The organism is Mucilaginibacter sp. OK098 (assembly GCF_900142915.1).
In the GTDB taxonomy this organism is placed as follows: domain Bacteria; phylum Bacteroidota; class Bacteroidia; order Sphingobacteriales; family Sphingobacteriaceae; genus Mucilaginibacter.
Genome location: NZ_FRCM01000004.1, coordinates 533796 through 589861, shown reverse-complemented (window position 1 = coordinate 589861; position 56066 = coordinate 533796). Strand labels below are relative to the sequence as shown.

The window sequence follows — 56066 nt, the reverse complement described above, 5'->3', positions numbered from 1 at the left end:
TTCTGGCTTATCTCAGGTGCGCCTGCTCTAAAGCCTACCACAACGTATATAACAGGTATGTTTTTGTTGCGTGCATTAGCTATGGCGTTAGCTACATTGCTTAAAAGTGTTTTTGTATCAGTAAGACCGGCAAGTACAGTTAACTGCATGTCCATTACCAAAAGGGCTGTGTTTTGTTGCATTTTATCGGATTTAATTAATCAATTCAGGGCAAAACTAACTGATTACCGAAGGTTCGTTATGAGACAAAAGTCTCAAAATTATTTTTTCGCCCTGATCCTGGTGAGCGTTCTGCGGTTCATGCCAAGGTAGGAGGCAAGGTTTGAGAGTGAAACGCGTTGTAACAGATGAGGGCTGTTTTTCTCGATATACTGGTAACGCTCTGCGGGGGTGTACATCCTGAACAGGTTACTATGTGCGCTTAAATCGACCAATATGCGGCTTAGTAATCGCCTGCCAAAAATCATTATTTTAGGATCAGCATGGCAAAGTTCTACCAATGTTTCCCTGTTTAAGACCCAGATTTCGCTTTTTTCGCCTGCTTCTATGGTGAATTCCGATGGAATGCCGGCCTTGCCGTTTATATGGTCTGAAGTTATAGAACCTTCAAGGTGGAAGTGCATATTAATTTTAACGCCTTCCTTGTTATAGCAGGTGCGCAGGTGACCGCTTTCCACAAAATAAAAAGCAGTACAGATTTCGCCTTCTTTTAGCACTATATCACCTTTTTGAAGGACCTTATGCTCAAAATGGCTTACTAACAGGGACACACTTTCCGCTGAATCAGGAATCAATGGACTGAGATATTCGAGCAATTTTACATTAGCCATTTTCAAAGATACAAAACATCAAAGATCCCTGCTGTTTAGTTCTCAGGAAGGGAAATTGCTTTTTTTCTTACCTTGCATCGAAACAGTAGCACAGACAATTATTAATAACAACTTAACCATTAATAATGATGCAAAAAACCGAATGGTTCAACAGAAAGTTCCCTGTAATAGATGACAATGGGATTTTGCCTTCAATTATTGAACGTTTAAGCGGAAGCCCCGCACGGATTGAAGAGATAACCCGCAATCTGCAACCGGCATTGCTTACGCTGAAGCTGAAGGATAAATGGACAATTAAAGAAGAAATAGGACACCTTTCAGACCTTGAACCCCTTTGGCTGGGCAGGCTTCACGACCTGGTAAATAAGGAAGTTGAGCTAAGGGTTACCGATCTTACCAATCAAAAAACACATACTGCAAATCATGATGCGACAGACCTGGAATTGCTATTACAACGTTTCAGGGAACAAAGGCAACTATTTGTAAACAAGCTTTTGAGCTTGAATGATGAACAATTATTACATTCCTCATTACACCCGCGCCTTAGAACCCCGATGCGGATCATCGACCTGGCATACTTTGTTGCAGAGCATGATGATCATCATTTGGCGAGTGTGAGGGAGATATTAACAGCAGATTTGTAATCTGTAGGCCTTGGGTTCGAATCCAGATGGGATCACGACCTGCTTTTAATGAGATTAGAGGCGATTAAACAAGCCGGATTTTTCCATTCATTTTTTTTGAGCCTGTCAATTATTTAAGATAATTGACAGGCATACTCATACACTCATTTGTTTTTAAGAACTATTTTAGAGCTGCCATCTTTATAAAGTATTTTTAAAGTAGTTATTTTCCCCTGATCTGAAATGAATTTAAGCCGGATATCATCCGTGTCAACAAAACGGAAAAGATCTTGCCCGAGAGGAGCAAGGGCATATTTTTGATCTCCTTCGCGGTGAAAGAAAAGCTTACCGTCGGCTATAAACAATTGACGATTGCCATAAGTACCAACGAAATTTTTCAGAACGGATGTATTAACAAGAACGGGAATTTGCTGTGCCTGCACATCCTCCATTAGCCATTGGTATTCCGGGCTTTTCTCAGGATGAGTTTTGGACAGATCCTGTAATGCGCTCACGAGTGCAGTGTTATATGCCTTACTAGCCTCTACTTTAATGTCTGGTTCAATGCCGGTTCCTTCCCAATCAGGGGTAGGCCTGGAGAAGGGCATGTTTATATAAAAACGGTCAGAAATTGCTTTACGCTCAATCCCATGAGCGGCGCCACCGGTAGTTTCGCCAATCAGGGTCGCTCTTTTATGGATCTTCAAGAGCTGTGAAAAACCTTCCGCCGCTGAATAAGTGAAGTGGTCGATGAGGAGGTAAACCGGGATCCTGGGCATCTTGGCGCCAGGTACGTAGGCAAGGCTAAAATCCTGATCATCATCAAATAAATAACTGGCAATCAGTGAAACGCTGGTGCTAAAGCCCCCGGAGTTACCCCTGATATCAATGATCAGCGCATCCGAATTACTTAACGCATTCATGGCTGCAACTGCAGTGAGGCCCGCCACTAATGGATCCGCGAAGTTGGTTAGTTTCAGGTACCCGATATTACCATCCAGGTTACTGATCTCTTTAAATCCATAATTGACAGCACGGTACTTTTCCGCCCTTTTGCTTCGCAGCGCAAGGCTGTCGGCATGGCTTACAGATGCCTTTGAATCGCTCACCCATGCCGGGTCATAGAATATTCTGAAGTGCCGGTCTTTACTGAATTGTACAAGGTCGGCAGTAAGCGAATCGGCCAACGCATTTGGGTCGCTCACCCCGGTGTAGCCGCCGGAACTTGCTTTATTAGCAATATAGATTGCTAAGCGGCTCCCGGTTTCCGGGAAAACATACAACGCCTTAATCAAGTGGCAGGTGGAATCAATGACCTGCTTTTTTTCGGTTGAGGTTAGCGGCGCAATGGTAGTTTGTGCAAACAAAGTTTGGTTTATTAGTAAAAAACCAGCGGACAAAAGTAACAGGATGTAAAATTTCATAGCCGCAAGATAGCAGCTGGTTAAAATATAAAATTGTACAATTGTAAGCCCGGGCAAAAGGCTGGCCTGGCTCATGATGAAGATGCGGCAGTATGCTTATCAGAAAAAATCCAGTTGATATCTCCCCTCGGAAAAGAGGCGATCTTTTTGTAAAAGTCTTTAGGGGTAAGGCCGGTAAATGACCTGAAATCCCTGATCATATGCGACTGGTCAAAATAAGCGGCCTGGCCGGAAACATTGGTAAGTGAGGTTGATTGGCCAGAAAGACGGTAAGTTGCCAGGGCATGCCTGAACCTAAGCACTTTTTCAAACCGGGCAGGGCTTGTTCCAACGTATCGTTTAAATGAGGTATGCAGGGTATCCCTGGAAACCTTGAAACGCAAGGCAAGATTACTAAAGTTCAGCCTTTGACCTTCGTTTTCAAGGATCTCGTTCATTAATGAATGTAAAAAGGGGTGATTGAAATTCCTCAATTTCGAGAGCCAGTAATTTTCAATGGAATGCACCTTTTTATTATTATCAGAAAGACTATACAATGTGTTGATGTGAGCTGTGAAGTCGGCAAAGTAATTGAAATCGGCGAACACGTTTTCCTGGCTAAGATCACCTGGTTTAATGTCCACGAAATGGTTTATTCCAAGCGGTTTGAAACAAATGTTCCATTCCTGGATTGGCCCTTCGTATGACCATGAATGCGGTTCGCCAAAGTTAGATATCAGCAAACCCGATGGGTCACAACCTGCCTGGTGCGTTAACGAGACCTGGAAATCAGTTGCGCGGCAAACAGCTGATTGGTTAATGGTTATGAAATGATTGACACCCGGAAATGCCAGGTAGTGCTCCGGCGGTTCTTTTTCATGACGCTCAAGTAAATAGATCTCTGCTATAAACGGCTTTAAAAGCGGATGTGCCGGGGCGTAATGTGTAATGTTCATTAATACTTATTATCATTTATTAGTATCCATCAACTTCACCAGCTTACCATTAAAATCCTTAACTCCAGCCCCCAAGCCAGTAAAAAAATCCTCATCCACCTTATTAATGATCTCCACCGCCTGCCTCGATATAGCAACACCACTCTCAGTTAAAGTAACTGACTTTGCCCTGGTATCAGTATGATGCTCCCGCCTTTCAACCAGTCCTTTTCTTAATAAGGTTTTAATTATGGTTGAGGTGGTCATCGGGTCGATCTTGCTGTGGTGCGACAGATCGATCTGGGTTATACTTTCCTTTGTTTTTGAGAGCCACAGCAAACTGGCAAGCAAAACAAATTGCGGATGCGTTAGATCAATTTCGTCCAGGGCTTTTTTAATGGCCCGGTGCCACAAGGTGGTTACCTGCCAAAGCAAAAACCCCGGACTTTCTTCGGCTTTCTTCACGTTGAACGCTTCATCTGCTTGTTTCATACACTACAATTTACTGGCTGCTTCAATTTGTTTTTTAACATCCCCGGGTAAGGCCTTTACAATGTCGCTTGCAACCAGTTTTACCCATACAAACGCCAGCAATCCTTTTACCGAAATGGTATTGGTGATTTTCAGGCCTTCCGGAGTTTCTTCAAAAGTATGGTTATCATACATTTTAGCCAAAGGAAACGGCGTTACGTCAAGAAAACTTTTATTGGTAACGGTTTCCAGCAGCTCCACTTTTAATTTCGGACCGCCCTTTGGTTTTAAAATAAAGAAATTTCCTTTTTCAAATTTCCCTTTTAATTCGGTAAACTCAATCCCTTCATCCCATGAAGGCCAGTTGTTTACATCAGCAAATAGCTTCCACATTTGCTCTTTTGTTACATCCTTGGTTGTAACTGAATACGATTTTGTCCACATAGTTTTAAATTTGATATGGACAAATATAATAACTATTTATATAATATGTATACTTATAATAAAATTATTTTTTTTATTTTAATTTATAGCTGGTATTAAGTCAAAAGTTCTAAGCCGGAAGTTGAATTTTGTATTTTTCTGACTTAGAACTCAAGACTTTAGACTCCATACTAAATTTCAATCTGCATACGCCAGGGCACTGGGCACCCGCTTCTTTTTCCGTTTTTTACCCCACCAGATCATAAAACCCGTAACCGGGAGCGATGCTGCGGTTAAGCCCGACAGGAAATAAATGATCTTGCTGCCAATGCCCAGCGCCCTGATCCTGCCTGTATGGAAATCATAATTGCTTTTGGCAATGTTGTCATAGGCTGTATAATCTTTGTACAGCTCGGCTTTTAAAACCCTGCCCGTATATTGATTAAAGTAAAGGGTACTTTGTTTCCGTACAATGGCATATGGGTAGCGCATCAGGATACGGATGGGGGCAACGCTGTCTGTTGCCGGCGATAAAAAGGTTTCCGTTGCCCCGCCGTTAGTGGCGCTCATGTATTGATAAGCCTCGTCAAGGCTGTAATGCCTGCCCTTTACCGGTTTTGATTTTAACTTTTTTTCCTTTTTAGGGACAGGCTGCCCGGTTAAAAATGCAAGTGTGCTTTTGGCGGAATCATACACAAAGAAAATTCCGGTAACAGAAATAATTAGCAGAACGAGCAAGGCATAAAAGCCCAATACGCTATGCAGCTCCCAGTTAACCAGTTTCCAGTTTTTGCTTTTAAAGTTGATGGTGACCGCCCGTTTAAAGAACCGTTTTTGTTTGGGCCACCACAAGATGAGCCCGCTGATGCACATAATTAAAAAGATAAGCACATTGCATTTGATGATTGCCGAACCCACATCACCCAATAAAAGGTGGGTATGGATCTTTTGAACAACCGTAAAAAAATCACGATCGAGGTTTTTAACACCTATTATTTTTGAAGTATAAGGATCAACGCTGATGGCATGCTCCTTTTTGCTGTAAAATATAATGGCCGCATCCTTACTTTCCTTAAAGCGGATACTGGTTGTTTTTTCTTTTGGGAAATGCGCTTTAACCGTATCTGCCATTTGGCTAAAGGATACTCTTGCGTTTCCAGGGTGTTCCACATGATAAAAATCATGCTGAAACAGCTCTGTGCCTTCTTCCTCAAAAACATAGAGCGAACCGGTAACCGCCACAATAAAAACAATGAGCCCGCTGGCCAGGCCAAGGATAAGATGCAGCTGGCGGATTAAATACTTAAAGGTGATCTTTTTAGTGGTCATCTAATGGGTGTGCTTAAAATTTTAAATTGATACTGGCTGTCAAGCGGGCAGGGTTCTGCGGGGCAAGGCGAAACGACCAGTATTGCTGATTGGTAAGATTATCCAGTTTTAAACCGAACCGGTACCGGGGCTGATCATAAAATGCGGTAGCATCAATAATGGTGTATGACGGGATCCTGAAAACAAATGTGGTGGTATTGGTTTGATAAGAAGCGCTGCCGTAATTGCCACCCAAACCAAAACCGAGTCCCTCGGCTTTGCCGTTCATTAGCTTATAGCTTAGCCATAAATTGGCCAGCCTGTCGGGTCCTGAAGCTGCCGGGCGCAAACCCTGAACGGAGGCGTTTGCTTTGGTGAAAACACTGTAGTTGTACGCATAGCCGGCAATAACATTAAAGCCTGGAAAAGGATTGGCAATTACCTCAGCCTCAAAACCCTTGCTTAACTGCGTGCCGTCCTGCATAGAAAACCCGGCATGGTCAGGGTCATCCCTGGTTACATTGCTAACGGAGATATGGTAATAGCTCAAAGTAGAACTGATCTTATGCTGCCAAGCATCCAGCTTTATACCTGTTTCCCACTGGTTGGCTTGCTGGGGTTTAAAGGTATTGCCGTTAAAATCGGTGCCTGTAGCATTACTAAAGCCGTTCATGTAATTTCCAAACAGCGATACCTGGTCTTTAATAAGCTGGTAAACTAACCCGAGTTTTGGCGAAAGCGCGGTTTGTGCATACTTACCAACGGTAGAGTCTGCATTGGGGTAGTAGGTGCCTTTGTTATTAAACCTGTCTGCGCGTATGCTCAGCATAACGCTTAATTTATCCGTTAGGTTAAGCACGTCCGATGCATATGCACCATAGGTAGTCTGGTTGGTTTGATAATAAATATAAGGACTGGTTGCAGCTAACGCGTTTACTTTGTCTGCATTGTAGTTATTATAAGCGGCGCCCGGATGCTTAAAGTTAATGGTCGGCATGGTAACGGTGGTATAGTCCCGGTTACTTTTCTGGCTGTAAACATCAACACCAACAACCAGCCTGTTGCGCAAACCGCCAATTTTAAAGTCGCCGGTAAAATTTTGCTGAACATTTAAACCATAATAAGGGAAATCTTCTTTTTGCACGCTTTGCTTTAATGTGGAATCGCTCACCCCGGTTAACTGGGTCACAAAGCCTTTAGTAGTTGAAAAAGTACGGGCAAATGATGTTTGTGATTTCCAGGTGCTTGATATTTTATAATTAACCTGCCCGAACACATCAAATTGTTGGCTGGTATAATCAAGGGTATTGTTGATAAACGAGAGATTATAGTTTATGCCCAGGTCCTTAATGTTGTGAACCTTGCTTTTAGCATTGGCATAAGGCGCCAAACGGTATGCCGAGGTGGCGTTGTAGTTACTGATCTCCGCATCCAGCTGGATTGATAATTTGTCGTTAACCTGGTAGCTAAAGCTCGGAGCGAGGAAAATACTGCGGGTGAAGCCCTGGTCCTGGAAACTGTGTTCGCTATGCACCGCTGTATTTATGCGGAACAAAGCAGACTTATCGGCGTTTAAAGGCGTATTGATATCGGCAGTTAGCCTGTTCAGGTCAAACCCTCCGGCTGCATAGCCTACTTCTCCTTTAAAGGTATCAAAAGGCTTTTTGGTTACCCGGTTAAAAAGGCCGCCAAATGAGATCATCCCGCTGTTAAAAAGGGTACCCGACGGACCTTTTATCGCTTCTATTTTTTCAATATTGGCAGGGTCAACACTGTTATAATCAAAACCCGATATGCCGTTCCTGACCAGGTTTTCGGTGGGAAAACCCCTCGATAATAAGGAACTGCGGCCATTATTATATACTAAGGGAACACCGGCACCCGGGATGCTTTTATAGGCATCATTAAAATTAGTAACCACTTGTTCCTTCATCAGTGCGCTGGTGACTACACTGTACACCTGCGGGTTTTCCAGGTTTTTCAAGGGCAGTTTTGAAATATCATCAGTCTCTTTTTTTAGGAACTTGTTGGCCTTATAGTCTTTAACATACACCCCCTGTAATTGCTGTTCGTTTTCAGTCAAAATAAAATCAGCCACAGTGATGTGGCCTGATTTTACGGTTATTTGCCTGGTTTGCGTATTCAGGGAAACAAAGCTGGCAAAAATTGTATAATTACCCGGCTTAACATTGTGAATAGTATAATGCCCGTTTTGACCAACGCCGGTGGCCTGGCCGGTTTCTTTGATCGTTACTGTTACAAATTCAGCAGGCTGCCCATCTGATGTTTTAACGGTTCCTTTAACGGAGCCATTAATATTTTGAGCAGATAACGGGGTAGATATGGAGAGGAGGAGTGAAAAGGATAAAATATAGTTTAAGCGCGCAGCAAAAAAATAAGTTAAAGTAAAATGCATAGTTTTGTTCAAATAGTAATGGTTAAACAGATCGTTGTTATTGCCCGGTGTGAAGTTTGCCGACCGATCACCGGGTTTTTTATGCGGCAAAGTTATTCTTATTTAGATTAATTACAAATAATAATCAATCGTAATACCATACTATATTGCTTGCTTTTTATTTTGAGGATGCAGGGCTGCAGACTTCGCACTGAAGGCATTATTGGCAATTACCTCCAAAATCCCCCAACTTTTTGCTAAAATCCCCCAATGAATGAAAATTTTAAAACCCTACCTTTGCCGCTTCATAGCACACGTCCGTGTGCATTGTGATAAGGTTTAGGTTAAAACCCCCGAACAGCGAGTGTAAGGGGGTTTTTATTTTTTAGTAAATACGAAATAACCTAATCCTGGCTTTTAGAGAACAACAGGTTTAATGACACCTTAATACTGTCGGAAATTAAATCGTTTTTAATAAGGGGGAAAAGCCATCCCGATTTATAATAAATTCCCCAATCAGTACGGTTAATAGAAAATTCAGCGTTCGCTTTAATTTTGCCTTTGGTTTGAATAATAACGGCAGCAAAATTAACAGGCTTGCTGATTCCTTTAAGCGTCAGGTCACCCGTTACATTAAATTGAGATAATTTATTGCCGGGAACAACTTTTTTGATTGACATAGTAGCATTTGGGAATTTTGCTACAGAAAAGAAATCAGTGCTTTTAAGGTGCTCATCAAGACCTTTCCTGCCTTTCCAGAGGCCCTGGTCTGTGCTGGTTATGCTCGTCATGTCAATATTAAACGTACCTGTTTGTGTTTTATCTTCTTTGGATAAAACCAGGCTGCCGGAAGTAAATTGTATAGTTCCGTTGTGGCCTTGTCCCAAAACATTTGTCCCCTTCCATATCAACTGGCTTTCTTTGGTCATTAATTTAAAAATTAAAGGTGCTGGTTCAGGGTCGGCCGGTTGAATTGTTTTTAACAGCAAAAGGGCTAATACTGAAAAAAGTAAGCTGGTTTTTATCATGATGATTACGGTTAATGAAGTGGTTTTTGTGTTTGAACAAACGTAACCAGCCATCCTGCTTTATGGCGCAAATGAGATGTAAAATGAGCGTAACAGAATGTAAATTTTTTGTAAATGCATGCTAACTATCCTCAAATTATATCAAATAGCTTATTTTTATGCATGAAACTGAAGATCCTTTTTTGTACCCCTGTCGTTTTGCTGCTGTTTATTCCCTGGCTAATTATAGGAAAGCGCCAAAACCAGGTTGATTATGCTGAAGCAGCAAAGCAGATCACCTTGCGACAGCTGGGGCACCAACTCCTTTTATTCGCGGGCGATTCAACTTCAAGGGTGTTACCAATAAAGCAGCTTTCGGCAAATGAATACCAGGTGCAATTTGAAAACCGGTTTACTTTTGAGCCTGATTCGCTTGTTAAGATAATTAACAACAGCATGCGTGCCGGTAAAATTCCGTTAAACTATATTGTTAATGTAGTAGAATGCGCTCATAACGAAGTTGTTTACGGATTTTCCATGTCGCAGGAGCAGAAAACTAATATTGTTCCGTGCCGCCGCAGGGCGCAGCCTGAAGGATGTTATTATATAAATGTGCTTTTTCCCGAAGCTAGTTTGTTGGGCGCTAATAATGCGGCAGCCTATACCGGCGGATTCCTGGTGATTACCCTCCTGGGGTTTTCAGGTTTCCTGTTTGCGAGGAAAAAAACTGCCGCTCAGCCGGAGGAAAAAAAGGATCAGGATGAGCCGGTAAACATTGGCAACTACCAGTTTTATTACGACCGCCAGCTGCTGATCAATCAGCAACTGCATACGGAACTTACTATTAAGGAATCGAAATTGCTGAGCCTGTTTGCAGAAGCCCCCAATCAGTTACTGGGAAGAAAACAGTTATTAAAAATTTGGGATGATGAAGGCGTTATTGTTGGGCGAAGCCTGGATATGTTTATTTCAAAGCTCAGGAAAAAATTACAACATGATCCCTCGGTTCGTCTTGTAAATATTCATGGAAAGGGGTATAGACTGGAAATTTCGCAGAAATAGGAAATCAATAATGACTCATCGGGTCTGTGTCATTAAGTTAAGAGATAACACAAACGTGATTCTCCCCAAGAGCTTGGTTGCCCCCTCTAAATCTCCCCCGGTAGGAGAGACTTTAGCTTCGCCCGCGTTTATTTTTTTCAAGTCCTCCCTACCGGGGAGGATTATTCACGGTTGTTTATTTTTTATGGGCGTTCATGAGGGCTATGCCGTTTAGGTGGGGCTATTGGATGAAGTTATGTGATTAGTATAGCCAACATTCTCTTAACTTAATGACATTGCCCATCGGGTCTATCCCTTTGTAAAAAAACCATAATAACAAAATATATTGCCTCGTTAGAGGCTACCCTTGCCCAGCAAGACATCTAATAGGTTAAGCTAAGGTTATTTTATACCCATATACTTTTAGCATCCACTAAACATTTCCTTAACACAGGCGTTAAGTATGCGGTAAAATCTGTAAGTTTAAATAATAAAGCAGATTGCAATCTTATCATGCCCGACAAAAAACCATCACCTCCAAAAACACATAAAGAGCTAACCTATACCGAAAAGGTTTGGCATACGGTAGGTATTGTTGCTATAGTAGCCATACTTATACTAATAGCCCGGGTTGCTTTTGGCGTGCTGCTGATGGCGCTGGCAGGCTGCCTTATTTCGGTTTATTTTCATGGCCTTGGCGATGTTATTCAGCGTAAAACAAAATGGAGCCGCCGGGTCAGCATGATAGTTTCTATCGCAGGTTCGTTTATTATCTTAGGATTTTTGCTTTGGTTTATGGGCAGCAAGATCCAAACCCAGATCTCGGACCTGAGCGATACATTACCCCGCACCATCAAAAATGCAAAATTAAAACTCGACGAAACACCTCTGGGGCGTAAGGTGCTCCAGGCAACATCAGGTGGTAGCTCCGATAAACTTTTTGCAACAGCCAGCCAGTTTTTTAGCACCAGTTTTGGCGTTTTGGGCAATATGTATATCATCTTGTTTTTAGGGATCTTTTTTACGGCCAGCCCCTCGCTTTATAAAGATGGATTGATATTGCTGATCCCACCGGATTATAAGGATTTAACCCGGAACATAATAAATCGTACCAGCCTTACACTAAAAGGATGGCTAAAAGGGACAATGATCTCAATGGTTATGCTTATTATTTTAATCCCGGTTGGCTTAAGCATAATGGGCATCCCGCTTGCTTTGGTGCTCGGGTTGCTGGCGGCCATCCTGGTAATTGTGCCAAACTTTGGCTCGTTTATCGCCATGATCCCCGGCGTATTGCTGGCCCTTACCATAAGTACCGATACCGCTATTATAGTGGCCCTTATTTATATTGGGGTACAAACATTGGTGCAAAATATAATAGCGCCAATTATCCAGAAAAAAATGATCAACATGCCACCGGCTTTAACCATTATAGGGCAGTTGGTTATGGGGGTGCTGGGTGGCGCAATGGGTATAATAATGGCAGTGCCTGCGCTGGCAATAGTAATGATCCTGGTTGACGAGATCTATGTAAAAAATATCAACCCCGAATAAAAGAATTACAGTAATTACATCCGCATTCTTAATGATACCGACCGGCCAAGCGCCTGTATAAGCTCCGGATCTAAAGATTTTTCCTCATCTTTTTGAATCCAAACCCTTTTGTCATTCTTTATCAGTGCTACCTTTTCTCCATTTACAAGTAACTGTAATTCAGTAGTATACTGATTAATTATCTTACTGTCTATAATCTGGTAGATGTAATCCTGGTCATTAAAAGTTATTCGCAGTGGCAATCCCATGTTCTAATCCTCGGGATAAAGATAGCTTTTAATGACAATTAAACTACAGTTGGGTTGTGTTTAATAATTTAAAAAACGATAGATCCGCCTAAAACAAATTCTTTCAATTAACCTTTATTAATTATCAATTAAATTGAAAGGTATGAAAAGGATAATTCCAGCCTTCATTATATTACTGTTTGTTTCGGCATGTACCGTTGATTTTAAAGGTAACCAGCAGATCAGCGAAATCATAAAAAAGAAGCTCAAAGCGGTATCTGTTAGCGTTATTGATGGGGTGGAAGCAAACACAAATGGTTTTAACGGCAGCAAAAAAGAAATTGTAGTCGACCTTGGCGGAAACTCCACTATTTCAAAAACCATGCTGGTAGGCTTTGCTTACCATTGTGCTGATACTGCTTATCAAATCCTTACTATCAACAAGGCTAAATTACCCTCATTTTTCCAGGTAAGAATAAAAGCCGGGGGGATGACCTCGGATAATATGAACTTTAAATCAGTTCTTTTAGCAAAAGACAATGAAATTACCACTAAAATAAAAGCCTTTATGGCCGCAGTTGTACAAAAACGCTATGATGCGCTGCCTGCGGATATGGAACCCGGGCTGGATCTTACATCGATTATTAGCCTGCTTAAAAACGCCGATGCATCGGGCAATGGGGTAAGCGGTTACCAGTTCATCGGTTTACAGCAGGCCATGGGCTTTCACAACCCCGATAAAAAGCCTATGGAAGTTATACAAGGCTGGGTAATGCTGTCTGCAAAAGGTACCACCACTAAATACCCTATGCTTTTTGTGGCTAACCCGGCTAGTAACCAGCTATCATCTGTTTACATTAATCCTAAATAACAACTTACAGGATAACAATTGTTCTGTTGCTATCCGGTAATGAAGTGATTTAATTTTGTACATCTTTTCATTCTTTGTAATCATATGGAAGGTATACCGCAGCCGGATTACTTAGTTTTAGCTAATTCAAAAATGGCAATAAAGGGATATTTGGGTGGGATTTATTATGATTGATCCTTGCAATTATAACATCCAGTGTTCGATTTGCAAGGAAGAAGCCGAACTAAACGTGCTTAATCTCCCTTGCAATAGTTAAATCATAGGCAGATTGTAAGCCCATCCAATATTCTGCGCTTATGCCTAAAATCATTTCCAACTTAACAGCTAGCCGGGCATTAATATGCCGTTTACCTTTAAATAGTTCGCTTAGGTTGCCGGGCAGCATCCCGATTTGGCGGGCAAAAACAGTTTTCTTTAATTCGCGCTCCTCAACTTCCTCTAAAAGCAATTCTCCCGGATGAATGGCAACAGGAGTTCTTAACTCATTGCCATCTTTATCAAATACATTTGCCATGTTTATGAATAATGATTGTTCAATTCTTCAATACAAATAACCTCGAGCCTTACATTATTGTCTTCTTTTTCAATTCTAAAAATAATTCTAAAAGCCCTGTTGACTCTTATCGAATATTTACCATCCAGACTACCTGATAGCTTTTCAAAATGTAAAGACTTTAATGCACGCAAAGAATTAGTATTTTGTGATTGCTCTATCTGAATGATCCTTTTAATAAACCCTAATTCAATATCAATATCAATATTAAATCGGGGCTTCCCGTCGGTTTTGCCATTCTTATAAAGTTCTGCTAAATACTCATCTTCAATAATAACCTTCATTCATTATTGTTTTACCAAAAATAGGTAAAAAACATTATTTATCAAATTTTGGTAAACGAGTTGGCTTAATTAAAATACAAGTGCCTGTAGTTTGTGTTTGCTAATATTTTTAGCATTATATTTGCTGTAAATATTGATGAAAGCTAATTTAGAATGTTTTTTAAGCTGACGTGATGGACCGCCAGATAATACACATGGATATGGATTGCTTTTTTGTTGCCGTTGAGGTGATGAAGAACGACAAGCTTAAGGGCATGCCAGTTGCTGTTGGCGGCAATGCTGACAGGGGTGTGCTTACCTCTATCAGTTCAGAAGCCAGAAAGTTTGGGATTCATGGCGGCATGCCCGCGGGTATGGCCAGGCAGCTTTGTCCGCAATTGCAAATTATCAAAGGGAATATGGACGAGTACAGCAAGTATTCGCACACAGTTACCGAGATCATTAAGGAGCAGTCGCCAGTGGTGGAAAAGGCTGCTATTGATGAACATTATGTGGATATGACCGGGATGGACAAATATTTCGGCACCATGAAATTTGCCCATGAGTTGCGCCAAAAAGTGATCAAAGAAACCGGTCTGCCGCTTTCTTTTGGTTTATCAGTTAATAAAACGGTAAGTAAAATAGTAACTAATGAAAATAAGCCCAACGGCGAAGGGCAGGTGGCGCGGCCTGATATTCAGCCGTTTCTTAATCCTTTATCCATAAAAAAAATCCCCGGTGTGGGCGATTCAACTTATATCAGGCTCAGTGAGATGGGCGTGCGGCAGATCCATACCCTGGTACAGATCCCGCCCGAAATGATGTTTAGGATAATGGGGCAAAACGGCATCACCCTGTGGCAAAAAGGTAATGGTATTGATAATGCACCCGTAATACCCTACCGTGAAAATAAGTCAGTAAGCGATCAGCGTGATTTTACCGTCGAAACCATTAATGTGGAGCGGATCAGGGCGCTGATAGCAACTATGGTAACAGAACTTGCTTACGAGCTGCGCAAGCAGCATAAGCTAACCGCCTGCATAATTGTTACCATTCGCTATGCCAATTTTGAAACGGTTACCCGGCAGGAAAAGATTGCCTATACCTCACTTGATTTTTTGCTGATCCAAAAGGCAAGAGAACTGTTTGATAAGGCCTATGACCGCCGGATGCTGCTGCGGCTGGTGGGCATCCGGTTTTCGCACCTGGTGGGCGGCTTTGAGCAGATAGACCTGTATAACACCGCTGCCGAACAATATAGCCTGTACCAATCCATGGATAAGATCCGAAACCGCTTTGGGGGTAAGGCCATTGTTTTGGCATCATCCCTTAAACCCAATCCTAAAGACCGGCCTAAGTTTAATCCTGAACTTGAAATTAAATCCGATGTATCTTAACACACACTCCCAGTTCAGCTTGCGTTATGGCACTATGGATATTAAAGCCATTGTGAAAGGCGCCAAAGCCTGCGGTATTGAGCAGCTGGCCCTTACTGACATTAATAATTCATCGGGCATAATGGAGTTTGTGAGGCTGGCTGAAAAGGAAGGAGTAAAGCCCATTGCAGGCATGGAGTTTCACCGCGATAAGCAGCTACTATATATTGGTATCGCCCGTAACCGGGAAGGTTTTAAGGAGTTGAATGATTTTTTAACGTTTCATAATGTTAACCATCAGCCCCTGCCTGATCAGCCCTGGGATTTTCAAAATGCTTATGTTATTTATCCGTTTACCGGCGATACGGATCTCGCTTTAAAAGAAAATGAATACATCGGTATCCGCTATGAGCAATTGAACAGCCTGTTTGGCAGGCCGCTGGCAAAAATAAAAGACAAACTGGTTGCCCTGTGCCCGGTAACAGTGAGCGACAAAATAGAATATCGGCTGCATGAATACCTGCGCGCCATTGACCTTAGTACATTGCTCACCAAAGTTGGCGAAAGCTATAAATGCCGGCCAAATGAAATGTTTCTGCCGCCGGATGATCTGCGCAGACAGTTTTCTATGTACCCGTTCATCATCAGTAATACTGAAAAGGTGATGATGGCTTGCGATATAAAAGTACCTGATGAAAAGTCAAGAAATAAAAAAACATTTACCGGTAGTATGCAGGGCGATTATGACAGGCTGCGTGAGCTTACCATGGAGGGGATGCTGTACCGTTTTGGCACCGGTCATGAAAAGGCGCTGAAAAAGATAGAAGAAGAATTGCTGGTTATCCGCGACCAGGGCTTTGCGCCTTACTTCCTGATCACGCATGATATCACTACCCATTTTATGAAAAAGGGCTATTACCATGTAGGTCGGGGTTCCGGCGCTAATAGCACGGTAGCCTATTGCCTGCGGATAACGGATGTTGACCCAATGGAGCTTGATCTGTATTTTGAGCGGTTCCTGAACAAATCGCGTACTTCACCGCCTGATTTTGATATCGACTACAGTTGGGATCAGCGCGTAGAGGTGCAGCAGTATATATTTGATAAATACACTTATCAGCATGTGGCTTTACTGGGTACCATGAGCACATTCAAAGACCGCTCCGTTATCCGCGAAATTGGGAAAGTTATGGGTTTGCCCCCGGCAGAGATCGATAGCTTTACTGATCGTTCTATAAATGATCAAAGGGAAAACAACCCGGCCTTTAAAAAAATAATGGCCGTTCATGATCGCATGAAGAACATGCCAAACCAGCGATCCATCCATGCAGGCGGGGTACTGATCTCGGAGGAGCCGATTACCTATTTTACCGCACTTGATATGCCGCCCAAAGGGATGCAAACCGTGCAATGGGATATGTACGAGGCCGAGGCTATTGGGTTTGAAAAGTTTGATATCCTTAGTCAGCGGGGGATAGGGCACATTAAGGAAGCCGCCCAGCTTATTGAAGATAATAAAGGAGAAAAGGTAGATATCCATGATTTCAGACGTTTTAAGAGTGATGGAGTCATAAATACCCAGCTAAAAACCAGCGACAGCATTGGCTGCTTTTATATTGAATCGCCGGCTATGCGGCAATTGTTAAGGAAGCTGCAATGCGGAGATTATCTTACATTGGTGGCAGCCAGCTCTATCATCCGGCCGGGTGTGGCGCAATCAGGCATGATGCAAGCCTATATCCGTAATTTTCATAACCCTGAAAACGTGGTTTACCTGCACCCGGTAATGAAGGAGCAGCTTGAGGAAACCTACGGCGTAATGGTGTACCAGGAAGATGTGATAAAGGTGTGCATTCACTTTGCCGGCATGGATGGGTCGGATGCTGATATCCTGCGCCGGGGCATGAGCGGCAAATACCGCTCAAAAATTGAGTTTGATAAGTTGGTTGATAAGTTTTTTATCGGTGCAAAAGCGCTTGGCCGGTCGGATGATATTACCGCCGAAGTATGGCGACAGGTATCCAGCTTTGCCGGCTATAGCTTTTCAAAAGCTCACTCGGCCAGCTTTGCGGTGGAGAGTTACCAGAGCCTGTTTTTGAAAACCTATTACCCTATGGAATTTATGGTGGCTGTGCTGAATAACTACGGTGGCTTTTATTCGCGCTGGCTGTATGTACACGAACTGCAAAAAGCCGGCGCCAGGGTACAGTTGCCCTGCGTAAATCACAGCGAAACCACTGTAGGCATAAAGGGTGTTGATGCTTTTTTGGGGTTGATAGGGATCTCCGGTTTAGAAAACCGCTTTATAGAAAGTATCCCCGAAGAAAGACACATGAACGGCCCTTTTTGCGGTTTGGAGGATTTTATAAAACGTACAAGTATTACTTTAGAGCAGTGCATTACCCTGATAAGGGTAGGGGCCTTACGTTTTACCGGCAGCAGCAAAAAGGAATTGCTTTGGGAAGTACATAATTACCTGGGCAGTAAGCCGCCACCCAAACCTGTTAATGAACTGTTTAATATCCCCGCTAAAGCATGCCAATTGCCCGAGCTGGTTAACACTGCCCTGGAAGACGCCTATAATGAACTGGAACTGCTGGGCTATCCCGTAACGCTCACTATGTTTGACCTGCTCAGAAGCAGTTTTCGCGGCGATGTAATGACAAAGGACCTGGTAGCCCATACCGGAAAAATAGTGCGGATGGTTGGCAATTATGTGTGCGAAAAAACGGTGCACACCAAAAACAATAAGCTAATGTGGTTCGGGACATTTTTGGATGCGCAGGGGGATTTTTTTGACACCACCCATTTCCCCGATGCAACGCCAGGCTACCCCTTTAAAGGAAAAGGCTGCTACCTGATTGAGGGAAAAGTAGTGCAGGATTTTGGGTTCCCGAGTGTGGAGGTGTTAAAGTTTTTTAAATTGAGGATAAAGGATAATCCGGTGTATTACTGAGATAAGAAATGATTAGTTCCGCCACCCAAAGAAAATTTGCTGAAACTTTTTAAAAGCTGTAATTCTCTAATAACTTCAAGTAATTCAGATGAAACAGCATTCATTTACTGAAACGGGAAAAGCTTTCAATATGATAACGTTCTGCAACCAGCGAGCAAATGCTGTTACTGACGCGCTCTTTAGTTGCTTTTAATTCATTCACCATCTGTTCACTATTATAAAAGCTTTCCAGTTTAGAAATATCAGATTGAAATGTGGTAGGGGTCGATGCGATTAGTGCGCGTGGAATTATAATATCTCTGTCTTTTTGAAAATCAAGCGCAGAATAATCCATGTCCCAAAATAAATGTTTGGGAAATACATCAGAAATATGCTGTCTTCTTTTCACAATACAAATATATTTATAATTAAAATTAATACCCTCAAAATCAATACCGCTATCAGGGAAATCGCTTTTAAAACAGGGGGCTCCGCTGGAGCCGTTAAAACATCATCTTATAAGCTATAAACAGGGAGTTCCTCTGGAACTATTGCCGGTCTTGATAAAGGACTCCAGCGGAGTCACCTGTTTATAGCATAAATGGATATAAGTAATGGCTCCATAGGAGCCCCCTAATTGCCATTGAGTTTAAAAGCGATTTCCCGGATACCGCTATTAAATGCGGGATCAATTAAAATTAAATAAGTAGTACTACTTTCCTTAATTTCTACCTTGTACAAACTTGTTTCAACATGTACAGGCTATGAATTGCTTTCTGTTATCCTGTCTGCGAAATTAGAGCGATATAAACAAAACTAAACAAATGGAAAAATTGATAAAAGCAGGCCGTATATTTTATGGTATTATGATAGCATGCCTTGGCATTCAGCAACTATTTTATGCTGACTCCAGGCCGGTAATATTTCCGCCATGGTCTGCCACAATCCCGGGACTTGCTTTTTTGGCTTACCTTACCAGTGCTGTGCTTATTGCTGCAGGTGTTGCCATTATTATTGAGAAAAGGGCAAGAGAAGCGTCGCTTTATTTGGGCGGAGTATTTTTGTTATTGCTTTTTTTAGCCCAGGTCCCTTTTGAATTAATTGTCGATCCTTATAGTAATCATTTAGGAGTATGGTCAAATGCATTAAAAGAACTGGTATTAGCGGGTGGCGCTTTTGCTGTTGCAGGTTCATTCCCTGTTGAAGAACTACCTGGTGAAAAAAAGCCGGTATTAATAAGGATATTAGAAAAACTCATCCCTTTTGCCGGTATTTTTCTGTCAATAACTATGATCCTTTTTGGGATCGATCATTTCCTGTATGTTGAATTTGTTTCCAAATTAGTTCCCGCGTGGATCCCCGGTCAGCTTTTCTGGACTTATTTTGCAGGTGTGGCGCTTATTGGTTCCGGCGTTGCAATTATTCTGAAAATAAAACTGAAATTAGTTGCTATCCTGCTGGGGGTAATGATCTTTCTTTGGCTCATAATGTTGCACATCCCAAGGGCAATAGCTGATCCGTACGGAGATAAAGGCAACGAAGTAACAAGTGTGTTTGAAGCTTTAGGATTTAGCGGGATTGCATTTGTTATTGCGGGTGTTTATAATAAAAAGAAATCATAAGGGATAGGGTCAGTAAACAACCTCCACCTGAGGTTGGGGTTGTTTATTGAATATCCTTAAAATCAACAGAACTTCTTATAGCAGATGATTCTTTAACGAAGATCATATCAGTCTGATAAAGCACCTCGTTTGTCGTTCTTCTTTCGTCGCAGATATCAAATAAGACGAAACCTATGTTTTTGAGGAAAATAATTACATCTGTAAATTGCGGCGCTTTATAATTATAGTTTAATATGCTTATTTCCAATAAAATAAACTCGGTTCTTTTTAATAGCTCGGTAGCGCCCTTCAAAACATCAATTTCAGCTCCCTGTACGTCCAGTTTTAGAAAACAGTTGTTGGGCATCTGGTATTTTTTTTCAATTATAGCGTCAATGGTTTCCATTTTCAACGACACTTTTTCCCGGTAATGATCGGAATTTTCCTGATAAATACTTGACCCGGTTCCCATTTGATAGAATTCTACTCCATTTTTTTCGACGTCTCCTACCAATGAAAGCTCCAGGCTGACGTTATTAAATTTGTGGATTACCGCCTCCAGATATTTTTTTTGAGCTATTTGCGGCTCAATCATTATAAATTTAGCTTCGGGGAATATAATTCTAACGTTCTCAGTCCATTGGCCAAATAAAGCTCCAGCATCAATTATTAGGTCAGGATCAAACCCGAGTTTTTTCAGGTTCGAAATATGGTGATACATATCGTAAAAAGGAAGTGAATTCAAATTATTCAACCCGAAAACAATTGCCGATGCCCGGTATGCTTTATTCTTCAACTTTGCCGGTAAAATATTTACGATTTTTTTGAGTAGTTTTCTTGTAGCCATAAAATGAGGTGTTATTCTCCATCCCTATAACGGTAAAGATATGAAAATAAATAGCTAACGGTTAGCCGCTAAAGAACGTCAAACTCTTATCTACGAGATAGAACGCATAGCCACGAAAAAGAAAAATTTAAGCTGAGAAACTACCGAAAAATTCAAACTGAGACACTACCAATTCCATCCAAAAAGTTATCGAATGAAGAAATAGCAGGCATTGATTTATTAAGCCTTATCTTCAGAATGGCTTACGTAGTAAAATACAATACCCACAAAGGTAAAGATGATACCTACAAACAAAGGCCATTCAGAAACCTGGCTTCCGCTGCGGCTAATGGTCATTGAGTCAGAATCAACCGGGTTAACAACCGATCTGAAATAAATAATTAAGCCAATTGTTACGATTATCCCAACTACAATAAGAAGTACGCTAACTTTTTTCATTTGTTAATTTGTTAAACAAAACTGTTCATCAGTTGCTGCAAAGGTAGAATTATTTTGATTTTTTTAGTTCGCCAAAGGGAAATTAATTTGAAGAAAGGATGATTTGAAGATGTGTTGATTTGATGATTTGAAAATTAGTATGTCTTCAATTAAATAAACCTTCAAATCAACATATCTTCAAATCGCCAGATTATCAAATTTTCAAATCAAGATAGCATCTTCAAATTGCCACATCATCAAATTTTCAAATCGTCAAATCGTCAAATCGTCAAATCGACACATCATCACATCAAAATTCATGAAACTATTAAAAAGGAGGCCCGTATAAGTAAGGGTAATTAAGTTAATAATTGCTATGTATACGCATCCCGAAATTGAAGAGATTTTAAATAGTACCGGTCCGGAATTTGCTCCGAATGCTATGATGCTGCAAAATGCAGAAAAGCTGTTAAATTATATTGACGATATAAACCTGGAACGCACCGGTAAATTTGAAGCCACGCCAGCCGAAAGCCTTTACCTTTTATGGAACGCTGAAGACCTGGAATTTCATTTTGAATGCTTAAAAAACGGCAACATCCTTTATACCTTTCGTAAAGGCGGATATGGTAAAGCCAGCGGCAGCAACACCATAGATGAGTTTATACCGATGCTGGAACGTTACCTTCTAATTAGCATCGACTAATCTTTCCCTTTTCTACTTCGTATTCCACTTAAACCATTTAATACCAAGTACAGCACATACTATGGTATACCCAAGTGTTACCAGTAACGCCATTGAAGCATCATTATCCCATTTTGCAGGCTCCATGCCCGAAGCAAGGATGGTTTTAACCGTTCCGTATGGCGACCAGTGTACGATATTATGAAGCTCGGCATTTGTACTAAACTGCCCGAACATCCCCACCATAATAAAAACAAAATAAACCAGGCGAACAGTTGAATTTACTGTTTCGGGGTTTTGTATGCGCCCTACTATCATTTGCCCGATGCTTAGGTATAATGCCCCGCCAACTACAGCGGTTAAATAGGTAACAATATACCCGGCAGGTGTAAGTGTCACCTGGTCGTATGAGCTTCCTGCAATAAAAACAGCCGTTGTTACCATTAATATCATTGCCATTTGCACTAATAAACGGCTGGTCATTATTGACCATGATGAAATTGGGGCTACACGCAGGCGTTGAAAGATTCCTTTGTCCCTGTCGCGAGCAATTGAGGTGGAGTAACCCATAAGTCCGATTGCAACAAGGCCGATTGTGATACTGTTTGAAAGTACAAAAGGGCCGCCAAGCTGCGCTACAAAAGGCTTCCAGGTGGTAAGTATAATTATCGGCACGATCAGTGTTAATATTACCGCACGGCGGTTGCGCCATTGGGTAGTAAAATCTGAACGTAAAAGGGTTTTAAGAACAGTAGATATTTTAGGGATTGAACTTTCCATTAAATTTAATTACTTAATTAGTGATTGAGTGAATTAGTGATTTTGGAACTAATTTATGAACGTATTGCTTTGCCGGTAAGCGCTATAAATACATCTTCGAGCGTTATCCGTCCCCTGCGTGAAACTGCTATCACTTCCGGGTCGCTTTTGTGTTTGTCTATCATGCCCTGCGGCGTATCAATGGCTATCACCCTGCCATGATCAATAATGGCAATCCTGTCGCAAACAGATTCTGCTTCTTCCATGGAGTGTGTGGTAAGCAAAACGGCATGCCCCCGTTCGCGGATAGCTTCAATGCGTTCCCAAAGCTGCCTGCGCGACTGCGGATCCAGGCCGGTGGTAGGCTCGTCAAGCAATACCAGCCTGGGGTTATGAATTGTAGCTATAACTAATGATACCCTTTGCTGTTGTCCGCCTGAAAGCTCCCCAAACTTTTTCATGGCCGAGTCTTCCAGGTTAATTTCCCTTAAAGTAGCCATCAAATCGCTTTTGCTGGCAGGCACTCCGTAAATACCGGCGTATAGCTGTAGCACTTCAATTACAAACAGCTCCGTTTGAAAGCTGGTTGATTGTAGCTGTACTCCCAGTGATGCGCGGGCATGTAATGGTTTTGAGGCGGCATCGTTACCATCAACCACAATAGTTCCCGCTTGTGGCTTTAAAAGACCTTCTACTGCGCTTAGCGTACTGGTTTTACCTGCGCCGTTTGGCCCTAACAGACCGAAAATTTCACCCTTGCGAACACTAAAGGAAACGTTTTGTACTGCGTTAAATTTGCCATAGCTAACGCTAAGCCCATCTACGGTTAAAATATTATCGGCTGTCATTTATTAAATTTAGGGGGCATTGTTAAAATTAGGAAGATTTTACTTCGGTTGTAGTTTCTTCTTCTTCCTTTACTTCTCTTTCTACTGCTATTGTGCACTCTGTAACTAAAGCTGCAATTGCACCAATAGCTGCAAATATAGGAGCCAACAGTACACCGATAAGACCTACAGCCAGGGGAAAGCTCATGATCTCTTTACCAGATTTATCAATAATTGTGATCCTGGTAACATTACCTTCATGTATAAGTTCTTTTATTTTTCCAAGCAAGGCTTCCCCGTTAATGGAAAATGTTTCTTTTGTTGTCATGATTCAATTTATATTAAATATGTTTTTTTGATCTTTATATACTTTGGAGACAAGCAGCCCGGTGAATGTTACAGGGAAATTAAAAATAAATTTTGGAATAACCCTGCTTTTCTACTAAAAAGACACTTGTATGCGCTGATGTAATAATTTGAATTTCAGACATTCAGAATTTTTAAGAACTTAGTGCTGTAAATGCATCACTTTGCAAGCCTGAAACTTAACGGAAGTAAAAATACCCGGAAAATGATAAATGAGCAATATCCTAAAATATATTTATACAGACGATTAGTTCAGGCAAAGCTTTTTATTGACGCTCACTATTTAGACAATATTGACCTTGATAATATTGCTGATGAAGCCTGTTTTTCTAAATTTCATTTCATCAGGCAGTTCAAAAATATTTACCGTAAAACACCCCATCAATATTTAATTTTTGTGCGAATTGAAAGGGCAATGGAATTATTAAAGGCTGATATTGCTGTTTCGGTGGTTTGTTATACGGTAGGATTTGAAAGCTTAAGTTCATTCAGCCGGCTGTTCAAACGGGTTGTTGGCATAACTCCTTCCACATATTTGATGCAGCAACAAATAATAAAAACACGAATAGTTGAATCGCCATTAGCCTTTATCCCGGGTTGCTTTGCTGAAAAGTATGGCTGGCTTGAAAAATAGCAATTTTAGACAAATGAAATTTTAATTATTGCTTGTTCTTTGCGTAAACAATTTAAAACGCAAAAGGCATGATAACTAAAATGACACATGTAAACATCTATGTTCTTAACCAGGACAGTGCTTTAGACTTCTACACTAACAAATTCGGACTTAAAGTTATAATGGATGTGCCAATGGGTAAGGATACCCGCTGGCTTACTGTTGGTACACCTGAGCAGCCGGGTTTTGAAATAAACTTAACGCCAATAACAGAAGACATGTTCTCTAAAGAAACAGCAGAAGCGTTGAGGGATCTTGTAAAAAAAGGAACTTTTGGGGTAGGGGTTTTTACCTGTAACGACGTTTATGCCACCTATGAAGAACTAAAGGCTAAAGGAGTTGAATTTACAAAACCGCCTACAAAAGAATTTTACGGCACCGAAGCATTATTTAAAGACGATTCAGGCAACTGGTTTTCGCTCGCACAACTGGTTTAAAAGCAATGGTAATATAGCGGTTGTTTTTTTGAAATCGCTCAGCTTTTAGTATCTGCCACTCTAAGAAATAATTAAACAATTGCAATTAATTGCAATTAATTGCAATTTTACTTGTACTTAGTAAATTATATTGCATAATATTGCAATATGAAAAAAATAAAAAGAACTTTCACTTGATATGTTATACAAGGCTGATTTTAAAATTATCGAGATATGAAAACAATATTTGATAAAACAACAAGAGATGAATTGATTGCCAGGATCAATACCCTTAATGAAAACAGCACGGCACAATGGGGTAAAATGAATATTTACCAGATGTTAAAACATTGTACACTTTGGGAAGGAATGATAGCTGGCACGATAAAGTGTAAACGGGTATTCCTTGGCCGCCTGATTGGTAGAATGGTTTTGAAAAAAGTTTCAAAAGACGATACTCCCATGATGCGGAATGCAGTGACAAGTCCTGAACTTAAGGTAAAAGAAAGCAATGGTAATGTAGCAGCTGAAAAAGCAAAATGGATTGCTTTGGTTGAGGAGTATGCACATTTTTCAAACCCCGGCTTTGTGCATCCTTTTTTCGGAAAGATGACAAAAGAACAGGTTGGGTATCATGCTTATAAGCATACCGACCACCACCTGCGCCAATTTAATGGTTAGATGATTTAAGGGTGGCGAATCCGGTTATACCAATGTAATTGAAAAAATTATAAGAAATATGAAAACAATATTTGATAAAACAACAAGAGACGAATTGATCGCCAGGATCAATACCCTTAATGAAAATAGCACTGCTCAATGGGGCAAAATGGATATTTACCAGGTGTTGAAACATTGTACCCTGTATGAAGAAATGCTATTGGGTAAGAGAAAATTTAAGCGGATGTTCCTTGGCCGCTTGTTTGGTAAAATTGCTTTGAAAGAGCTAATAGGAGATGAAAGTCAAATCAAACAAAACCTGCCTACTATTCCGGAAATGAAGGTTAATGTAAACAATGGCGATATAGTAGTTGAAAAACAGCATTGGATTACCCTGATCAATGAACATGCACACAGTTCAAACCCTGAATTTGTGCATGCCTTTTGTGGGAAAGTAACAAAAGAACAAAGTGGCTATTTATCTTATAAACATACCGATCACCATCTCCGGCAGTTTAATGGTTAGGTTATTAATGATGGAGTTTATGTATGTTGAACTATTCTTTTAAACTTGCTCATTTTAGGAGCAAAATATTGGTAGAGCAATTGAAAATGCGTCAGGCATTTATTATTTTCAAAAGCTGTAGCACCTATGGTACCCTAAATTCATCCACAACACCATCCATGGCTTCCCAAACTGCATGTTTAAAATCCTGCGGCGAAATCTCAAGTAGTACTGCTGTATGATTACCGGCAGAATATTTACGGATATGGATCCTGGCATTTAAGCTAAAGGGGAGTCTGTTTAAAAAGTTAAGGGTAGTAATTTTACCTTCATAGGTTTCAAGGTCATCCTTTGCCGTGTCAATTTTTTTTAATTGAATCTGAGAGAAGTTTTTATCTGCTGGCGGATTTGCTTTTTGATTGCTTAAATAAAGCCCGTTGTAGTATTGGGTTAAACAATTTTTTAATGTGTCCTGGTTAATAACGGGGGCGCCCTCAATAAACCATAAAAAGGTGTACGACCAATATTCTGCACTTTTATTATCGCCCCAGCCCGGTGTAAAACGGATCTCTTCTATTCCTTTATAAGGTATTGATGGTGCAAATTGAATAGGGAAGGCTATTTTTTCCACGCCCCACTTCGCCGGAAGTGGCAAGGTATAGGCTGCCTGCTGGCAAATTCCCTTACCGGCAAAAAATAAAAAACATAGTGCAACAAACGTTTGTTTCATAATATTATGAAATTACAATTAATACTTAATTGCTGATAATACAGTTCAGTTAAATTATGTTAAATTGTATTTGCCTTATATACAGGCTATAAAACGAGAATTTTAGCATATGATAGCAAGAATGTGGCACGGCAGGGTGCCTAAAGACAAAGCTGAAGCATATCACCGGTTTTTGATAAAAACCGGCTTAAGCGATTATGGAAAAACGCCAGGCAACCGGGGCGTATTCCTTTTAAAAAGGGATGATAATGAGGTAACACATATTTATACGTTAACTTTTTGGGACGATTACGAATCGATAAAGCAATTTGCCGGCAACGACTATCAAAAGGCCCGCTATTATCCCGAAGACAATGATTATTTACTGGAGTTTGAACCCGAAGTAACCCATTTTGATGTGCTTGAAAAGCCTGATTATTTGGAAGTTAATAATATTGCTCATTAGTAGCCAATTGCCTGGATATTATCGGTATATCCTCAAAACTTTACCCTACCGAATCCATGATCAACCGTTAAGCCATTTCAATAATTCTGTTACCGTATCTCCATAAAATAACCTATAAGTATTCTCAGTAACATAACCTACATGCGGTGTTGCCAATATATTATCCAGCTTGCGAAAAGGGTGATCTGTTGGCAAAGGTTCAATGTCATATACATCAACGGCCGCACCTGCTATCTTTTTTTGCTGTAATACATTTATCAGCGCTTTTTCATCAACCAATGGCCCCCTTGAGGTATTTATAAAATAAGCTGTCGGTTTCATCAGGTCAAGATCAGCCTGGCTAATTATACCTCTTGAACGGTGGCTTAATATCAAATGGATGGTTACAAAATCTGCTTCTTTTAGTAATGTTTCCTTACTCACCAGCTTTACGCCCGCTGCAGCGGTTTTTTCTTCGGTAAGGTTTTCGCTCCATGCTATAACGTTCATATCAAATGCGTTGGCATAAGCCGCTATTTTTGTACCGATGTTGCCCAGCCCTATTATGCCAATGGTTTTCCCTGCCAGGTCGGTGCCAATGGTGGTTTGCCACATGCCATTGCGCAGGTTTGCATTTTCAACGGTAATATTGCGAGCAATAGCCATCAGCATGGCCCAGGTTAGCTCGGGTGCGCCGCCGCCAAAGTAACCTGTGGTTTTCAGGGTGATGCCAAGCTCCTCAACAGCCTTTTCATCAACAGATGCATTACGCTTGCCGGTTGAGATGATTAATTTCAGGTTAGGCAATTGCGAAAGGATCTGCCTGGTTAGCGGTGTGCGCTCGCGCATCATGCAAACTGCCTCAAAGGGCAACAGCCGGGTTACAATTTCTGCTTCAGCAACAAGGTGATCATTAAACACGGTTACATCGGCATGTTGTTTTACAACTGTCCAATCGGTCATTGTGAATGCTACAGCCTGGTAATCATCCAATACTGCAATTTTTGGTTTATCGCTCATAGGTAAATTGGATTAAAAGCAGGGCAAACCGTGGTCAAACTTACGAAGTTTTGGAAACTTCGTAAGTTTTTTGCTGGGAAACTTTTGCGGTTTTTGGGAGATCTTACAGTTTTACCCCTCTCAAAAACTGCGCAATATCCATTTGCTTTTTACCCTCTAACTGTACATCGGTTAAATGAACGTAACCATCCTGAGTGGCAAATTTTAAATAGGTTTTATTGTCGGTTAAAAAGCCGCCGGGTTGTATGCCGGGTTCAGCTGTTTCAAATTCGGCGTTAAATACTTTAAGTATCTTATCGTTCAACAAGGTATAGGCGGTAGGATAGGGGCTCAAACCGCGGATCTTATTGTAAATGCTTTCGGCTGGTTGTAGCCAATCAAGCAGGCAATCTTCTTTAAATATTTTAGGTGCGTGCTTTAACTCCACACCATCAAGCAAAGCAGATTGTGGGTGCTCATTATAACGACCGCTTTCAACCCCTTTAACGGTTTTTACCAGCAGGCCCGCACCTTTGTTCATCAGGCGGTCATGCAGTTCACCGGCTGTTTCATGGCCTGTCAGGGTTATTTTTTCAGTGAATAATATATCGCCGGTATCTATTTCATGTTTCAGAAAAAAGGTGGTAACACCGCTTTCTTTTTCTCCATTTATCAGCACCCAGTTTATAGGTGCAGCGCCGCGGTACTGCGGCAGTAAAGAGGCATGTAAATTAATGGTGCCGCGTGGTGGCATGTTCCACACCACTTCGGGCAGCATCCTGAAGGCTACTACAACCTGCAGATCGGCATGTAAAGATTTTAACTTATCTAAAAACTCCGGGTCTTTTAGTTTTTCGGGCTGCAGCACTTTTAATCCGTTTGCTACTGCATATTGTTTAACGGCCGATTCATTCAGTTTTTGTCCACGCCCGGCAGGTTTATCCGGGGCGGTCACCACAGCAATAACTTCGCAACCGGCCTTTATCAAGGCATCTAATGATGCTACAGCAAACTGGGGCGTGCCCATAAAAATAATCTTCATATATAGATAAAAACGCTAACTCCTAAAGATAGTTAAAAATAAACATTGTGACAAGAGCAAGCATTCCAGCCTCGCCCTACCCTCTCCTTTGGAGAGGGTTCTAAAAAAGAACGAAATTTAATGCCTCTCCAAAAAAGCTGTTACAGATCACACAACTCCACATTTAAAACATTCCACAATCGGCATTCCGACTTCCGTATTTCCTTTATGGGTACAACAAATACTTCGCCCGCATGGTTTTATAGTTACTTAAACCCGGCTCCCAGCTTGCTCTTATCTCTGCCTCGCTTTTACCCGCCTCAATTTGCTTACGCAGCTCCGTTGTGCCGGCAAGCTTTGTAAAGTAGGCGTTAAAAAAATGCTCCTTATCCGGGAATGCTTTATACAGCTCAATCAGCCAGGCTAAATTAAGCTTACCGCTGTTGTAAATGGTATTTGTATCGTAATTTTTTAGGTCGATGCCGTAGCAGGTCTTATTTTTTTGCGGTGGGTCTTCACTCATCCCCTTAATACTTACCGGGGTAAATGAGTAAGTATACTTTCCCTGCAAAGCCGGGTGCCCTAATTGTAAAAATGGCAGCATGGTTCCACGACCCAGACTAAAGGTTGTCCCCTCAAATAAGCACACTGAAGGATATAATAAGATTGACCTATCCGTGTTTAAATTGGGTGATGGATTAACCGGCAGCCTGTAAGGCAAACTATGCCTATAATTAGCCACTTTTATAATTTTCAGCTTACACTTTTCATGATCTTTCAGCCAACCTTCGCCATTCAGCATTTGGGCATACTCGGCGGTGGTTAGGCCGTGCACAATGGGGATGGGGTTCATTGCAACAAATGCATGGATGGCTGAATCCAATATCGGTCCATCAACATAAAAACCATTAGGATTTGGTCTGTCCAATATCATTAGCTCGATATTGTTTTCGGCACAGGCTTCCATTACATATTGCAGTGTTGAAAGGTAGGTGTAAAACCTTGCTCCAACATCCTGTATATCATATATCATTAAGTCAATACCCTTTAAATCTTCTGCGGTTGGTTTATAATGCTTGTTGCCATAAATGGAAATTACAGGGACTCCTGTTTTAGCATCAACGCTGTTATTTACATCGGCGCCGTTACTGGCATCGCCCCTAAAACCATGCTCAGGCCCATAGATCTTTTTTATGGCGATGCCCAGCTTAACCAGGCTATCGAGGCTAAGTGTCTTATTTTCACCAATTATCGAAGTCTGGTTTATAACCATCCCGATGTTTTTCCCTTTCAGGTAATCAATATATTGATCAGTTTGGGCCGCACCGGTTATCATTACAGCTTTTTTTGCGGCAGCCCCGGTAACATGTTTATAATTGGTTTTTTGGCCTGATACGGCGCATGATAATGAACAGGCAATTAGCGAAAATTGTATAAAAAGTTTTATCCTCATCATAAATAAATTGTTTTAGGCTTGCCTCACCCTGCCCTCTCCAAAGGAGAGGGTTCTAAAAAGAACGAAGCTCAAGTCCTCTCCTTTGGAGAGGATTTAGGTGAGGCCAATAACCGATATAAACTATAAACCAGCTATGCTGTTTAAAGTTTGCCGGTTTTTACCAGCAAAACCGCATATTTGCGAAGGTACTAAAAATCCATATCGCATTGAGTTTCGCCTATTTCATAGCCAGTCGTATAACATTTAAGTCTAAGCGTACATTTTCAAAATTAATTGTACGCATAGCCATTATTGGTATCATGCTGGGTTTAGGGGTTATGATATTAACCCTGGCCATAGTAAGGGGCTTTAAGCAGGAAATAAGGGAAAAGATCCGTGGTTTTTCTGGTGATATGCAGGTTGTAAAGCTCGATCTTAATAATTCCATTGAGAATTCACCATTTACGGCTGACAATAACTTTGTAAAGAAAGCAATTGCCGTTAATAATATTGGCAGCGTTGTTCCTTTTGCCATGAAGCCCGGCATCATAAAAACCCACACCGAAATTGAAGGTGTAATACTAAAGGGTGTTGATAAAACGTATAACTGGGCATTTTTTAAGAAAAATTTAATTGCCGGTAAAGTGCTTGATTTTACGGATACAGTTGAATCAAAAAAGCAGCTCCTGATCTCGCAACTTACGGCCAACCGCCTGCAGCTAAAAGTTGGGGATAAAATTTTAATGTATTTTGTGCAGGTACCCATGCGCACAAGGGCATTTACTATCACCGGCATTTATAGCACTGGCATTGAGGATGTTGATAAACAATATGTAGTAGGTGATCTGTCGTTAATTAACCGCCTCAATAACTGGAAGCCCGATGAAATTGGTGGTTATGAGATTGGGATCAATGATTTTGATGATATAAATAATACGGCTAACAATATTGATAACATACTGCCAACCAAGCTGAAATCATATACCGTAATAGAAAACTACGGTGTTATATTCGGCTGGCTCGATCTGCTCGATGGTAATACCAAAGTGGTTTTAGTATTGATGATATTGGTTGCCGTTATAAATATGATTTCGGCGCTGCTGATAATGATTGTGGAGCGTACCACAATGGTAGGCATGTTAAAAGCAATGGGCGCCAGCAACTGGGCCATACAAAAGGTATTTTTATACAACGCGTTTTACCTCATTGGCTTAGGGATGTTGTTTGGCAATATGTTTGGTATTGGCATTGGGGTATTTCAATCACAAACCCATTTTTTTAAACTCGACCAGGCATCTTATTACATGAGCTTCGTACCTATCCAGTTTAATTGGATAGAGCTGCTGTTTTTAAACCTAGGAACGCTGGTAATATGTTTGCTGGTAATGATAGGCCCATCAATGCTGGTAACCCGTATTGAGCCGGTAAAAGCTATTCAATTTAAATAGAGCTTAAAGCTTAAAGCGGAAAGACCAAAGCAAAAAGCTTTAAGCTTTCGCCTTTTAGCTTTCTGCTTAATTTATCCTATACCCAATTCCTAATTTAAAAAGTTCGCTGTGCGCTTCGTAGGAAGGTACAGGTGCGCCATCACCAATCATTCTTGATTCATAATTGGTTAAGCCATGTGCGTAGGAGGCAATCAGGGCATAGCGGTTATAGTTTAACGCCGCACCAAATTTAAGCCGCACATCTGTTGGTACATTGGTTATCTGCCTGTTTGTTTTATAGGTAGTTGCAGGGTCTGTGGTAGTTGTGGCGCTGCCTTTATCATAAGCGCTTGTGCTAAAGCCAATGTCTAAGCCGGGCATTAAATCAATACTGATTTTTTTGCCATTTACCCGGTACCCAATATAAGGGCTGATGTTTATAAGCTGATTTTTTAAGTACGATGCTCCTTTTGCAGGCAAAGGCTGATTCTGGGCGTAATATGATGGCGCTTGCAGCTCAAATTGGAGCTGGTATGGGTATACCCCGTTAATATCAACCTTGCTTCTTAAAACATCATATCCTGCTTGCAGGCCTATGATAAATCCGCCCCTGCTTACAAGCTGAGCTTGTAAACCGCCGCCATAGCTAAAACCGTTTTTGTTACCATATGGGTTATTGGTATAACTGTTCTGATCACTTGCCCCCTGCAAAATAAAAGAGGTGGCAGTTGTTGATTTACCAGAATAATGAAACAACCCCGGACCGGCCAGCACCGACAGTTCTATTTTTTGTGCATTTACACCCGTTAAAATAAAAAGTGCGGTTAAGGTTAGTAAAAGTGTTTTCATTTATGTGACGATTGAAAGTTTAGTTTAAGGTTTATCCCACCGGCACCGAAGCGCAGGTTTTGCGAGCCGATACCAGCAAGCGGGTATTTTAAAAACGGCTCAAGAATAAGGCGGTTTTTGCCAAAAGGATAGCCAATTCCAAAAGCTACATTCAGTGTTTTTGCAAAGTAAAAGCTGCCGAAACTTTTCCCGGTAGTAGTTTGATCTGTTGTTTGTTGCAGCTTATCAGAAAGGAATGAAGGGTAGTTGTACTTGTAAGTATATGATTCATCAATAAAAGTTCCTGAACTTAGTCCCATTGAAATATAGGCATCAGTTTTTTGCGGATTAAACTCATATTTTAGGTTAATGGGGATATCAAGCCCAACCAGGCTGGCGTTATAATTTTTAACACTTGGAGTTGATAATGCCGTAAAGTTCATTGACGAACCTACTGTTGAGGGGGTAAAAAGATTGCTTTTGGCAGAAGCCGCCGCCGAAGGAAAGCCCGAATAACTTAAAGAATTTTGCGCAATGGAAACACCCGTTACCAATTTAAGATTATTGCTAATATTAATATCGGATGAAAAGCCTGCGCCTACATTTACCTGGTTGGCACTTCCCTTTGAGTAGTTAAAGTAGGTGGCCGCATATACAGCAAAACGAACTTTTTTTGATAGCTGCGCATCTTCGGTTTTTGGTTTTTTTTCACCTTTATCATCATTAAACATCGCTATAATTGATTTTTCAGGTTTCTTCTCCTGGATCACCAATGATTTTGGTTTTTCGTTTTTTGGCTCATTGGCAATAGCCATTTGTGGCGCTGCAGTTTTGTTAATGGGGTTTTTTATGCTGTCGGTTGATCTATCGATTGATTTTTTAGCTATAAATGTGTTTTTACCAGCGGTATCAATTACAGGCAAACCATAAGCAGGCCTGGCAGGTTTTTGGTTGCCGGTTTTATTTGACGATGCAGCAGGGCGTAATAAACTTGCCTGGTAATTATGGGCAGCGGCTTCGTTTTTATCAATACCTTTTTCTTTAATTGGCGCGGCATTAATAGGCGCGGCGCTGGTAACAGTATCTTTCTGCGTTTTTTTAACTATTAAATCTTCGTGTTTAGGATGTTTTACTATTTTAACAAGGTTGTTTTTAGGCTGATCCTGCGCGTTTTTTATCCATAAGCCAATTCCAAAAAACAGCAATAACACAGCTGCAGCACCACCCCACCACAGCCAGGCTAACGCGCGGCGCTTTGATTGCTCTTCAGGAAATTTTTCCCTTAGCAGCAACCAGCCCTCATCGGCAGATGTGTCTTCGAAATTATCGAACACCTCCCGTATGCGATTCTTTAAGTCGTTATCCAACTGATCGTCCATGGTTATGTGCTTCTGATCGTAACATGTTTCTTAATTTTTCTTTAGCCCTGCTCAGGTAAACCCTTGATGAGCTTTCGGGTATAGCCAATAATTTTGCTATTTCGTCATGCCTGTACCCGTCTATTTCATATAAATTGAAAATGGTAAGTTGAATTGCCGGTAGTTGCTGCATCAGCTTTAAAATGTCCTGCACATTTAAATTTTCAATTGCGCTTGTGTTGCTGCTAATTGGCATTGCGTTGTCAATTTCAACATGCAGCTGAAATTTCAGGTCCTTGCGCCGCCTGTCAATAGCAGTATTAACTATAATTGTGCGCAGCCATGCTTTAAAAGGCCTGTCGCTGTTGTAGTTTTTTATGCTGTTAAATACTTTAATAAAGGCATCGTTAACAACCTCTAAAGCATCATCGCGGTTAATGCTATAGCGCAAACCAATACCCATGGCATAGCCATAGAACTGCTTATACAGCAATTCCTGGTATTTTAAGCTGCCTGTTTTGCACTTGCTAATTATTTCATCTTCAGCAATGCCCCGCGGTTGATGCATCAAATGTGTTTAATTCAGCTCAAATTTATTAATCATTTATATCCAGTACGAAACCAGGAATAAATTCGCTACAATAAATTGAAATTTAGTTTACGGAAGAGTTATTTAAACGGGAGATATACAAATTATAAATCCGGCTTGTTGTGAAATAAGCGGTAAATTTATTAGTTAGTTACCTTTTTCAGATCATACTGCAGTTCAAGGGTATCTAGTGCCCCTATAGCTTTCATTTGGAATACGGTACCATCATACACATAGTTATAGGTACCGGCAAGATGTGTTTTTGTAAAAGGTGCGGAACTTGAATAAGTTTTATCCTCAAAAGTGATTAAACCGGTAGCCGAATTTCCTGCGTAATTACCATAACTGCCAGCATGTACTGTTGCCGTATCACCGGTAACTTTATAAGTACCTGCAGAATTTGACAAAGTAAGCGTAATATTTGTTTTTACGGTATCTGTGCTATTGGTGTGTATATGCAAAAGCCTGAACTGGCCGGTATAGTTTCCGTCAGGTATAGGGCTTACATTATTATTATTTTTATTCGTCCCGCCAATGCAGCCGGTGGCCAAAACAGCCAATAACGGTAATAGGTATTGTAATTTTAGTTTCATAGTTATAATGGTTTAATTGGTTACGTTGATCTTTTTATCAACGCTACAATTATCAGCATATTTTAAATTTTTTTGGCTTCTTCCCAAAATATATCCATTTCGGCAAGGCTCATATTTTGTAACTGTTGCCCGTTTTCGGCAGCTTTGCGCTCCAGGTACTGAAAACGCTTTATAAATTTACGATTTGTTTTCTCCAAAGCATCTTCCGGGTTAATATTTATGAACCGGGCATAATTAATAAGAGAAAAAAGCAGGTCGCCAAACTCGCCTTCAGCTTTTTCGTGGTCAATAGTGCTTTCATCTTCAGCGTTAAACTCATTTTTAAATTCCTGTAATTCTTCTTCAACCTTTGCCCATACCTGCTTTTTCTCTTCCCAGTCAAACCCAACGCCACGGGCCTTTTCCTGTATGCGCGATGCTTTTACCAGCGCTGGTAACGATGCAGGCACCCCGCCTAATACCGATTTGTTTCCTTCTTTTAGCTTTATCTGTTCCCAGTTGCGCTTCACATCGTTTTCATCCTGCACTTCAACGTCGCCGTAAATATGCGGATGCCTGTTAACCAGCTTATCGCAAATGCTGTTTAATACATCGGTAATATTAAAATCGTTAGTTTCCGAAGCTATGCGGGCATAAAAAACAAGATGCAGCATAATATCACCCAGCTCTTTCTTAATCTCGGGCATGTCGGCGCTTAAAATAGCATCTGATAGCTCGTAGGTTTCTTCAATGGTTAAATGGCGCAAGCTTTCAAGTGTCTGCTTTTTATCCCATGGGCAGTTAAGGCGCAAATCGTCCATAATGGTAAGCAGCCTGGTAAAGGCAGTTTCAGGTGTTGATGCGGCAGATGGGGGTGTTAAGGGCATAAAATATGTTTGCGGTAAAAGTAAGATTTTAAGTCCGAAAGTCCGAAAGACGGAAAGTCCGGAAGATAAAAAGTTTGCAGTGAGAATATTGAGTTTGAGAAATTTAAATAACTTTATATAACAAATTAAAACTTAATATAATGCCCGACTATAAACAAATACTTTATGATATTGAAGTACATTCTGTTGAAGGGATCAACGGGTACTTTGAACAGGGCGGCAACCCTAATGAAATTCATGATGGTATGCCCCTTTTTACCATGATGATAGAAATGTACACCCGTACACCCCGGTTTAAAGATTGTGTAAAAGCATTTATTAATGCCGGCCTGCAGTTTGAAGATAAGGCCCTGCTGGCTGTTTTTATTGATGATGCCGAAGGGTTAAAAGAATTGATCGATGGTGATGCAGCTATTGTATCCAAAACCTATTCATTGTTCAACAATACTTATGCCCCTTTAACTGGTGGCACGCTGCTGCATTTCTGCGCAGAATATAACAGTATTGCTTGTGCAATGATATTGGTACAAAATGGAGCAGACGTAAATGCGAAAGCAGCGTTAGATGAATATGGTTTTGGCGGACATACCCCAATTTTTCATACCGTAAATCAAAACAGCCATAACTCTGCTGAAATGCTGCATTTCCTGCTTGAGCATTCTGCAGACCTGGCTATTATGGTTAAGGGAATTATATGGGGCAAGGGATATGAATGGGAAACCTTTATCCCCGCAGTAAACCCAATAAGCTATGCCATGATGGGCTCACTACCGCAAATGCACCGCAAGGAAAAAACGGTAACCGAAGTTGTATCGCTATTGATTAAGCATGCCTTCGGAATTGATTACACGCCTAAGAATGTTCCGAATGCTTATTTAGTGAGAGGTTAGATCATGAGGCTTTAAAAATTTAATAACCGCTTAATTTATCAACTTATTAATGTAAAGTTCATTTAAATATATTTAATTAGCAGCAATTTGAAATACATCTAAACATAGGCTCATGAAAAAAATTTACCTGTTAATTTTACTGTTTACGTTAGTTGTTGCGGCTAAAGCTCAAACCATAAACCCGCAACTTTTAAATACCTCAATTGCACAGCCACAGCCCTTTTTATTTACTATTAATGCGCTTAATCCGGCCGCACAAGGCTGGAGCTTAAATTACTCGGGTGGTTACGGGCAGCATACGGTAACCCCATTGGGTTATGACGGGGTGGATCAAAATATTTCTGTTAAAGGCTACCTGGGGGCTAAGTTTACCTTAGTTGCATCAATGGGGGTAGGTTTTGGCAACAAGGGCTCCGTTAATAGCTTACAACAAGCCGAAGTTCTGCGCGATTTTATTGGCGGGAATGCCGCCGAAGGTATCAGGGTAGGGGGAAGCCTTGGTTTCAGGCGTGAGTTTAATAATGATAAAGTAGCTTTAAGCCGCATAACTGCCGCTTATGATAACCTGAAATGGAAACTTGGCGCTAATGTAAGATTTGAGAAAGCATTTGATAAAAACCGGGACAACCTGGATGTAATAAGCAGCGTTGGTGTCCACAGGCAAATTAGCGGACAGCTTTTTGGCGGCTTTGAAGCTGTTGGGCAAGATTTGGAAGGTTTTTGGGAAACTAATGAGGCCGAAGGCGGCGCCCGGCTATTAATTGGCCCTTCATTAAATTATGCCCCTGCAGCTTCCCGTTTTTCATTCACATTATGTGGCGGCCCCATTATTTATGCAACACGCAGTGTAACCACGCTAAATGAGTTTGCCGTAAGAGAATTACCTGCAAACAATGGCTTCACAATGAAATTTAATGTAGGGTTTAAACTTTAATAGCGGGTTAGCTTTGTCAACTTTTTAAAAGTTGACAAAGCTGTTTCCATCAAATCAGCTTTATCAAATCAATCAGCTTAACATCAGCGCTCCGCTCTTAGCATCTCCCTTTTGCCAGGCGCACCAGGCGCTTTCTCAACTTTACAGCCTAATGCTTTTACAGCCCGTTTCAAATTGCCTGTAATGGCATAGGTAACAAATACACCGCCTGGCTTTAAGTATTGTATAGTATGACCAATGGCTGCGTCGTCCCACATTTCAGGCTGGTATGCCACAGCGAAGGCATCAAAATAAATAATATCGTATTGTTGTGTTGATTGAAAGTTAAGCAGCGGGCAGTTGGCAATTTGCAGCTTGCAATTGGGGCTTATGGATACTTCGCCGCTTAAAGCAGGCGAATATTGTGCATTAAATTGCTGCCATAATTCTGCTGAAATATATTGTTCATACCCGGTTTGACCGATCATTTCTTTTGTTAAAGGATAGGCTTCAATTCCGGTATAGTTTAGGTTGATCTGTTTTTGATCACAAAGATCGGCACTTAGCAAAAAGTTTAAACCGGTACCAAAACCAACTTCTAAAATGGAAACAGGCGCTTCCAAATTTCCGGCTCTATCCAAAAAATACTGCAAGCCCGAGTTCACAAAAACATGCCTGCTTTCCTGCAAGGCGCCATGTTTTGAATGGTAGTTTTCACCAACTTGCGGGTTGTAAATGGTATTTGATCCGTCGGCGGTTTGTACTATTGTGAGCATATTTTATGATTACACCGATTTTAAAAGGATTACACCGATTACTACCGAAGTCAAACGGCTGCCTTCTGATTAGCAATTTCCACAACCGCTTCGCCTAAATCATAAACCGGCACATTAGTTATCTTGCCAATTATAATGCTTACTGCAGCCGCAGATCTGTAGCCCGCTGCGCAATGTACAACTATTGGTTTACCGGTAGGGATCTCGCCGATCCTTTCGCGTAATTCAGGCAGGGGTATGGTAACAGCGCTATTAAATATCAGCCTTTCTTCAGTTTCATTCCTGTTACGCACATCAACTACAGTATAGTTTTCTGTTTTGTGCACAAAATCATCAAGGTCAAGGTCAGGTAGTTTTTCAGCAGCAGTAGCTGGATTTAACAAAGCCGCTTTAATATTTTGCTCGTAGCCAATTTTAGCAGCCTTTTTTATCATTATATCCAATTGAGCTTCATCAGCTGCTATTAAATAAAACAACTCATCAGGACTAACTATTGAGCCAAGCCAGGTTTCAAATTTATCACCGTCCTGCAGGTTAATTGAACCTTTTAAATGTCCATTCCTGAAATTCTGCTTGGGGCGGGTGTCAATAACAAGGATGTTTTTTTCTAATACGGCATCCTTATCAAGCTTTAAAACAGCATCAACACTGTTTATAAATGATGGCGCACCTTTTTTATTTGTCTCAACATCATGTCCGAAGTATTTTGGTACAAAAGGCTGATCGGTAGTAAGCGTTTTAACAAATTGCAATTCGTCCATCAGCTGTAAAGCATAATTTTCGCGCAGCTCGCGGCCTATGGTGCTTTGCAGATCAGGGCTCATGTTTTTACCGCATAATGAACCCGGGCCATGGGCCGGATAAACTATTACACTGTGCGGTAGCTTCATTAACTTATCGCGGGTTGAATGATACATCTGGCGGGCAAGCTCTTCTTTTTTGGCGGTGATATTGCCAACGTTTTCGCGCAGATCTGGCCTGCCCACATCACCAACAAATAAAGTATCGCCGGTAAACAGGGCTGTTTCCTTACCTTCCTCATCCTCTACCAAAATGCAGATCGAATCGGGCGAGTGGCCGGGTGTATTTATGGCCTTCAGTTTTATATCGTTTAATGTTATTATATCGCCATCGTCAAAACTTTCATGCGGGTACTCAGCGCCTGTTAGCTTACTTGTATAAATAACGGCACCGGTAGTTTCATGGATCTCCAGGTGCGAGCTTACAAAATCGGCATGCGGGTGCGTTTCTATCACGCCCGTAATATCGGCGTCATGCTGAGCAGCAAAATCATAATAGGGTTGCGGATCGCGGGCCGGATCAATCACTATCATCTTTCCGGTCCTGATAAGCGCGTATGAACCGTGCGCTAATCCCTTGTCGTAAAATTGTTGGATTATCATTTGGGTGCAAAGATAATGTTATTTCGGATTTCGGAATTTCGATTTCGAATTTATGCAATAATATGACGCTGGGTTAGTTATTTCGGAAGTCGGATGTTCGATTTCGGAATTCGGTAATAGATGGTTGCTATTGACAAAATGTCTTTGAGACCTTCTCTTTTGGGGGTAATCTTCCATATTTCAACAAATTCTGCAATCGGCATTTCGACTTTCGCATTAAAAAAATCCGAAATCGAACATCCGACTTCCGAAATCAATCAAACTTCTTCTCTTTTCACCAGTAAAAACTCATCATTATCTAAAGGTAAGTAGCCGTATTCATAACAAAAGTGATAGGTTTTACCATTTTGAGTTTGATAGCTGCGGGTATGGTACTCAAAATCAAAACCCTTTGCCGAAAGTTTTTTGCGGGTGGTTTTTGTTTTACCGCCCGGGTTTAATTCCTCCAGGATCCGCCGGTTACGGCGAAGGATATTATTGATGTTTCGTACTAAATTATAGCTGCTGCTGTTAAGCTGGTTGTTGTAATTATTGCGGCAAAGGTCATTACAGAACTTTTTATCAGCCCTGCCATGCAGCGTTGTGCCGCAATCAAGGCATAGTCTTTCCTCATTCATCTGGCTAAAGATAGGTAAAATATTATCCGTTTGCAAACGGTTGCAAACGGAAATTGTCGACTATAAGCGGTTAATAACCGGGTAAGTTTTGGGGCACTGCTCACCTTTGTAGTGTCAATTAAAAACAAATTAAAATTTAAAAAACATGAACTCATTAAGAAACAGTGTACGCCTTGTAGGCAACCTGGGTATGGATCCCGAAGTAAAAAGCTTTGACAATAACAAACAACTAGCTCGTTTTTCAATAGCTACCAATGAAACCTATAAAAACGATAAAGGTGAAAGGATTACAGAAACTCAATGGCACAATTTAATTGCATGGGGCAGCCAGGCAAAGTTTATTGGCGATTACCTTAAAAAAGGCGACGAAGTAGCCATTGAAGGTAAGCTAACCAATAAAAATTGGGTTGATAAGGACGGCGTTAAACGCTATGCTACAGAAGTAGTAGTAAATGATTTTATAAAGCTTAAATCATAGTGCTGCTCTATGAAAAAGTATCTCCTGATAGCTTTTATGGCATCCGTTGTGTGCAGTGCTAATGCTCAAAAACTTCAAAAACCACAGCGGGACAAGATCACCGGCGATGTCACACTTTCGGTCAAGGAGCAGGTATTGTCAAATCCGTTCACCCTGCCAGGGCATTACCTGGCAGGCAACATGGTTAGGGGTAAAAATTATTGGGCGTTATATTTTCATTTAAAAGATGGGTTGAATATATATTATTATGTGTTGAAGGGCGATAAGGCTATTATAAAATTTACCGACGGTAAACTTTTGGAAATTACATCGGCTTTTGATGCACAGTCATCGCTTATCTCTTATGCAACGCCAGATGTGACGGAAAGCTTTTTAGCTTTTGAATTAACAGACGATGATGTAGCTGCACTGTTAAGTGGCAAATTATCGGTAATACGGATCAATACCTCTATGGGAGCCTTTGATTATGATATAAAAGATAGTAAATCTGAAATAATTAAAAAGCAGCTTGAGCTGATAGCAAAAAAATAAACTATTATCCAAAGGACCCTAACCAGCATCCTTTGGGTAATTTACAGGATTCAACCTATTCAACTCAACCTAACCTAATCAACCAAATTTATTATATTTGTTATGTACTTAGAAGCAAAAGAAACAGCCCGGCTCTACAAATTGTTAAGCGATAAATTAGGTAGCGATACAACCGAAGCCATGTTCAAATACATTGATAACAAAACTGAACGATCAGTGGAAGCAACAATAAAAACATTAGCTACGAAAGAAGATTTGGCGAAAGTAAAATATGATCTTAGTAAAGACATAGGTGCTTCTGTAAAGTGGATGTTCATTTTTTGGGTAAGTCAGCTTGCTGTAATGCTATCTATAGTAGTGCTTATGCTGAAAAAATAAACATCATGATCAAATAACTCTACCATTGCCTAAATTTATTAGGTAATGGTTTTATATGTCACGAATATTTAAAGGATATTATATGAGTAAGTTAAGCTTATATTTTATTTGTTCACACCTTGAAAAAAATAACTTATTACAACTCAATCAACCTAATCCAACTCAATCAACTCTAACCTATCCCTCGCCCTTCAAATAAATGGTCTTTTCAACAATGGTATGAATTACGGCATCCAGCTCTTTTGCCGTAATATCAATGTGGTTAATTATCTCTTTGTTCATGGGGTTATCCGGGGCATTCAGGTCGAATAAATTAACCAGGCCCAAAATAGTTGCGACAGGCCTCCTGATTTCGTGCGAACTTATGGATGCAATTTCCTGCAGTCTTTTATTCTGGTCCTTAACATGGTCATTGGTTTTTTTATTTTCAATTAAGATCCGAAGGATATTTGCTGTACGCTCAATCATCTGTAATTCCTCAGGTTTGGGCGCCCTTTTTTTTGTATAATAAACGGCAAAAGTGGCCAGCACCTGCGAACTGTTTGAACTTATAATAGGGGTTGACCAACAAGCCTGGAGGCTATACGGAAGGGCCAGGTGTCTGTAATCATCCCATAACGGGTCTGTTTCAATGTCACTTACTATTATTTGGCTGCGGTGATATGCCGCTGTGCCGCATGATCCTGCTTTTGGCCCTATTGCGGTTCCGTCAATAGCCTTACAATATACATCGGGTAATCTTGGGGCTGCCAGGTGGCGTAATTTTTCCTGGGCATCATTAACTTCCAAAACAGAACAGATCATATCGGGAAATATTTCCTCTATACCTTTTAGCAGTTCGTTAACGGTTTGTGGCAAAGCATATAATGATGAAGCATTTAATTCGAGCACGTTCTTTTCGAGCGCAAGTATTAGTTGCTGGATCTTGATATTGGTAATATCCCTTATAAATACTGCTATTTCATCTTTATAGGGATAAATATTAACCCTTAACCACCTGTTTGAATAAGCATTGAAATATTGAAGCTGAGTGGATAAATTTCCTTTAAAGGCGCTTTCAAATTCATCCAGTACCTTATCCGTAATTCCTAAATTTTCAAGCTGTCTGAAATTGAAATTTTCAAGCTGTTCACTTTTTAGCCCGGTTATTGCCTGGAAGGCCGGATTAAATGAAGTTATTTGCCAGTTGTTATCAATAATGAAGAAGCCTTCATTAAAGCTTTGTATAATATGCTGAATATTGCCGATGTTATCTTCATTGCCGGGGTTATTAAAATTACCGGTTAAATTAATACCTATTGCATAGATAAGGTTATCATCTGGATTTAAGATTATTGACCAGCTTATATTGTAGTAGCGCCCATTTTTGGCCCTCATCCGGATTTCATGACCGCTAATTTTCTTATTAACCAAAAGGTTTTTAAAAAGATCTTCTCTTCTCTTAGTATCAGCAGGATGCGAATAGTCACTGGCTTTCTGTCCTATCAGTTCTGATTCCGAATACCCAAGAACCTCTCTTAAAGATGGATTTGTTTTAATTATATTTCCGTCCTTGTTTAAAATACAAAAGAAATCACTTGATTGGTCGAAAAGAAAGGTAAGCCTGGAACCCATTTTGAATAGGATTAGGTATCTATATCGGAATAATCTAAAATTAAAGATATTTTTCTGATAAACCTAAATAATATATTGCTATTATGGCGTGCTTACTGCAACTGGTAAAATTTTGCCATTAAAAAACCTGTGTCCGGTTATAGAAAAATCGGCAATATATTTACCCATTTCAAAGGCCATTACAGGCGAATCATAACCCGGGAAAGCTTTTTCGAGCATTTCTGTTTGTGCCGATCCCAGCGCAAGGCAGTTAACCTTTATCTCGCGGTCAGCCAGTTCAAGTGCCAGGCATTCTGTTAAGGTATGCAATGCAGCTTTACTTGCAGAATATGCTGATAGCCCTGCAAATTTTACGCTACCCTGGAAACCGCCCATACTACCAATATTTAAAATATGCGAACCCTTTGACATTAAATGAAGCAGTGCCTGTATAATGCGTACGTGGCCTATAAAATTGCTTTGCAGCATTTCTACAAAATCCAATTCCTGCAATTGGCTAAATGGTTTATTTATTAACACCCCGGCGTTATTGATCAGTACATCAACCCTGTTATCAAAGTTACTGTTGATGAATTGCTGTAAACCTGCATAATCATCATGCACAATGTCAAAAGCTAAAGCAAAGATCTCTGCATCCGGATTCAGGCCATGCGCTATTTCCAGTAAGCGTTCCAGCTTGTCCTGCGAGCGGGATAGCGCTATTACCTTGTGTTTGCCCGATAATATAAGCTCGAGCACTGCTTCAAAACCCACACCGCTGCTGGCGCCTGTTACAATAATATTCATGGATAGCGTAGTTAGTGGCTCAATTTTACAAACATTTCCCTAAACCACCAATTTTTGCTGAATAGAATATTTTTTAAATAAAATAAAATCGTATCCGCAGGGTCTGTCATAGACGACCCTGCGTTGGATGAACTTTTTCGATGTGAAAATAGCCGGCTTTATACACTGCAATGAGCCTTCGTTAATCACAAACATCGCGCAGGGTCGTCGATGACAGACCCTGCGGGGACAAATTTTACAAACATTTCCCTAAACCACCAATTTTTGTTCAACCGGGTGCTTAATTAAGTAAAACCCATCATTAATCAGCTTTTTGCATTCAGGCTCATTAATTGCTTTTTGTTCAAGAAAACTTCTTATTTCTGCAGCCAGGTCTGGCTCTATCTCCTCGTGATCCAGGATCTCTAAAATTTCTAGGGCGCAAAGCCAGTCATCATGGTGGTTTTTTTGAAGCATTAGCCAAACGTTGCCTAAAAAGCCAAAATCTCCGCCATTGTGCCTGCGGTTGCGCACCTGCTGGTAAAGCTTGTGCAGCTCAATGGTATTATTGTCGTAAGCGGCATGATGCGTAAGCGTATCAGATTTGTAGGCTATTTCTAAAAACTCTCCCTTATCGGCCGCACCGCAAAAAACAGACGCTATCTTTTCGCCGACTGCCATATCATAAACACCCCAGGTTGGGTCAAACAATAGTTCACCTGCTTTGCCCTTAACTGTACAATTGGTGAAAGTAATAAGCTGTGTTTTGCAGTTTGATGTAATAATTTCTTTTACCTCTCCGATAACTGAAATTCCACTTTCAAAATTTAATTCAGTGGTTTTACCCTGCTCAATACCAAAATAATTAAGCTCTTCAACGCTTAAATTTTCCAATGGCATTGCATGTCCATTAAGCTTTCCAACAGGCGAGCTGAATCCGTCTTTATGATAATCCTTGCCATGTCCTTTCAGCTGCCTGTTATCAACGGCTAATGCCGATGGGCCTGTAGTTTTTACAAACACAGGGTCGTTATTATGCTGTTTAAAATCAGTAAAAGTGCCTGAAACCTGCAAGCCCGAGCTATAAACTGCAGTACAGGTGTTTTTGCTTTCTATAGCTTTTTGCAAACCATAAACGCCACCTTTTCTGAACGACATGGTGTTGGCAAATGTTTCCAGCACATCTATCAGGTTTTGAAAAGTAGGGGTAACAAATAGCTGGGGCTGGGTTTTTGTAATATCGTAAGTATAATTTATGGCATCAATGGTATATGGTATCTTTTTGATATCACTATCCATACAGCTTGCACTTTCGCCAATTGATGATAATAATCCTGCACCATAAATTTTAGGACTTGCAAGGTTGCCGATCAGTCCGTATTCTACCGTCCACCAGTGCAGGCGGCTCAATAAAGCCATTTCCGATGGCTCACCCATGTTTTCCTGGCGATGAGCCAGCAATTCTTCGGCTTTATTTATTTCATTTGCGTCAGCATCTGGCATTTCTTTTAATATCGATAAGGCTCTTATGGCTTCGTAAAGCTCAAAATCCTGGGCCGAAAACATGGCTTTGGCACCTATCGAACCAAAATAACTCAAGTATTCGTGGTAGTCCTTATCAGCAATTATAGGAGCATGCCCTGCCGATTCATGAATAATATCCGGCGCAGGTGTATATTCAATGTGTTTTAGCTGGCGAATGTCGGCAGCAATAACCAAAACGCGGTAAGCCTGGTACTCCATAAAAGCAGCAGGAGGTATAAAACCATCAACGGTAACCGCGCCCCAGCCAATTTTAGCAAGGGCATCGTTCATTTCCTGCAGGCTGGGAATTTTTTCTATGGATAAGCCGGCCTTTTCAAGACCGGGGATATATGGATAATAGGCTACATCCTTCAGATAGCTATAATTTTGCCGCATAACGTAACGCCACACCGCATGGTCAACAGGCGTATAATGTTCATAATGCTGATCTACTATAAATTGCTTTAGATGTGCGGGTAATGCAGCAACCTGCGGGTTGCCAAAATCATTAAAACTAGACATTAATTTTGGTTTGTTGGAAAGCACAAAATTAAGAAATTAGTTTAACGGGCAAACAGATGTGATACTTATAAACAGGAAATTTACAAAATTATTAAGAAGTATTTATGCTGCTGATAGGTTGAATTTATTTTAACAACAATAAAACTGCAAATTAAATTTTGCTTAGTGTAATTTAAACAATATCGTTTTCATCCATTTTTTCTGCCGGTAATCCTTCCTGTAAGCGGCTTGGGCGGATAACATAATAAACGCCAAACAATGCCACAACAAGCGATAGCAAATAAAATGAAGTAGCCAGGAAAATGGCAAGATCAGGGATCATCGGGAACACGTTTGATAGCTTTGTGAATATAGCTTCCCGTGCGCCTGCGCCACCGGCAGTAATTGGGATAATTGATGCCAGTGCCGAAATTAAAAAAGATAATAAATAAGGGGAGAATTTACCGTGAAAACCTGCCTCATGAAATTCGGGCTGGCCTAAAATTACACAGATTATAGTAAGCAGTTGTAAGCTTTGCAATAACAGGGCTTTAGCATGTGCTTCAAAAAATTTATGTGTATAGTCTCTGAAAAATTTGTAAGCCACAAAGTAATAAATTATGGAACCGGCTGCAAATATGCCCAGCGGGATGCCAATATGAATATCTATCTGCGGAATTAAAAATATTAAAGCAACGGTTATTAAACCAATTGCCCACAAACCACTCAACCTGTCGAACATTACAGCCCAAAAAAGTTTTTTAACCGGGGTTTTATAGGTTTTATTGATGAGGTACATTTTATAACCATCGCCACCGATTCCACCGGGAAGGAGGAAATTATAAAAAAGACCCAAAAAGTATAATCTTAAATTATACTTCGGATTTAACTTTAAGCCAATTGATTTAAAAAAACTAAGCAGCCTCCATGCCGAAACTATCATTGACGAAGCAAGACATAAAAAGGCAGCCAGCATCCACCAATAATTTGCTTCAAGAAGCCTTAGTTTAACTTTATTAATATCAACCTTACTGAAAACCCAAACCAGTAATGCTACCGTTACAGCTATCTTTAAAATAGTTTTAACTACATTCCAAAACCGTTGTTTAGGCGTTTTGGGATTTATCTCTTCTTCAGCTTCGTTTACTATGGCTTGTTGAATATTAGTCATGGGATGCAAAGGTAGCAAAAAGGAAATATTTGTAAGCTGATGAATATATAAATGCCGATATATGACGTAAAAGGGGCTGTTTTAACCCTTTTTATCCATTTTCTCCAACAGTGCAAGGATCTTATCCAGCTTATCTATTTCAATGGAATTTAGTTTTTGCAGCAATTCTTCTATTTCATCCTTGGCTTCACAATTTGTTTTGTAATCTGCATCGGCCTGGGCGCGGTCACGCTCACTTTGGCGGTTTTGGGCCATCATGATAATCGGCGCCGCATAAGCTGCCTGGGTTGAGAAAAGAAGGTTTAGCAAAATAAATGGATAAACGTCCCAATGATATGCAAATCCTATCACATTAAGCGCCATCCACACCAAAACTATAAGAGTTTGAATAATGATAAAGCGCCACGAGCCCATTCCGTTTGCTACTTTATCGGCCAGGCGCTGGCCAAATCCTAATGAGGCCTGATGTATTTGATGCCATGTTTTGTGATGTTCCATAAGGGGATTTAATTTTAATTTCCGGTGTTAAATATAGACAAAAAACAAGAAATAAGAGCCCCGGGGAAAGAATCAAGAGACAAGAAGTCAAGAATCAGGAATCGGGAGAAAAATACATAAAATTGGTTTCGCAGGGCATTACCTATTGGTATTTATGGATGGGAGTTTGATGCATTCTTTTATCTTTTAATTCTTGTCTCTTGATTCCTGACCTCTTGTTTCTTACAAAAAGCATATTTCATTTTTATGATAAACTTTTATAGTTTAGGTTTGGGGATATTTACCTGCTAAAAAGAAACGCTCTTGTTGCTTTTATAGCCGTCTATTTAATTATTAAAAAGAGATAACCTGAGCTCATTATGCAAGATGACATGATCCTGGAAACCATATCGGTTACCAAAAATTATTTTGGCGATAAATCTTCGGGAGTTAATAATGTAACCATATTTATTCCGAAAGGGAAAGTAACTGCAATTGTTGGTGAAAGCGGCAGCGGCAAAACCACCTTGTTGAATTTGCTGTTTGGATTATTGCAGCCCGATAGCGGCGAGGTTTTTTTTAAGGAGGAACGCATTTTAAAGCGCGAGGAAAAGCTGCAGCCTGCCCACGAGGCGATGCGCCTGGTAACCCAAAACAATGCCGATATGGATCTTGATGCAACGGTATGGGAGAGCGTAAGATCGGGGTTAAGAATTGGCGAGCTCGGCCTGGATACGGAAGAGAAAAAAATAACCGATTCATTAAATATGCTGGATATATTGCCGCTTAAAGACCAGCCATTTGGAAAATTAAGCGGGGGTGAAAAGCAACGGGTAACCATTGCAAAGGCGCTGATAAGCAAACCCGAGGTTATTTTGCTGGATGAACCCTTTAACCAGGTGGACGCTACTTATCGTGAAGGCTTACAGCACGACATCCGCTTTATTGTGAAGGAGTGGGGAGTAACGATTGTTTTGGTTTCGCATGACCCAGCCGAGATCTTATCAATGGCCGATGAATTGATCGTACTAAAAGAAGGCGAAATTGTTGAAAACGGAAGCCCGGAGGAGCTATATAATTCGCCCAAACTTTTATATACCGCACAAATATTGGCCAGCAGTTGTCAGCTTACATCAGCAGAGGCTAAAAGCTGCAGCATTAAAAGCAAACGTGGCACAGTAGTGGTTTACTCTGAGCATGTTAAAATTGGCAAGGGTTTCGGCAATAAATGGACAGTTAAACAGATCCTGTTCAAAGGTTTTTTTGAAGAGCTGATCATCGCACGCGATGGTGTTATTTTAAGGGCAAACAACTATACTAAGGGTAAATACGATATAGGCAGCAAAATCAGCATCAGCATTGAAGATTATTTTGAATTTGGTAAATGGGAGACCCCCGCAAGGTCATTGCCGAAGGAGTTGTGATTAGGTTGTAGAGGTTGTAAGGGTTCGAAAAGTTGTTGAAATTGGCAACGATTATGTCATGCTGAATTTATTTCAGCACCTCACACGCTAAGTATACACCATATAAGCGACCCTGTTCTGTGGGGTGCCGAAATAAATTCGGCATGACGGATGTGAGAAACTCACTCAACTAAACTCAATTCCAGTTTTTCCTTCCTGTACTTAGCCAAATTAATCAGTAGCACACTACCTAATATCACAAACAGCCCTGCCAATTGGGTAAACGAAATATTTTCGCCGGCAAACACAACGCCCAATATTACTGCTATAACCGGGTTCACATAGGCATAAGTGCTTACCTGTGTTGCCGGGCGAACCTGCAATAGCCATACATAAGCACTGAATGCAGCAATTGAACCAAAAATTACCAGGTAAAGCACAGCCAACCAGCTTGTAATTTGGATGCTGTGAAAGTTTAAACCCGCATACTCATTATGGATAAAGCTAACCGGGATATACACAAACCCCGCGCTTAGCATTTGCCATGCCGTACTTACGGTTGCAGAGCCAGATGTAGGCCTGTGTTTTGAAAAAAGAGAACCACCAGCCCATGAAATAGTACCTAAAAGCAATAACAGCATCCATGGTAATTTTGATGCGCCGCCACCGTCAAATATTTTCCCGATCTGCTCGCTGAATAATATGATTACCCCGGCAAAACCAATTATTAACCCAACTATGGTTGCCTTATTTTTTAGGTTGATGCCCCAGTTTGGCTTATCAAGCAGCACAAACCATATGGGTGCTGATGATACCAGGATGGCCACCATTGCGCTTGGTAAAGTTTGCTCGGCCCATATTACAATGCCGTTTGCCACAAACAGCAAAAGTACCCCGGTTATTGCCGCATTGATAATATCTCTCTTCACAAAAATCTTTTCACCCTTAATTACACACCAGCCCATCATTAACAATCCGGCTATGGTAAAGCGGATTGCTCCCAGTAAAAATGGAGGCATCCCACCTTGTTCAGCCAGGCGGATAAAAAAATAGGTCGACCCCCAAACAATGTAAACTGTTGCAAAAGCAATGATAACTAATAGGGGTGATGCTGATTTTTGTGTTGAAGGCATGAGCTTATAATTTTTCGGGTATAACCAATTGTTGTTGTTCTTTAACCGTTTCGAGCACTATGGTGGTGCGGGTGCTTAAAAGGTTGGGGATCTTGCTGAATTCGTTCCGCATCAAATGCATTAGCGAGGCCGAATCGTAAGTGCGAACTTTTACCAGGTAACAATCATCACCGGCAACATGGTGCACTTCCTGTACTTCGGGAATAGTGGCCAGTTGTTTAGCTGTATCGTTGCAGCCGGGCCCATCGGCAGCTTTCATAAAAATAAAGGCAAGCATTTTTTGCTGCAACGCATCGGGGCTAATACGCGCGGTATATTGCCTGATCACATTTTTTTGCTCCAGTTTTTTTACACGCTCCAGGATACCTGATGGCGCCATGCCCAGCTCGCGTGCCAGATCGGCATTGCTGATGCGGGCATTCTCCTGCATTAAGCGTAAAATGTGCAGGTCTGTTTTATCCAGTATGATCTCTGTTTCGTTAATCATACTGTAATATTACACTATTTTAGAACTATATTCAAAATAGTATTTTAAAAAATGAATTTAATTCAACAAAAGTACGTTTTGTGTGTTTAAACGTCTATTTGAGTGAATGTGGCGAAATAATTTGCACCTTCCTGTTTTGAACCATGATTGAAGGATTTTAGGATTACATGATCCAATTGCCTCTGGTAAATCAAGAAATCTCCTAGTCAAGCGAATCAGGGTTCAGACATTAGCCTCTGATCTCTTCTTCTTCAACGTTATAACAGTAACCTCAGGCCAGATGCCTAAGCGCCCCGAGAACGCTAAAAAGCCGAAGCCACGGTTAACGTACAGGTAACGGTTCTTTTCATTTACTAAACCTGCCCAGTCAAGATAGCGGTATTGTACCGGGCTCCACCTGAAACCGGCAACCTCAACCCCGAACTGTGCACCATGGGTATGGCCTGCCAGCGTTAAATGAATAGTTGTTGGATTATAGCGCACCTTTTCCTCCCAGTGGGTAGGGTCGTGCGAGAGCAGGATCTTGAAGGCGTCTTTATCAACGCCTTTTAATGCTTTATCCAGGTCGCCTAATTGGATGAAGCCCTTTCCCCAGTTTTCAACGCCTATAAGTGAGATCTTTTGACCATTTTTTTCAATGTCGATATTTTCATTCAGCATTAAACGATAGCCTAATGCTTTGTGGTGCTCTTTAAGCTTATCCAGGTTCGCCGCCTTTTCGGCCTCGCTGGCCCACTCAATATAATCGCCATAATCATGGTTGCCCAATATAGAGAACTGCCCGTACGGCGCTTTAAGCTGGCCGAAATTTGGAATGTAAGGTTCTATCTCCCAGGCTGCGTTGTTCACAAGGTCGCCTGTAAAAACAAATAGGTCGCTTTTTTGCGCTTTTGCAAGGTCAATGCCGCGCTGCATAGCATCGGTATTGTCAAAACTGCCGGAATGAATATCAGATAGCTGGGTAATGGTAAAGCCGTCAAATGCATCAGGCAGGTCATCGAAATACAACGTTGTGCGGTGCACCTTGTAATCATATTTACCCTTAAACATGGCATACATAAACCCGGTAAACGGAAAGGCGGCAATCAGTATGGCAGCCTCGCTTATAAATTTACGCCTTGCCGGGAAATATGGTTCAATAACTTTACCATCAGGTTTGGTTACGTTGCTTACTATCCCGTAAAAGAAACGACCAATATCACCCAAAAACAAAATCAGCACAAAAAATATTTTGGTAATAAAAAAAGTGAGGAACAGGCTCAGCATCCACTCGTGAAAGGGCGTCATGCCTTTTGCCGTGCTGAAACTGCCAAAGCCGCCAATAAACAAAACAGTTACCCCAACTGAAATTACCAGGTAACCCCATTTAACAAGCTGGCGTAAACGTTCTGATTGCCAATCAGCCGTAAAAGTTTTTAGTCCGTTAAAAACGTACCAGTCTAATAATAAACTGATAGCAGCAATAATTAAAAATATCTTAAAAAAACCACCTCTGTGCATAGTAATTAATTAAAAGCCTGCAATTTATAAAAGGAAAGGTAATTGGAGGGTAAAATTTGAGGCGAGAAGTAATTAATTGTATAACCAGCTATTTATTGGGGCAATTTACTGTGCTTTGTTTTAAATGAGTATTATTAATACATTTATTCGGGCAGACATATGTAATGTCCGTTTAATATTAAAAAACCGTAATGAATGCTTTTGATCATATTAAAACCATTTTAGCCATAATTTTAGGCTTAAGTATTACGCACCTGTTAAAAGGAATAGTAAAGTTTGTACAACACCCTAAAAAGGGCAGGCCGTATTGGGTGCATTTAATGTGGTGTATTTATGTTTTACTTTTAATTATTCACTTTTGGTGGTGGGAATCGCATTTAAGGACGATAACCTCCTGGAACTTTGAAATTTATTTTTTCCTGATCTGCTATATCTCCGTTTACTATTTTATATGTTCTATCCTGTTACCCGAAGATCTTCAAGAATACAACGGCTTCTTTGATTATTTTTACTCAAGGAAGAAATGGTTTTTTGGTTTCCTGGCTTTATCCTTTGCGCTTGATTTTGTTGATACCCTTATTAAGGGAAAAGAATATTACCTGGCGCATTATAACTGGGAATACCCGGTAAGGAATCTAAGTCATATTGTACTTTGTATTATTGCAATAAACAGTAATAACAAAAAGTTTCATAGTGTGCTGGTAATACTATTTATGCTTTATGAGCTTACTTACATTTACAGGCTATTTATGCGGTTTTGATTTGAATTAATTAAAAACTCAATAATTATGAAAGAATTTATGCTGCTAATCCGCAATGGAGGCGATAGCAAGGCTGCTTTTTCGCCCGAAAAGAACCAGGATTTTCTTAATGCCTGCAGGGTTTATATTGAAAAACTGACAAAAAATGGAAACCTTAAAAGAGCGCAACCGCTTATCCGGGAAGGGAAGATGCTGTCGGGCTCAAACAACCAATGGATGGAAACGCCTTTTAATGAAGGTAAAGAAGTAATTGTTGGCTATTATCATATCCTTGCAAATAACCTGGACGATGCAATTGCCATTGCAAAAGGCAATCCTGAATTTGAATATACCACAACCGCCAGGATTGAGGTCCGCCCGATAAAAGTGGTGGAAGAATCTACTTCTTATGCTTATCCGAAAGGGGAATAAATTGAATAGAAGGAGCTTTGTCAACTTTTTAAAAGTTGACAAAGCTGAATTTTACTTCGCTACCCAAACATTATCCCCTTTATTCGAATCCGGATCATAACTACCGCCCAGCACTATTTTAGTAACGCTGTTTTTTGCAGTAAAGTTAGCCGTATAAGATTTTTCGCCATTTGCCCAGCAGGCTACGCTTTGGTGGATCTGTTGCGTAGTGCCATCGGTGTAAAATATAGTTAGGTCTACGGGTATGGGTTTGCTGCCAACACGGTTTATGACCACTGAATACTCTTTTTGGTTGTTGCTAACTTTGCCTATTCCCAAATCAGGGATGCCGCCATCAATAAACCAGCTTTTCCAAAACCAGTTCAGGTTTTTACCCGCTCCGGCATTCATACAATTAAAAAAGTCGAACGGCATTGGGTGTTTGCCATGCCATTGGGTTATGTAGTTGTGCAGGGCCCTCGTGAATAATGCATCGCCCAGCATGTCTTTAACATACAGATAGCCAAGACCCGGCTTTGGATAGGAGTCTGTAAAGCCGCTTGCACCGCTAAGCTGGGTGGTAAGTGAAATGATTGACTGATCTTCCTCTTTCCCGGCGCTTTGCGCATAGGCTTCAACGCCAAACAAGTCGGTAACTTTTGGATCGATAATAGGGCTTATGGTCCATTCGCCTATGGTTGCCCAGCCTTCATCCATCCAGCCGTACTTGGTTTCATTAACGCCCATATAAAAGGGGAACATGGTATGAAAAATTTCGTGATCGGTTAGCTCAATGCCATCTTCGGCCGTTGGGGTAGGGTTATCATTTACCATCATTGGGTATTCCATCTGGTCCAATCCATCAAAAACGGTTTCATGCGCATATGGGTACGGCCATTTTGGGAATTGATAGCTCATGGCTTCAACCGTTTTGCGGGCATAATTTATCACCTCAAAATAATCCTTATGATTTGGATTAAAAACAGCATCAACCCGGGTGCGCCTGCCGGTTTTAGGGTCAACCACCAAGCTGCTTGCTTTCCATATATAATGGTTGCTAATGGCAAAGGCCACGTCTGTAACGCTATCCGCTTCAAACTTCCAGGTATTAGCGGCTTTGTTTGCGGTAATTTGTTCTTTCAGCTCAGCTTCGGTAATAATATCAGTTACACTATCATTTAGTTCAGCATCATGGATCCGCGCAACTATTTTTGACGCATAAACCTCGCCTGCATTTTTAAGGTTACCGGTGCTCCAAACTTTATAATTGCCCGGCACTGTAATAGCCAGGTTAAAATGGCAAAAGTCATTATAGAATTCTTCGCTGCCGCGATAATGGTTTTGGTTCCAGCCATCAATATCATCATAAACAGCAATCCGCGGAAAAAAATAAGCGATAAAGAAAGCGCCTGAATCAACCTGGCCTGTACGGATGTGCGAAGTTTTATTTAACGTGTATGAATATGCAATATCAAAATGTACTTTTTGCTTTGGCAATATGGGTGTGGTCTTCAATGTCATATTGGTGCCGTCAATTGTCCAGCGGGATGTGTCTTGATCATTTTTATCAATTGCTAACTTTTTTATCTTAACGCCATCGGTAAGGTCCACGGCAGCAACAGGCATGTTCCTGATAGCGCCTTTTTTATAAAGATTAGGATACAGCTTTAGGTTAATCTCATCCAATGTATCCGGACTGTTGTTGGTATAATCAACAGATACCGTACCATCAAGCAACCGGTTAATTGGGTTAAAGTTTATAGAAATGGTATAATCCGCGCTGTTTTGCCAGTAATTTTTACCTGGTGCGCCGTTAGTTGTGCGGGTACCTTTGGTATAGGTGGCCTGTAAGTTTACAGGTACCTGCAATGTTGTTTGGGCATAGGTATTGATACTTCCCAATATCACCATTGGGAATAATAACTTGTAAAATGAGGCCATCATTTAAAATTTATATATTCAGTAATTTATCAAATCAAAACTTAAAAAATCAGTATTCAGGATTTTCCTCAAATCTGAAATCATCAAAGCCCCCTCTAAATCTCCCCCGGTAGGGGAGACTTTAGCTTCGCCCGTGTTTGCTTTTTAAACTCAAAGATTAGGGGGCTTTAAT

61 protein-coding genes (1 of these 61 only partly in view) are annotated in these 56066 nt (G+C 40.8%); 22 read left to right on the top strand and 39 right to left on the bottom strand.

Going from position 1 to position 56066, the window contains the following annotated elements:
• Positions 1-182 carry the 5' portion of a cysteine hydrolase family protein gene (locus BUE31_RS16150; protein WP_073404823.1) on the bottom strand. 373 nt of this gene lie to the left of the window's left edge, so 182 of the gene's 555 nt are visible here — the first part of the coding sequence; its start codon is at positions 180-182; the stop codon falls past the left edge of the window.
• A 78-nt stretch (positions 183-260) separates the two neighbouring features.
• Entirely contained in the window at positions 261-830 is a 570-nt protein-coding gene (locus tag BUE31_RS16145) for a Crp/Fnr family transcriptional regulator (protein WP_073404822.1), read from the bottom strand.
• 125 nt (positions 831-955) lie between these two features.
• Between BUE31_RS16145 and BUE31_RS16140 the strand changes: the two genes are divergently transcribed.
• The gene (locus BUE31_RS16140) at positions 956-1474 is read left to right on the top strand and encodes a DinB family protein (RefSeq protein WP_200801934.1); all 519 of its coding nucleotides are present in this window, start codon (positions 956-958) and stop codon (positions 1472-1474) included.
• 143 nt (positions 1475-1617) lie between these two features.
• On the opposite strand, the gene BUE31_RS16135 is transcribed toward BUE31_RS16140, so the two are convergent.
• The 7 genes from BUE31_RS16135 to BUE31_RS16105 all read right to left on the bottom strand — a co-directional run bounded on the left by BUE31_RS16135 (position 1618) and on the right by BUE31_RS16105 (position 9416).
• Positions 1618-2877 (bottom strand): S41 family peptidase, encoded by a 1260-nt coding sequence (locus BUE31_RS16135; RefSeq protein WP_159440700.1) that lies wholly within the window; start codon positions 2875-2877, stop codon positions 1618-1620.
• A 71-nt stretch (positions 2878-2948) separates the two neighbouring features.
• Entirely contained in the window at positions 2949-3812 is an 864-nt protein-coding gene (locus BUE31_RS16130) for an AraC family transcriptional regulator (RefSeq protein ID WP_073404820.1), read from the bottom strand.
• A gap of 12 nt (positions 3813-3824) precedes the next feature.
• A complete protein-coding gene (locus BUE31_RS16125; protein ID WP_073404819.1) occupies positions 3825-4283 on the bottom strand; it encodes a MarR family winged helix-turn-helix transcriptional regulator in 459 nt (152 codons plus the stop codon).
• A 3-nt stretch (positions 4284-4286) separates the two neighbouring features.
• Positions 4287-4706 (bottom strand): SRPBCC family protein, encoded by a 420-nt coding sequence (locus tag BUE31_RS16120; protein ID WP_073404818.1) that lies wholly within the window; start codon positions 4704-4706, stop codon positions 4287-4289.
• Between the two features lie 177 nt (positions 4707-4883).
• The gene (locus BUE31_RS16115; RefSeq protein WP_073404817.1) at positions 4884-6014 is read right to left on the bottom strand and encodes a PepSY-associated TM helix domain-containing protein; all 1131 of its coding nucleotides are present in this window, start codon (positions 6012-6014) and stop codon (positions 4884-4886) included.
• Between the two features lie 13 nt (positions 6015-6027).
• Positions 6028-8499, bottom strand: coding sequence for a TonB-dependent receptor (locus tag BUE31_RS16110; RefSeq protein ID WP_143167140.1), 2472 nt, complete (start codon positions 8497-8499; stop codon positions 6028-6030).
• A 293-nt stretch (positions 8500-8792) separates the two neighbouring features.
• On the bottom strand, positions 8793-9416 hold the full coding sequence (locus BUE31_RS16105; RefSeq protein ID WP_073404985.1) for a YceI family protein: 624 nt from the start codon (positions 9414-9416) through the stop codon (positions 8793-8795).
• Between the two features lie 162 nt (positions 9417-9578).
• Between BUE31_RS16105 and BUE31_RS16100 the strand changes: the two genes are divergently transcribed.
• Positions 9579-10457, top strand: a complete 879-nt coding sequence (locus tag BUE31_RS16100) for a winged helix-turn-helix domain-containing protein (RefSeq protein ID WP_073404984.1) — start codon at positions 9579-9581, stop codon at positions 10455-10457.
• A 492-nt stretch (positions 10458-10949) separates the two neighbouring features.
• A complete protein-coding gene (locus BUE31_RS16095) occupies positions 10950-11990 on the top strand; it encodes an AI-2E family transporter (RefSeq protein ID WP_073404816.1) in 1041 nt (346 codons plus the stop codon).
• Positions 11991-12004: 14 nt separating this feature from the next.
• Here BUE31_RS16095 and BUE31_RS16090 read toward each other — a convergent pair whose 3' ends face one another.
• Positions 12005-12238, bottom strand: a complete 234-nt coding sequence (locus tag BUE31_RS16090; RefSeq protein ID WP_073404815.1) for a hypothetical protein — start codon at positions 12236-12238, stop codon at positions 12005-12007.
• A 142-nt stretch (positions 12239-12380) separates the two neighbouring features.
• Here BUE31_RS16090 and BUE31_RS16085 point away from each other — a divergent pair, with 142 nt between their 5' ends.
• A complete protein-coding gene (locus tag BUE31_RS16085) occupies positions 12381-13088 on the top strand; it encodes a hypothetical protein (protein ID WP_073404814.1) in 708 nt (235 codons plus the stop codon).
• 223 nt (positions 13089-13311) lie between these two features.
• Here the strand turns inward: BUE31_RS16085 and BUE31_RS16080 are convergent, their stop codons facing one another.
• Together BUE31_RS16080 and BUE31_RS16075 are read right to left on the bottom strand one after the other, a co-directional pair.
• A complete protein-coding gene (locus tag BUE31_RS16080) occupies positions 13312-13602 on the bottom strand; it encodes a HigA family addiction module antitoxin (protein ID WP_073404813.1) in 291 nt (96 codons plus the stop codon).
• A gap of 2 nt (positions 13603-13604) precedes the next feature.
• Positions 13605-13925, bottom strand: coding sequence for a type II toxin-antitoxin system RelE/ParE family toxin (locus BUE31_RS16075; RefSeq protein WP_073404812.1), 321 nt, complete (start codon positions 13923-13925; stop codon positions 13605-13607).
• 173 nt (positions 13926-14098) lie between these two features.
• On the opposite strand from BUE31_RS16075, the gene dinB reads away from it, so the two are divergent.
• Both dinB and BUE31_RS16065 read left to right on the top strand, forming a co-directional pair.
• Complete coding sequence (gene dinB / locus BUE31_RS16070; RefSeq protein WP_073404811.1) at positions 14099-15301, top strand: DNA polymerase IV; 1203 nt, start codon at positions 14099-14101, stop codon at positions 15299-15301.
• Positions 15291-18236, top strand: a complete 2946-nt coding sequence (locus BUE31_RS16065) for a DNA polymerase III subunit alpha (RefSeq protein WP_073404810.1) — start codon at positions 15291-15293, stop codon at positions 18234-18236. The genes dinB and BUE31_RS16065 overlap by 11 nt, the downstream gene beginning before the upstream one ends.
• Before the next feature lie 100 nt (positions 18237-18336).
• Here BUE31_RS16065 and BUE31_RS16060 read toward each other — a convergent pair whose 3' ends face one another.
• Positions 18337-18624, bottom strand: a complete 288-nt coding sequence (locus BUE31_RS16060; RefSeq protein ID WP_073404809.1) for a DUF6922 domain-containing protein — start codon at positions 18622-18624, stop codon at positions 18337-18339.
• 415 nt (positions 18625-19039) lie between these two features.
• Here BUE31_RS16060 and BUE31_RS16055 point away from each other — a divergent pair, with 415 nt between their 5' ends.
• The gene (locus BUE31_RS16055; protein WP_073404808.1) at positions 19040-19837 is read left to right on the top strand and encodes a DoxX family protein; all 798 of its coding nucleotides are present in this window, start codon (positions 19040-19042) and stop codon (positions 19835-19837) included.
• Positions 19838-19880: 43 nt separating this feature from the next.
• Here the strand turns inward: BUE31_RS16055 and BUE31_RS16050 are convergent, their stop codons facing one another.
• Positions 19881-20663, bottom strand: coding sequence for an FkbM family methyltransferase (locus tag BUE31_RS16050; protein WP_073404807.1), 783 nt, complete (start codon positions 20661-20663; stop codon positions 19881-19883).
• 219 nt (positions 20664-20882) lie between these two features.
• Positions 20883-21101: a hypothetical protein gene (locus BUE31_RS16045; RefSeq protein ID WP_073404806.1), complete on the bottom strand. Its 219-nt coding sequence runs from the start codon at positions 21099-21101 to the stop codon at positions 20883-20885.
• 355 nt (positions 21102-21456) lie between these two features.
• On the opposite strand from BUE31_RS16045, the gene BUE31_RS16040 reads away from it, so the two are divergent.
• Positions 21457-21786 carry a hypothetical protein gene (locus BUE31_RS16040; protein WP_073404805.1) on the top strand — a complete coding sequence of 110 codons (330 nt, stop codon included), beginning with the start codon at positions 21457-21459 and terminating at the stop codon, positions 21784-21786.
• Positions 21787-21798: 12 nt separating this feature from the next.
• Here BUE31_RS16040 and BUE31_RS16035 read toward each other — a convergent pair whose 3' ends face one another.
• The 3 genes from BUE31_RS16035 to BUE31_RS16025 are packed head-to-tail and all read right to left on the bottom strand — an operon-like array spanning position 21799 to position 23679.
• Positions 21799-22545 (bottom strand): ABC transporter permease, encoded by a 747-nt coding sequence (locus tag BUE31_RS16035; protein ID WP_073404804.1) that lies wholly within the window; start codon positions 22543-22545, stop codon positions 21799-21801.
• 53 nt (positions 22546-22598) lie between these two features.
• Positions 22599-23372, bottom strand: a complete 774-nt coding sequence (locus tag BUE31_RS16030) for an ABC transporter ATP-binding protein (protein ID WP_073404803.1) — start codon at positions 23370-23372, stop codon at positions 22599-22601.
• Positions 23373-23400: 28 nt separating this feature from the next.
• Positions 23401-23679, bottom strand: coding sequence for a DUF4342 domain-containing protein (locus BUE31_RS16025; RefSeq protein ID WP_073404802.1), 279 nt, complete (start codon positions 23677-23679; stop codon positions 23401-23403).
• Between the two features lie 192 nt (positions 23680-23871).
• Here BUE31_RS16025 and BUE31_RS16020 point away from each other — a divergent pair, with 192 nt between their 5' ends.
• The 4 genes from BUE31_RS16020 (at position 23872) to BUE31_RS16005 (ending at position 25992) form a co-directional block, all read left to right on the top strand.
• Positions 23872-24351 carry a helix-turn-helix transcriptional regulator gene (locus tag BUE31_RS16020; RefSeq protein WP_200801933.1) on the top strand — a complete coding sequence of 160 codons (480 nt, stop codon included), beginning with the start codon at positions 23872-23874 and terminating at the stop codon, positions 24349-24351.
• Between the two features lie 68 nt (positions 24352-24419).
• A complete protein-coding gene (locus BUE31_RS16015) occupies positions 24420-24827 on the top strand; it encodes a VOC family protein (protein ID WP_073404801.1) in 408 nt (135 codons plus the stop codon).
• A 213-nt stretch (positions 24828-25040) separates the two neighbouring features.
• Positions 25041-25487: a DUF1569 domain-containing protein gene (locus BUE31_RS16010; RefSeq protein ID WP_073404800.1), complete on the top strand. Its 447-nt coding sequence runs from the start codon at positions 25041-25043 to the stop codon at positions 25485-25487.
• Positions 25488-25545: 58 nt separating this feature from the next.
• Positions 25546-25992, top strand: coding sequence for a DUF1569 domain-containing protein (locus tag BUE31_RS16005; protein ID WP_073404799.1), 447 nt, complete (start codon positions 25546-25548; stop codon positions 25990-25992).
• Positions 25993-26116: 124 nt separating this feature from the next.
• Here BUE31_RS16005 and BUE31_RS16000 read toward each other — a convergent pair whose 3' ends face one another.
• Positions 26117-26701: a hypothetical protein gene (locus tag BUE31_RS16000; protein WP_073404798.1), complete on the bottom strand. Its 585-nt coding sequence runs from the start codon at positions 26699-26701 to the stop codon at positions 26117-26119.
• A 109-nt stretch (positions 26702-26810) separates the two neighbouring features.
• On the opposite strand from BUE31_RS16000, the gene BUE31_RS15995 reads away from it, so the two are divergent.
• Positions 26811-27146 (top strand): antibiotic biosynthesis monooxygenase family protein, encoded by a 336-nt coding sequence (locus tag BUE31_RS15995; protein ID WP_073404797.1) that lies wholly within the window; start codon positions 26811-26813, stop codon positions 27144-27146.
• Between the two features lie 60 nt (positions 27147-27206).
• On the opposite strand, the gene BUE31_RS15990 is transcribed toward BUE31_RS15995, so the two are convergent.
• From BUE31_RS15990 to BUE31_RS15980, 3 genes are all read right to left on the bottom strand, one after another.
• A complete protein-coding gene (locus BUE31_RS15990) occupies positions 27207-28145 on the bottom strand; it encodes a D-2-hydroxyacid dehydrogenase family protein (RefSeq protein ID WP_073404796.1) in 939 nt (312 codons plus the stop codon).
• A 103-nt stretch (positions 28146-28248) separates the two neighbouring features.
• The gene (gene fmt, locus BUE31_RS15985; RefSeq protein WP_073404795.1) at positions 28249-29166 is read right to left on the bottom strand and encodes a methionyl-tRNA formyltransferase; all 918 of its coding nucleotides are present in this window, start codon (positions 29164-29166) and stop codon (positions 28249-28251) included.
• A gap of 205 nt (positions 29167-29371) precedes the next feature.
• The gene (locus tag BUE31_RS15980; RefSeq protein WP_234997844.1) at positions 29372-30601 is read right to left on the bottom strand and encodes an exo-beta-N-acetylmuramidase NamZ family protein; all 1230 of its coding nucleotides are present in this window, start codon (positions 30599-30601) and stop codon (positions 29372-29374) included.
• Between the two features lie 206 nt (positions 30602-30807).
• Between BUE31_RS15980 and BUE31_RS15975 the strand changes: the two genes are divergently transcribed.
• Positions 30808-32028 carry an ABC transporter permease gene (locus tag BUE31_RS15975; RefSeq protein ID WP_073404793.1) on the top strand — a complete coding sequence of 407 codons (1221 nt, stop codon included), beginning with the start codon at positions 30808-30810 and terminating at the stop codon, positions 32026-32028.
• 66 nt (positions 32029-32094) lie between these two features.
• On the opposite strand, the gene BUE31_RS15970 is transcribed toward BUE31_RS15975, so the two are convergent.
• The 5 genes from BUE31_RS15970 to mazG form a co-directional block, all read right to left on the bottom strand.
• On the bottom strand, positions 32095-32856 hold the full coding sequence (locus BUE31_RS15970) for an outer membrane beta-barrel protein (RefSeq protein WP_073404792.1): 762 nt from the start codon (positions 32854-32856) through the stop codon (positions 32095-32097).
• Entirely contained in the window at positions 32853-34214 is a 1362-nt protein-coding gene (locus BUE31_RS15965) for a hypothetical protein (protein ID WP_073404791.1), read from the bottom strand. The genes BUE31_RS15970 and BUE31_RS15965 overlap by 4 nt, the downstream gene beginning before the upstream one ends.
• Positions 34195-34761: an RNA polymerase sigma factor gene (locus BUE31_RS15960; protein ID WP_073404790.1), complete on the bottom strand. Its 567-nt coding sequence runs from the start codon at positions 34759-34761 to the stop codon at positions 34195-34197. Before BUE31_RS15960 ends, BUE31_RS15965 begins: the two co-directional genes overlap by 20 nt.
• Positions 34762-34925: 164 nt before the next feature.
• Positions 34926-35375: a hypothetical protein gene (locus tag BUE31_RS15955; RefSeq protein WP_073404789.1), complete on the bottom strand. Its 450-nt coding sequence runs from the start codon at positions 35373-35375 to the stop codon at positions 34926-34928.
• A 62-nt stretch (positions 35376-35437) separates the two neighbouring features.
• Positions 35438-36241 carry a nucleoside triphosphate pyrophosphohydrolase gene (mazG, locus tag BUE31_RS15950; protein ID WP_073404788.1) on the bottom strand — a complete coding sequence of 268 codons (804 nt, stop codon included), beginning with the start codon at positions 36239-36241 and terminating at the stop codon, positions 35438-35440.
• Between the two features lie 140 nt (positions 36242-36381).
• On the opposite strand from mazG, the gene BUE31_RS15945 reads away from it, so the two are divergent.
• Both BUE31_RS15945 and BUE31_RS15940 read left to right on the top strand, forming a co-directional pair.
• Entirely contained in the window at positions 36382-37131 is a 750-nt protein-coding gene (locus BUE31_RS15945; RefSeq protein ID WP_073404787.1) for an ankyrin repeat domain-containing protein, read from the top strand.
• Between the two features lie 112 nt (positions 37132-37243).
• On the top strand, positions 37244-38065 hold the full coding sequence (locus tag BUE31_RS15940) for a hypothetical protein (RefSeq protein ID WP_073404786.1): 822 nt from the start codon (positions 37244-37246) through the stop codon (positions 38063-38065).
• A gap of 83 nt (positions 38066-38148) precedes the next feature.
• Here BUE31_RS15940 and mnmD read toward each other — a convergent pair whose 3' ends face one another.
• From mnmD to BUE31_RS15925, 3 genes are all read right to left on the bottom strand, one after another.
• Positions 38149-38820 carry a tRNA (5-methylaminomethyl-2-thiouridine)(34)-methyltransferase MnmC2 gene (gene mnmD, locus BUE31_RS15935; RefSeq protein ID WP_073404785.1) on the bottom strand — a complete coding sequence of 224 codons (672 nt, stop codon included), beginning with the start codon at positions 38818-38820 and terminating at the stop codon, positions 38149-38151.
• A 50-nt stretch (positions 38821-38870) separates the two neighbouring features.
• Positions 38871-40223 (bottom strand): MBL fold metallo-hydrolase, encoded by a 1353-nt coding sequence (locus BUE31_RS15930; protein WP_073404784.1) that lies wholly within the window; start codon positions 40221-40223, stop codon positions 38871-38873.
• A 257-nt stretch (positions 40224-40480) separates the two neighbouring features.
• Positions 40481-40840, bottom strand: coding sequence for a hypothetical protein (locus BUE31_RS15925; protein ID WP_073404783.1), 360 nt, complete (start codon positions 40838-40840; stop codon positions 40481-40483).
• Positions 40841-40985: 145 nt separating this feature from the next.
• On the opposite strand from BUE31_RS15925, the gene BUE31_RS15920 reads away from it, so the two are divergent.
• The 3 genes from BUE31_RS15920 (at position 40986) to BUE31_RS15910 (ending at position 42227) form a co-directional block, all read left to right on the top strand.
• Positions 40986-41318, top strand: a complete 333-nt coding sequence (locus BUE31_RS15920; RefSeq protein ID WP_073404782.1) for a single-stranded DNA-binding protein — start codon at positions 40986-40988, stop codon at positions 41316-41318.
• A 9-nt stretch (positions 41319-41327) separates the two neighbouring features.
• Positions 41328-41849, top strand: a complete 522-nt coding sequence (locus BUE31_RS15915) for a hypothetical protein (RefSeq protein WP_073404781.1) — start codon at positions 41328-41330, stop codon at positions 41847-41849.
• A gap of 102 nt (positions 41850-41951) precedes the next feature.
• Positions 41952-42227: a hypothetical protein gene (locus BUE31_RS15910; RefSeq protein WP_073404780.1), complete on the top strand. Its 276-nt coding sequence runs from the start codon at positions 41952-41954 to the stop codon at positions 42225-42227.
• A 177-nt stretch (positions 42228-42404) separates the two neighbouring features.
• Here the strand turns inward: BUE31_RS15910 and BUE31_RS15905 are convergent, their stop codons facing one another.
• From BUE31_RS15905 to BUE31_RS15885, 5 genes are all read right to left on the bottom strand, one after another.
• A complete protein-coding gene (locus BUE31_RS15905; protein ID WP_073404779.1) occupies positions 42405-43841 on the bottom strand; it encodes a PAS domain S-box protein in 1437 nt (478 codons plus the stop codon).
• A gap of 81 nt (positions 43842-43922) precedes the next feature.
• Complete coding sequence (locus tag BUE31_RS15900; protein WP_073404778.1) at positions 43923-44627, bottom strand: SDR family NAD(P)-dependent oxidoreductase; 705 nt, start codon at positions 44625-44627, stop codon at positions 43923-43925.
• A gap of 249 nt (positions 44628-44876) precedes the next feature.
• Complete coding sequence (locus tag BUE31_RS15895) at positions 44877-46652, bottom strand: aromatic amino acid hydroxylase (protein WP_073404777.1); 1776 nt, start codon at positions 46650-46652, stop codon at positions 44877-44879.
• A gap of 172 nt (positions 46653-46824) precedes the next feature.
• On the bottom strand, positions 46825-47802 hold the full coding sequence (locus tag BUE31_RS15890; RefSeq protein WP_083619998.1) for a lysylphosphatidylglycerol synthase transmembrane domain-containing protein: 978 nt from the start codon (positions 47800-47802) through the stop codon (positions 46825-46827).
• 81 nt (positions 47803-47883) lie between these two features.
• Positions 47884-48300 (bottom strand): DUF1003 domain-containing protein, encoded by a 417-nt coding sequence (locus BUE31_RS15885; RefSeq protein ID WP_073404776.1) that lies wholly within the window; start codon positions 48298-48300, stop codon positions 47884-47886.
• Between the two features lie 359 nt (positions 48301-48659).
• Between BUE31_RS15885 and BUE31_RS15880 the strand changes: the two genes are divergently transcribed.
• On the top strand, positions 48660-49703 hold the full coding sequence (locus BUE31_RS15880) for an ATP-binding cassette domain-containing protein (protein ID WP_073404775.1): 1044 nt from the start codon (positions 48660-48662) through the stop codon (positions 49701-49703).
• Between the two features lie 161 nt (positions 49704-49864).
• Here the strand turns inward: BUE31_RS15880 and BUE31_RS15875 are convergent, their stop codons facing one another.
• The 3 genes from BUE31_RS15875 to BUE31_RS15865 all read right to left on the bottom strand — a co-directional run bounded on the left by BUE31_RS15875 (position 49865) and on the right by BUE31_RS15865 (position 52802).
• Entirely contained in the window at positions 49865-50815 is a 951-nt protein-coding gene (locus BUE31_RS15875) for an EamA family transporter (protein WP_073404774.1), read from the bottom strand.
• 4 nt (positions 50816-50819) lie between these two features.
• Positions 50820-51302, bottom strand: a complete 483-nt coding sequence (locus BUE31_RS15870; protein WP_143167139.1) for an Lrp/AsnC family transcriptional regulator — start codon at positions 51300-51302, stop codon at positions 50820-50822.
• A 222-nt stretch (positions 51303-51524) separates the two neighbouring features.
• Positions 51525-52802 carry a metallophosphoesterase gene (locus BUE31_RS15865; protein ID WP_073404773.1) on the bottom strand — a complete coding sequence of 426 codons (1278 nt, stop codon included), beginning with the start codon at positions 52800-52802 and terminating at the stop codon, positions 51525-51527.
• 191 nt (positions 52803-52993) lie between these two features.
• Between BUE31_RS15865 and BUE31_RS15860 the strand changes: the two genes are divergently transcribed.
• On the top strand, positions 52994-53563 hold the full coding sequence (locus BUE31_RS15860) for a hypothetical protein (RefSeq protein ID WP_073404772.1): 570 nt from the start codon (positions 52994-52996) through the stop codon (positions 53561-53563).
• A 27-nt stretch (positions 53564-53590) separates the two neighbouring features.
• Positions 53591-53974, top strand: a complete 384-nt coding sequence (locus tag BUE31_RS15855; RefSeq protein WP_073404771.1) for a YciI family protein — start codon at positions 53591-53593, stop codon at positions 53972-53974.
• Between the two features lie 51 nt (positions 53975-54025).
• Here the strand turns inward: BUE31_RS15855 and BUE31_RS15850 are convergent, their stop codons facing one another.
• Positions 54026-55897 (bottom strand): M1 family metallopeptidase, encoded by a 1872-nt coding sequence (locus BUE31_RS15850; protein ID WP_234997843.1) that lies wholly within the window; start codon positions 55895-55897, stop codon positions 54026-54028.
• Between the last annotated feature and the right edge of the window lie 169 nt (positions 55898-56066).

Bases quoted from the DNA above. Each gene is read 5' to 3' on its own strand.
- BUE31_RS16145 (WP_073404822.1), bottom strand. From the start codon at position 830: ATGGCTAATGTAAAATTGCTCGAATATCTCAGTCCATTGATTCCTGAT.
- BUE31_RS16140 (WP_200801934.1), top strand. From the start codon at position 956: ATGATGCAAAAAACCGAATGGTTCAACAGAAAGTTCCCTGTAATAGAT.
- BUE31_RS16135 (WP_159440700.1), bottom strand. From the start codon at position 2,877: ATGAAATTTTACATCCTGTTACTTTTGTCCGCTGGTTTTTTACTAATA.
- BUE31_RS16130 (WP_073404820.1), bottom strand. From the start codon at position 3,812: ATGAACATTACACATTACGCCCCGGCACATCCGCTTTTAAAGCCGTTT.
- BUE31_RS16125 (WP_073404819.1), bottom strand. From the start codon at position 4,283: ATGAAACAAGCAGATGAAGCGTTCAACGTGAAGAAAGCCGAAGAAAGT.
- BUE31_RS16120 (WP_073404818.1), bottom strand. From the start codon at position 4,706: ATGTGGACAAAATCGTATTCAGTTACAACCAAGGATGTAACAAAAGAG.
- BUE31_RS16115 (WP_073404817.1), bottom strand. From the start codon at position 6,014: ATGACCACTAAAAAGATCACCTTTAAGTATTTAATCCGCCAGCTGCAT.
- BUE31_RS16105 (WP_073404985.1), bottom strand. From the start codon at position 9,416: ATGATAAAAACCAGCTTACTTTTTTCAGTATTAGCCCTTTTGCTGTTA.
- BUE31_RS16100 (WP_073404984.1), top strand. From the start codon at position 9,579: ATGAAACTGAAGATCCTTTTTTGTACCCCTGTCGTTTTGCTGCTGTTT.
- BUE31_RS16095 (WP_073404816.1), top strand. From the start codon at position 10,950: ATGCCCGACAAAAAACCATCACCTCCAAAAACACATAAAGAGCTAACC.
- BUE31_RS16090 (WP_073404815.1), bottom strand. From the start codon at position 12,238: ATGGGATTGCCACTGCGAATAACTTTTAATGACCAGGATTACATCTAC.
- BUE31_RS16085 (WP_073404814.1), top strand. From the start codon at position 12,381: ATGAAAAGGATAATTCCAGCCTTCATTATATTACTGTTTGTTTCGGCA.
- BUE31_RS16080 (WP_073404813.1), bottom strand. From the start codon at position 13,602: ATGGCAAATGTATTTGATAAAGATGGCAATGAGTTAAGAACTCCTGTT.
- BUE31_RS16075 (WP_073404812.1), bottom strand. From the start codon at position 13,925: ATGAAGGTTATTATTGAAGATGAGTATTTAGCAGAACTTTATAAGAAT.
- dinB (WP_073404811.1), top strand. From the start codon at position 14,099: ATGGACCGCCAGATAATACACATGGATATGGATTGCTTTTTTGTTGCC.
- BUE31_RS16065 (WP_073404810.1), top strand. From the start codon at position 15,291: ATGTATCTTAACACACACTCCCAGTTCAGCTTGCGTTATGGCACTATG.
- BUE31_RS16055 (WP_073404808.1), top strand. From the start codon at position 19,040: ATGGAAAAATTGATAAAAGCAGGCCGTATATTTTATGGTATTATGATA.
- BUE31_RS16050 (WP_073404807.1), bottom strand. From the start codon at position 20,663: ATGGCTACAAGAAAACTACTCAAAAAAATCGTAAATATTTTACCGGCA.
- BUE31_RS16045 (WP_073404806.1), bottom strand. From the start codon at position 21,101: ATGAAAAAAGTTAGCGTACTTCTTATTGTAGTTGGGATAATCGTAACA.
- BUE31_RS16040 (WP_073404805.1), top strand. From the start codon at position 21,457: ATGTATACGCATCCCGAAATTGAAGAGATTTTAAATAGTACCGGTCCG.
- BUE31_RS16035 (WP_073404804.1), bottom strand. From the start codon at position 22,545: ATGGAAAGTTCAATCCCTAAAATATCTACTGTTCTTAAAACCCTTTTA.
- BUE31_RS16030 (WP_073404803.1), bottom strand. From the start codon at position 23,372: ATGACAGCCGATAATATTTTAACCGTAGATGGGCTTAGCGTTAGCTAT.
- BUE31_RS16025 (WP_073404802.1), bottom strand. From the start codon at position 23,679: ATGACAACAAAAGAAACATTTTCCATTAACGGGGAAGCCTTGCTTGGA.
- BUE31_RS16020 (WP_200801933.1), top strand. From the start codon at position 23,872: ATGCATCACTTTGCAAGCCTGAAACTTAACGGAAGTAAAAATACCCGG.
- BUE31_RS16015 (WP_073404801.1), top strand. From the start codon at position 24,420: ATGATAACTAAAATGACACATGTAAACATCTATGTTCTTAACCAGGAC.
- BUE31_RS16010 (WP_073404800.1), top strand. From the start codon at position 25,041: ATGAAAACAATATTTGATAAAACAACAAGAGATGAATTGATTGCCAGG.
- BUE31_RS16005 (WP_073404799.1), top strand. From the start codon at position 25,546: ATGAAAACAATATTTGATAAAACAACAAGAGACGAATTGATCGCCAGG.
- BUE31_RS16000 (WP_073404798.1), bottom strand. From the start codon at position 26,701: ATGAAACAAACGTTTGTTGCACTATGTTTTTTATTTTTTGCCGGTAAG.
- BUE31_RS15995 (WP_073404797.1), top strand. From the start codon at position 26,811: ATGATAGCAAGAATGTGGCACGGCAGGGTGCCTAAAGACAAAGCTGAA.
- BUE31_RS15990 (WP_073404796.1), bottom strand. From the start codon at position 28,145: ATGAGCGATAAACCAAAAATTGCAGTATTGGATGATTACCAGGCTGTA.
- fmt (WP_073404795.1), bottom strand. From the start codon at position 29,166: ATGAAGATTATTTTTATGGGCACGCCCCAGTTTGCTGTAGCATCATTA.
- BUE31_RS15980 (WP_234997844.1), bottom strand. From the start codon at position 30,601: ATGATGAGGATAAAACTTTTTATACAATTTTCGCTAATTGCCTGTTCA.
- BUE31_RS15970 (WP_073404792.1), bottom strand. From the start codon at position 32,856: ATGAAAACACTTTTACTAACCTTAACCGCACTTTTTATTTTAACGGGT.
- BUE31_RS15965 (WP_073404791.1), bottom strand. From the start codon at position 34,214: ATGGACGATCAGTTGGATAACGACTTAAAGAATCGCATACGGGAGGTG.
- BUE31_RS15960 (WP_073404790.1), bottom strand. From the start codon at position 34,761: ATGCATCAACCGCGGGGCATTGCTGAAGATGAAATAATTAGCAAGTGC.
- BUE31_RS15955 (WP_073404789.1), bottom strand. From the start codon at position 35,375: ATGAAACTAAAATTACAATACCTATTACCGTTATTGGCTGTTTTGGCC.
- mazG (WP_073404788.1), bottom strand. From the start codon at position 36,241: ATGCCCTTAACACCCCCATCTGCCGCATCAACACCTGAAACTGCCTTT.
- BUE31_RS15945 (WP_073404787.1), top strand. From the start codon at position 36,382: ATGCCCGACTATAAACAAATACTTTATGATATTGAAGTACATTCTGTT.
- BUE31_RS15940 (WP_073404786.1), top strand. From the start codon at position 37,244: ATGAAAAAAATTTACCTGTTAATTTTACTGTTTACGTTAGTTGTTGCG.
- mnmD (WP_073404785.1), bottom strand. From the start codon at position 38,820: ATGCTCACAATAGTACAAACCGCCGACGGATCAAATACCATTTACAAC.
- BUE31_RS15930 (WP_073404784.1), bottom strand. From the start codon at position 40,223: ATGATAATCCAACAATTTTACGACAAGGGATTAGCGCACGGTTCATAC.
- BUE31_RS15925 (WP_073404783.1), bottom strand. From the start codon at position 40,840: ATGAATGAGGAAAGACTATGCCTTGATTGCGGCACAACGCTGCATGGC.
- BUE31_RS15920 (WP_073404782.1), top strand. From the start codon at position 40,986: ATGAACTCATTAAGAAACAGTGTACGCCTTGTAGGCAACCTGGGTATG.
- BUE31_RS15915 (WP_073404781.1), top strand. From the start codon at position 41,328: ATGAAAAAGTATCTCCTGATAGCTTTTATGGCATCCGTTGTGTGCAGT.
- BUE31_RS15910 (WP_073404780.1), top strand. From the start codon at position 41,952: ATGTACTTAGAAGCAAAAGAAACAGCCCGGCTCTACAAATTGTTAAGC.
- BUE31_RS15905 (WP_073404779.1), bottom strand. From the start codon at position 43,841: ATGGGTTCCAGGCTTACCTTTCTTTTCGACCAATCAAGTGATTTCTTT.
- BUE31_RS15900 (WP_073404778.1), bottom strand. From the start codon at position 44,627: ATGAATATTATTGTAACAGGCGCCAGCAGCGGTGTGGGTTTTGAAGCA.
- BUE31_RS15895 (WP_073404777.1), bottom strand. From the start codon at position 46,652: ATGTCTAGTTTTAATGATTTTGGCAACCCGCAGGTTGCTGCATTACCC.
- BUE31_RS15890 (WP_083619998.1), bottom strand. From the start codon at position 47,802: ATGACTAATATTCAACAAGCCATAGTAAACGAAGCTGAAGAAGAGATA.
- BUE31_RS15885 (WP_073404776.1), bottom strand. From the start codon at position 48,300: ATGGAACATCACAAAACATGGCATCAAATACATCAGGCCTCATTAGGA.
- BUE31_RS15880 (WP_073404775.1), top strand. From the start codon at position 48,660: ATGCAAGATGACATGATCCTGGAAACCATATCGGTTACCAAAAATTAT.
- BUE31_RS15875 (WP_073404774.1), bottom strand. From the start codon at position 50,815: ATGCCTTCAACACAAAAATCAGCATCACCCCTATTAGTTATCATTGCT.
- BUE31_RS15870 (WP_143167139.1), bottom strand. From the start codon at position 51,302: ATGATTAACGAAACAGAGATCATACTGGATAAAACAGACCTGCACATT.
- BUE31_RS15865 (WP_073404773.1), bottom strand. From the start codon at position 52,802: ATGCACAGAGGTGGTTTTTTTAAGATATTTTTAATTATTGCTGCTATC.
- BUE31_RS15860 (WP_073404772.1), top strand. From the start codon at position 52,994: ATGAATGCTTTTGATCATATTAAAACCATTTTAGCCATAATTTTAGGC.
- BUE31_RS15855 (WP_073404771.1), top strand. From the start codon at position 53,591: ATGAAAGAATTTATGCTGCTAATCCGCAATGGAGGCGATAGCAAGGCT.
- BUE31_RS15850 (WP_234997843.1), bottom strand. From the start codon at position 55,897: ATGATGGCCTCATTTTACAAGTTATTATTCCCAATGGTGATATTGGGA.